This window comes from Cupriavidus sp. 2TAF22, from assembly GCF_052115045.1.
Classification (GTDB): domain Bacteria; phylum Pseudomonadota; class Gammaproteobacteria; order Burkholderiales; family Burkholderiaceae; genus Cupriavidus.
Window position 1 is genome coordinate 1 of sequence record NZ_JBFRFX010000020.1, and the last position, 56344, is coordinate 56344.

50 protein-coding genes, 1 tRNA gene and 2 pseudogenes are annotated in these 56344 nt (G+C 68.3%); 42 read left to right on the forward strand and 11 right to left on the reverse strand.

The genetic code is table 11. The features are described from left to right. Positions 1 to 393, forward strand: a pseudogene (locus AB4Z48_RS22970) (copper resistance protein CopQ); the annotation flags it as partial. A gap of 139 nt (positions 394 to 532) precedes the next feature. Beyond that, a complete protein-coding gene (locus AB4Z48_RS22975; RefSeq protein WP_441618187.1) occupies positions 533 to 1135 on the forward strand; it encodes a TetR/AcrR family transcriptional regulator in 603 nt (200 codons plus the stop codon). A gap of 62 nt (positions 1136 to 1197) precedes the next feature. Here the strand turns inward: AB4Z48_RS22975 and AB4Z48_RS22980 are convergent, their stop codons facing one another. After that, entirely contained in the window at positions 1198 to 2070 is an 873-nt protein-coding gene (locus tag AB4Z48_RS22980; protein ID WP_441618189.1) for a LysR family transcriptional regulator, read from the reverse strand. A gap of 136 nt (positions 2071 to 2206) precedes the next feature. Between AB4Z48_RS22980 and AB4Z48_RS22985 the strand changes: the two genes are divergently transcribed. Both AB4Z48_RS22985 and waaC read left to right on the forward strand, forming a co-directional pair. Continuing rightward, positions 2207 to 2812 (forward strand): cysteine hydrolase family protein, encoded by a 606-nt coding sequence (locus tag AB4Z48_RS22985; RefSeq protein ID WP_441618191.1) that lies wholly within the window; start codon positions 2207 to 2209, stop codon positions 2810 to 2812. A 104-nt stretch (positions 2813 to 2916) separates the two neighbouring features. Beyond that, positions 2917 to 3915 carry a lipopolysaccharide heptosyltransferase I gene (waaC, locus tag AB4Z48_RS22990; RefSeq protein WP_441618193.1) on the forward strand — a complete coding sequence of 333 codons (999 nt, stop codon included), beginning with the start codon at positions 2917 to 2919 and terminating at the stop codon, positions 3913 to 3915. A gap of 35 nt (positions 3916 to 3950) precedes the next feature. On the opposite strand, the pseudogene AB4Z48_RS22995 reads toward waaC, so the two are convergent. Next, positions 3951 to 4319: pseudogene (locus tag AB4Z48_RS22995) on the reverse strand (lecithin retinol acyltransferase family protein); the annotation flags it as partial. Between the two features lie 231 nt (positions 4320 to 4550). Here AB4Z48_RS22995 and AB4Z48_RS23000 point away from each other — a divergent pair. Together AB4Z48_RS23000 and AB4Z48_RS23005 are read left to right on the forward strand one after the other, a co-directional pair. After that, positions 4551 to 5165 (forward strand): TetR/AcrR family transcriptional regulator, encoded by a 615-nt coding sequence (locus AB4Z48_RS23000; RefSeq protein WP_441618195.1) that lies wholly within the window; start codon positions 4551 to 4553, stop codon positions 5163 to 5165. Positions 5166 to 5285: 120 nt separating this feature from the next. Next, positions 5286 to 6407 (forward strand): NADH:flavin oxidoreductase/NADH oxidase, encoded by a 1122-nt coding sequence (locus AB4Z48_RS23005; protein WP_441618197.1) that lies wholly within the window; start codon positions 5286 to 5288, stop codon positions 6405 to 6407. Between the two features lie 59 nt (positions 6408 to 6466). Here the strand turns inward: AB4Z48_RS23005 and AB4Z48_RS23010 are convergent, their stop codons facing one another. Together AB4Z48_RS23010 and AB4Z48_RS23015 are read right to left on the reverse strand one after the other, a co-directional pair. Continuing rightward, a complete protein-coding gene (locus tag AB4Z48_RS23010) occupies positions 6467 to 7450 on the reverse strand; it encodes a Bug family tripartite tricarboxylate transporter substrate binding protein (protein WP_441618199.1) in 984 nt (327 codons plus the stop codon). A gap of 69 nt (positions 7451 to 7519) precedes the next feature. Beyond that, on the reverse strand, positions 7520 to 8614 hold the full coding sequence (locus AB4Z48_RS23015; RefSeq protein WP_441618201.1) for a porin: 1095 nt from the start codon (positions 8612 to 8614) through the stop codon (positions 7520 to 7522). Positions 8615 to 9104: 490 nt separating this feature from the next. Here AB4Z48_RS23015 and AB4Z48_RS23020 point away from each other — a divergent pair, with 490 nt between their 5' ends. The 13 genes from AB4Z48_RS23020 (at position 9105) to AB4Z48_RS23080 (ending at position 22472) form a co-directional block, all read left to right on the forward strand. Further along, a complete protein-coding gene (locus tag AB4Z48_RS23020; RefSeq protein ID WP_441618203.1) occupies positions 9105 to 9974 on the forward strand; it encodes an alpha/beta fold hydrolase in 870 nt (289 codons plus the stop codon). 211 nt (positions 9975 to 10185) lie between these two features. Then, a complete protein-coding gene (locus AB4Z48_RS23025) occupies positions 10186 to 10491 on the forward strand; it encodes a recombinase-like helix-turn-helix domain-containing protein (RefSeq protein WP_441618205.1) in 306 nt (101 codons plus the stop codon). A gap of 120 nt (positions 10492 to 10611) precedes the next feature. Next, positions 10612 to 11679 carry a Rieske 2Fe-2S domain-containing protein gene (locus AB4Z48_RS23030; protein WP_441618207.1) on the forward strand — a complete coding sequence of 356 codons (1068 nt, stop codon included), beginning with the start codon at positions 10612 to 10614 and terminating at the stop codon, positions 11677 to 11679. Beyond that, the gene (locus tag AB4Z48_RS23035; RefSeq protein ID WP_441618209.1) at positions 11672 to 12442 is read left to right on the forward strand and encodes an SDR family oxidoreductase; all 771 of its coding nucleotides are present in this window, start codon (positions 11672 to 11674) and stop codon (positions 12440 to 12442) included. Before AB4Z48_RS23030 ends, AB4Z48_RS23035 begins: the two co-directional genes overlap by 8 nt. Before the next feature lie 17 nt (positions 12443 to 12459). Further along, on the forward strand, positions 12460 to 12996 hold the full coding sequence (locus AB4Z48_RS23040; protein ID WP_441618211.1) for a cupin domain-containing protein: 537 nt from the start codon (positions 12460 to 12462) through the stop codon (positions 12994 to 12996). Between the two features lie 70 nt (positions 12997 to 13066). Beyond that, entirely contained in the window at positions 13067 to 13897 is an 831-nt protein-coding gene (locus tag AB4Z48_RS23045) for an IclR family transcriptional regulator (protein WP_441618213.1), read from the forward strand. A gap of 5 nt (positions 13898 to 13902) precedes the next feature. Further along, on the forward strand, positions 13903 to 14706 hold the full coding sequence (locus tag AB4Z48_RS23050) for an SDR family oxidoreductase (protein ID WP_441618215.1): 804 nt from the start codon (positions 13903 to 13905) through the stop codon (positions 14704 to 14706). Further along, a complete protein-coding gene (locus tag AB4Z48_RS23055; RefSeq protein ID WP_441618217.1) occupies positions 14699 to 16459 on the forward strand; it encodes a thiamine pyrophosphate-binding protein in 1761 nt (586 codons plus the stop codon). Before AB4Z48_RS23050 ends, AB4Z48_RS23055 begins: the two co-directional genes overlap by 8 nt. A 12-nt stretch (positions 16460 to 16471) precedes the next feature. Beyond that, positions 16472 to 17278: an aspartate dehydrogenase gene (locus AB4Z48_RS23060; RefSeq protein WP_441618219.1), complete on the forward strand. Its 807-nt coding sequence runs from the start codon at positions 16472 to 16474 to the stop codon at positions 17276 to 17278. A 37-nt stretch (positions 17279 to 17315) separates the two neighbouring features. After that, positions 17316 to 18791 (forward strand): aldehyde dehydrogenase, encoded by a 1476-nt coding sequence (locus tag AB4Z48_RS23065; RefSeq protein WP_441618221.1) that lies wholly within the window; start codon positions 17316 to 17318, stop codon positions 18789 to 18791. 58 nt (positions 18792 to 18849) lie between these two features. Beyond that, complete coding sequence (locus AB4Z48_RS23070; protein WP_441618223.1) at positions 18850 to 19839, forward strand: VOC family protein; 990 nt, start codon at positions 18850 to 18852, stop codon at positions 19837 to 19839. A gap of 133 nt (positions 19840 to 19972) precedes the next feature. Continuing rightward, complete coding sequence (locus AB4Z48_RS23075) at positions 19973 to 20929, forward strand: PDR/VanB family oxidoreductase (RefSeq protein WP_441618225.1); 957 nt, start codon at positions 19973 to 19975, stop codon at positions 20927 to 20929. Between the two features lie 232 nt (positions 20930 to 21161). Continuing rightward, positions 21162 to 22472, forward strand: a complete 1311-nt coding sequence (locus AB4Z48_RS23080) for an MFS transporter (protein WP_441618385.1) — start codon at positions 21162 to 21164, stop codon at positions 22470 to 22472. Between the two features lie 54 nt (positions 22473 to 22526). Here AB4Z48_RS23080 and AB4Z48_RS23085 read toward each other — a convergent pair whose 3' ends face one another. Further along, entirely contained in the window at positions 22527 to 23096 is a 570-nt protein-coding gene (locus AB4Z48_RS23085; protein WP_441618387.1) for a MarR family winged helix-turn-helix transcriptional regulator, read from the reverse strand. A gap of 309 nt (positions 23097 to 23405) precedes the next feature. Between AB4Z48_RS23085 and AB4Z48_RS23090 the strand changes: the two genes are divergently transcribed. The 6 genes from AB4Z48_RS23090 (at position 23406) to AB4Z48_RS23115 (ending at position 29917) form a co-directional block, all read left to right on the forward strand. Continuing rightward, on the forward strand, positions 23406 to 24395 hold the full coding sequence (locus tag AB4Z48_RS23090; protein ID WP_441618227.1) for a Bug family tripartite tricarboxylate transporter substrate binding protein: 990 nt from the start codon (positions 23406 to 23408) through the stop codon (positions 24393 to 24395). An 84-nt stretch (positions 24396 to 24479) separates the two neighbouring features. Further along, complete coding sequence (locus AB4Z48_RS23095; RefSeq protein WP_441618229.1) at positions 24480 to 26786, forward strand: xanthine dehydrogenase family protein molybdopterin-binding subunit; 2307 nt, start codon at positions 24480 to 24482, stop codon at positions 26784 to 26786. Then, complete coding sequence (locus AB4Z48_RS23100; RefSeq protein WP_441618231.1) at positions 26779 to 27645, forward strand: FAD binding domain-containing protein; 867 nt, start codon at positions 26779 to 26781, stop codon at positions 27643 to 27645. Before AB4Z48_RS23095 ends, AB4Z48_RS23100 begins: the two co-directional genes overlap by 8 nt. A gap of 9 nt (positions 27646 to 27654) precedes the next feature. Continuing rightward, entirely contained in the window at positions 27655 to 28131 is a 477-nt protein-coding gene (locus AB4Z48_RS23105; RefSeq protein ID WP_441618233.1) for a (2Fe-2S)-binding protein, read from the forward strand. Next, entirely contained in the window at positions 28121 to 28948 is an 828-nt protein-coding gene (locus AB4Z48_RS23110) for a CoxG family protein (protein WP_441618235.1), read from the forward strand. Before AB4Z48_RS23105 ends, AB4Z48_RS23110 begins: the two co-directional genes overlap by 11 nt. A gap of 150 nt (positions 28949 to 29098) precedes the next feature. Further along, positions 29099 to 29917 carry an IclR family transcriptional regulator gene (locus AB4Z48_RS23115; protein ID WP_441618237.1) on the forward strand — a complete coding sequence of 273 codons (819 nt, stop codon included), beginning with the start codon at positions 29099 to 29101 and terminating at the stop codon, positions 29915 to 29917. A 43-nt stretch (positions 29918 to 29960) separates the two neighbouring features. Here the strand turns inward: AB4Z48_RS23115 and AB4Z48_RS23120 are convergent, their stop codons facing one another. From AB4Z48_RS23120 to AB4Z48_RS23140, 5 genes are all read right to left on the reverse strand, one after another. Further along, a complete protein-coding gene (locus tag AB4Z48_RS23120; protein ID WP_441618239.1) occupies positions 29961 to 30284 on the reverse strand; it encodes a hypothetical protein in 324 nt (107 codons plus the stop codon). A 235-nt stretch (positions 30285 to 30519) separates the two neighbouring features. Further along, positions 30520 to 30594: transfer RNA gene (locus AB4Z48_RS23125), tRNA-Val, on the reverse strand. A gap of 143 nt (positions 30595 to 30737) precedes the next feature. Beyond that, on the reverse strand, positions 30738 to 31475 hold the full coding sequence (gene dnaQ, locus AB4Z48_RS23130) for a DNA polymerase III subunit epsilon (protein ID WP_441618241.1): 738 nt from the start codon (positions 31473 to 31475) through the stop codon (positions 30738 to 30740). 62 nt (positions 31476 to 31537) lie between these two features. After that, entirely contained in the window at positions 31538 to 31975 is a 438-nt protein-coding gene (gene rnhA / locus AB4Z48_RS23135) for a ribonuclease HI (protein WP_441618389.1), read from the reverse strand. Between the two features lie 82 nt (positions 31976 to 32057). After that, a complete protein-coding gene (locus AB4Z48_RS23140; protein ID WP_441618243.1) occupies positions 32058 to 32849 on the reverse strand; it encodes a class I SAM-dependent methyltransferase in 792 nt (263 codons plus the stop codon). Between the two features lie 10 nt (positions 32850 to 32859). Here AB4Z48_RS23140 and gloB point away from each other — a divergent pair, with 10 nt between their 5' ends. The 15 genes from gloB to AB4Z48_RS23215 all read left to right on the forward strand — a co-directional run bounded on the left by gloB (position 32860) and on the right by AB4Z48_RS23215 (position 52585). Next, positions 32860 to 33663 (forward strand): hydroxyacylglutathione hydrolase, encoded by an 804-nt coding sequence (gloB, locus tag AB4Z48_RS23145; protein WP_441618245.1) that lies wholly within the window; start codon positions 32860 to 32862, stop codon positions 33661 to 33663. 158 nt (positions 33664 to 33821) lie between these two features. After that, the gene (locus AB4Z48_RS23150) at positions 33822 to 35489 is read left to right on the forward strand and encodes a transglycosylase SLT domain-containing protein (RefSeq protein WP_441618247.1); all 1668 of its coding nucleotides are present in this window, start codon (positions 33822 to 33824) and stop codon (positions 35487 to 35489) included. A 200-nt stretch (positions 35490 to 35689) separates the two neighbouring features. Next, entirely contained in the window at positions 35690 to 37618 is a 1929-nt protein-coding gene (locus tag AB4Z48_RS23155) for a propionate--CoA ligase (RefSeq protein WP_441618391.1), read from the forward strand. A gap of 210 nt (positions 37619 to 37828) precedes the next feature. Further along, a complete protein-coding gene (locus AB4Z48_RS23160; RefSeq protein WP_441618249.1) occupies positions 37829 to 40243 on the forward strand; it encodes a bifunctional salicylyl-CoA 5-hydroxylase/oxidoreductase in 2415 nt (804 codons plus the stop codon). A 2-nt stretch (positions 40244 to 40245) separates the two neighbouring features. Beyond that, the gene (locus AB4Z48_RS23165) at positions 40246 to 41046 is read left to right on the forward strand and encodes an SDR family NAD(P)-dependent oxidoreductase (protein WP_441618251.1); all 801 of its coding nucleotides are present in this window, start codon (positions 40246 to 40248) and stop codon (positions 41044 to 41046) included. Between the two features lie 64 nt (positions 41047 to 41110). Then, a complete protein-coding gene (locus tag AB4Z48_RS23170; RefSeq protein ID WP_441618253.1) occupies positions 41111 to 41962 on the forward strand; it encodes an enoyl-CoA hydratase family protein in 852 nt (283 codons plus the stop codon). Between the two features lie 44 nt (positions 41963 to 42006). Continuing rightward, positions 42007 to 43170, forward strand: a complete 1164-nt coding sequence (locus AB4Z48_RS23175) for an acyl-CoA dehydrogenase family protein (RefSeq protein ID WP_441618255.1) — start codon at positions 42007 to 42009, stop codon at positions 43168 to 43170. Positions 43171 to 43241: 71 nt separating this feature from the next. Continuing rightward, the gene (locus tag AB4Z48_RS23180; RefSeq protein WP_441618257.1) at positions 43242 to 44912 is read left to right on the forward strand and encodes an AMP-binding protein; all 1671 of its coding nucleotides are present in this window, start codon (positions 43242 to 43244) and stop codon (positions 44910 to 44912) included. Further along, positions 44909 to 45382: an acyl-CoA thioesterase gene (locus AB4Z48_RS23185; protein ID WP_441618259.1), complete on the forward strand. Its 474-nt coding sequence runs from the start codon at positions 44909 to 44911 to the stop codon at positions 45380 to 45382. The genes AB4Z48_RS23180 and AB4Z48_RS23185 overlap by 4 nt, the downstream gene beginning before the upstream one ends. A gap of 64 nt (positions 45383 to 45446) precedes the next feature. Next, positions 45447 to 45857 carry a RidA family protein gene (locus AB4Z48_RS23190; RefSeq protein ID WP_441618261.1) on the forward strand — a complete coding sequence of 137 codons (411 nt, stop codon included), beginning with the start codon at positions 45447 to 45449 and terminating at the stop codon, positions 45855 to 45857. A gap of 338 nt (positions 45858 to 46195) precedes the next feature. Beyond that, the gene (gene carA, locus AB4Z48_RS23195) at positions 46196 to 47332 is read left to right on the forward strand and encodes a glutamine-hydrolyzing carbamoyl-phosphate synthase small subunit (RefSeq protein ID WP_441618263.1); all 1137 of its coding nucleotides are present in this window, start codon (positions 46196 to 46198) and stop codon (positions 47330 to 47332) included. A 46-nt stretch (positions 47333 to 47378) separates the two neighbouring features. After that, positions 47379 to 48053, forward strand: coding sequence for a leucine efflux protein LeuE (gene leuE / locus AB4Z48_RS23200; protein WP_441618264.1), 675 nt, complete (start codon positions 47379 to 47381; stop codon positions 48051 to 48053). Positions 48054 to 48118: 65 nt separating this feature from the next. After that, the gene (carB, locus tag AB4Z48_RS23205; RefSeq protein ID WP_441618266.1) at positions 48119 to 51367 is read left to right on the forward strand and encodes a carbamoyl-phosphate synthase large subunit; all 3249 of its coding nucleotides are present in this window, start codon (positions 48119 to 48121) and stop codon (positions 51365 to 51367) included. Between the two features lie 219 nt (positions 51368 to 51586). Then, positions 51587 to 52063 carry a transcription elongation factor GreA gene (greA, locus tag AB4Z48_RS23210; protein WP_441618268.1) on the forward strand — a complete coding sequence of 159 codons (477 nt, stop codon included), beginning with the start codon at positions 51587 to 51589 and terminating at the stop codon, positions 52061 to 52063. An 18-nt stretch (positions 52064 to 52081) separates the two neighbouring features. Then, positions 52082 to 52585 carry a DUF4149 domain-containing protein gene (locus AB4Z48_RS23215; RefSeq protein ID WP_441618270.1) on the forward strand — a complete coding sequence of 168 codons (504 nt, stop codon included), beginning with the start codon at positions 52082 to 52084 and terminating at the stop codon, positions 52583 to 52585. Positions 52586 to 52747: 162 nt separating this feature from the next. Here AB4Z48_RS23215 and AB4Z48_RS23220 read toward each other — a convergent pair whose 3' ends face one another. Then, entirely contained in the window at positions 52748 to 53245 is a 498-nt protein-coding gene (locus AB4Z48_RS23220; RefSeq protein WP_441618272.1) for a YhbY family RNA-binding protein, read from the reverse strand. Positions 53246 to 53499: 254 nt separating this feature from the next. Between AB4Z48_RS23220 and AB4Z48_RS23225 the strand changes: the two genes are divergently transcribed. Together AB4Z48_RS23225 and ftsH are read left to right on the forward strand one after the other, a co-directional pair. Further along, positions 53500 to 54165, forward strand: coding sequence for an RlmE family RNA methyltransferase (locus AB4Z48_RS23225; protein WP_441618274.1), 666 nt, complete (start codon positions 53500 to 53502; stop codon positions 54163 to 54165). A gap of 129 nt (positions 54166 to 54294) precedes the next feature. After that, positions 54295 to 56178: an ATP-dependent zinc metalloprotease FtsH gene (gene ftsH, locus AB4Z48_RS23230; RefSeq protein WP_441618276.1), complete on the forward strand. Its 1884-nt coding sequence runs from the start codon at positions 54295 to 54297 to the stop codon at positions 56176 to 56178. Positions 56179 to 56344: the final 166 nt, after the last annotated feature.

Sequence of the window (56344 nt, forward strand, 5' to 3'; positions counted from 1 at the left end):
CGCAACGGCAACCGCGACGCCTTCACCGACGGCGCCCGCACCGGCAAGTTCGACCCGTACACCGAAGGTGCCCGTATCGTGGCCGGCCTGGACCGCGTCGGCGTGTCGGCCAGCCCGGCGCGCAACGGCAGCCGCGACGCCTTCACCGACGGCGCCCGCAACGGCAACCGCGACGCGTTCACCGATGGCGCCCGCGTAGGCAAGTTCGACCCGTACACCGACGGCGCCCGTATCGTGGCCGGCCTGGACCGCGTCGGCGTATCGGCCAGCCCGGCGCGCATCAGCAACCGCGACGGCTATACCGATGGCGCGCGCAGCGGCAACCGCGATGCCTTCACCGATGGCGCCCGCACCGGCAAGTTCGATGTCTTCACCGAAGGCGCCAACGCCTGAGCGAAGTCAAGGTGCCCGCTTCCGCAGTCGGGAGCGGGGCACGCGGCGAACGGCCGGCGTTTCCGGTCCCTTCGCCGTGTGATCTGTTTTTGTTCTGAACGACGTCAAGAGGGTCCGCCGAAATGCGGATGCATGCCATATGACAACCCGATCCGTACGCGAACAACTGCTCGAGCACACGCTGGTGCTGGTCGGTCAGCGGGGTTTCAATGGCTTCAGTTATCGTGACCTGGCCGAGCGAGTGGGTGTGAAGACCTCCAGCATCCACTACCACTTCCCGTCCAAGGAAGACCTGGTCGAGGCTGCCGTGACGGAATACAGCGCCCGCGTGTGCGAACGCGTGCGCCACATCGACGCGGCCCTGCCGCCGGAAGCGCAGGCGCGCGAATTCCTGAAGCCGTGGCTGGATTCGGCGGGCGGCGACGGCATCTGCCTGGTCGGCATGCTGTCGACCGAGGCGCTGATGTTGCCGGAACCCGTGCACCGGGTGCTCAAGGAGTACTATCGCGTGAACGAATCCTGGCTCACGCGCCTGTTCGAGAGCGTGTACGCCACGCAGCAGACGGCTGCCGCGATATCGGCGCAATCGATGGCGCAGGCTGTGCTCGGTGCGCTGCAGAGCGGACTTGTGGTGGCGCGGCTGTTCGGCGCACCGCAGCGGATCGAGGCCGCGGCCGACCTGCTGACCGCTTCGGTAGCCGCCCCGGGGTCCGCCCGCGGCGCGCAAGCCATGCCTGCCTGAGCGCGCGGTCCCGACGAAGCAAACGCCCGCCGCATGGCGGGCGTTTGCTTTGGCCCGTCATCTCAGGGGCAGGTCTCAAGCGTGTGCGCAAGCCACTCGATCACCGGCCGGAAGCGCGACGCGCCGCGAAACTCCTGCGGATAGGCCAGCCATATCTCCCGCACCACTTCGGGCACTTCGCGCACCAGCGCCAGCCGCGCATCGCCGCGCGCCAGGTAGTGCGGCAACAGCCCGATGCCAAGCCCGCTGCAGATCGCCTCGTGCACCGCCAGCATATTGTTCGACTGGAAACCGGTACGCGCGGCGGCCCTGTGCGTCCATTCCGATTCCGGCAGCGCAAGCCCTTCGTCGAGCAGCCCGCATAGCGGCGCGGCCGCGAGCTCGGCTTGCGGCCAGGGTCCCGCATCGGCCGCCCGCGCCGGCGCATAGAGGCCGAATCCCATGCTGCCCGCGCGTTGCGCAATCACGTCGTGTTCCTGCGGCCGCGCCAGCCGTACCGCCAGGTGCGCGCGCCGCCGCGCCAGGCTGGCGATGCGGTTGTCCGTCTCCAGCCTGACTTCGAGCTGCGGGTGGGCGCGGTACAGCGTGGACAAACGCGGGGTGAGGAAGTGACTGCCGAGCGCCGCCGTGCAGGCGATGCTGACCACGCCGGAGACGCCCGCGCCCGCATCCTCCACCTCGCGCAGCAGGCGCTCGGCCGAATTTTCCATCTGCTGCGCTGCCGCCAGCGCCGCGCGCCCGGCGGCCGACAGGGCGAAAGCGCCTTCGGTGCGCGTCGCCACCGGTTTGCCGAGCGCGCTCTCCAGCCGCCGGATGCGACGGATTGCGGTGGCGTGCGTCACACCCAGTTCGCGCGCGCAGGCCGAGTAGTTGCCGGTACGGATCAGCGTGGACAAGGTCAGCAGGTCGTCCCAATGCAGTGAACGTTTTTGCACAGTGAATGTGAGCGGATTGAGAATTGCCGAACAGGATAGCGCGGCCTATCATCGCCTGCACGGTAGACGCCAGGACGGCGCCTGCCGGCCCCGGCGGGGCCGCCATCTGCACACTGCACGCAAGAAAGGAGTCACGATGTCCACCCCCTTTACCCTGCTCGACCTTGCCGGCGCCAGCCGCGCCCCTTCGGCCTGGGAGGCCGCCACGCTGGTGCTGGTGGACCACCAGCGCGAGTATGTGGACGGCAAGCTGCCGCTGACCGGCATGCCTGCCGCCACCGCTGCCTGCGCCGATCTGCTGGCGCTGGCGCGGCGCCACGGCAGCCCTGTGGTGCACGTGGTGCATCACGGACGGCCCGGCAGCGGCGGCGCTTTCGATCCGGAAGGTCCTTATGCTGCGATCATCGAAGGGCTCGAGCCGGGCGCGGGCGAGCACACCGTGGTCAAGAGCCTGCCGAACAGTTTCGCCGGCACCACGCTGGCGGCGCTGCTGGAAAGGCTCGGGCGCAAGGAGCTGATCGTGGGCGGCTTCCAGACCCATATGTGCATCAGCGCCACGGTGCGCTCGGCACTCGACCACGGCTATCGCACGACCGTGGTCGCCTCGGCCTGCGCCACGCGTGACCTGCCCGATCCTCTGGGCGGCGCGCCGCTTGCGGCCCACGAGGTCCACCGGGGGGCGCTGGTCGCGCTGAACGACCGTTTTGCCACGGTGGTGGCGAGCCCGGCGGTCTGGGCTTAGGCCGGGCGACCGGGCGCCCGCCGCGGGGGTGCGCCGGCTGGGGTGCTGGTGCATACTACGGCCTCGCCGGCTCCCGGCCCGTTCCTCCGCTATCCGAACCGCCCATGAAACGCATTCTCGTCATCAAGATCACCTCGCTGGGTGACATGGTCCACACATTGCCGTTGGTGTCCGACCTGCGCCGCGCCTACCCCGAGGCCAAGATCGACTGGGTGGCGGACGCTTCCTGCGCGGATATCCCGCGCTGGGCCGTGGACGTGGATCGCGTGATCGCACCGCCGCTGCGCGGCTTCAAGAAGTCGCGCAGCTGGGCCGACCTGCGTGCCATCATCGGCGCGCTCTGGCAGCTGCGCCGGGAAAAGTACGACGTGGTGGTGGACGTGCATGGCGTCTACAAGAGCGCCATCGTGGCCTGGCTTGCGCGCTCGCGCCGCCGGCTCGGCTACGCGGCCGAATACCTCGGCGAGGCGCGCGCCGTCTTTGCCTATACGCAGATCTTCGGGCCGCATGGCGATGCCACGGCGCGCTACAAGATGCGCATGGTGGTCGCCAACGCGCTGGGATACCCGATCGATGCCGCCGAGCACTATGCCTTGCGCGTGCCCGCGCCCGCCACGCCGCTGAACGCTGACGGCATTGCGCGCGCGATGCTCTTCCATGCCACCTCGGTCGAGGCCAAGAAATGGCCGGCGCAACGGTGGATTGCCGTGGGCCGGGAACTGGCGGGCCGCGGCTACAAGATCCAGCTGCCGTGGGGGTCGCCGGCCGAGCGCGCGGAATCCGAAGCACTGGCCGCGGAAATCCCGGGCGCGGAGGTGCTGCCGCGCATGACCATCACCGAATGCGCGCAACGCGTCGATGCCGCGGCCCTGGTGGTCGGCACGGACACGGGTTTCGTCCATCTGGCGGATGCGCTGGGCAAGCCCTCGGTCATGCTGTTTACCGTGACCGACAGCCAGCATTTCGGCATCAGCACGCCGGGGCAGTCGGTGTCCGTCGGCGCGAAAGGCGTGGTGCCGGAAGTGAGCGAAGTGCTCGACGCCATCGCCCACGTCACGGCGGGCGAGCGCAGCGCCCAGCCGGGCGCCACCCATATGGCCTGAGCGGCGCGCGCTAACAGGCGGGCATCAGGCGGGCATCAGGCGGGCATGGCGACGGCATCGGGGCGCGCGGCCCGCAGGCCGCGGCACCACGTCGCGGCGATGGCACCCAGCAGCCGCAGCGCCATCAGCGGACGCGCCAGGCATCGCTGCACTTGTTCGCTGTGGCTCTCGCCGTAGAGGCACCACGAGCAGAAGTGCTCGCAGTTGTTGGTCAGCAGCCGGTAGCGGTCTTCGCCCAGGCGCGAGCGGGCGCGCCGGACGGCTTCTTCGCCGATGTCCGCGCTCAGCGGCACGGCCTTGACTTCGATGCCGCCGCCGGCGGCGAACCGGTCCGGGGCCAGTTCTTCGACGGGGCCGCTGCGCCAGCCATGCGCCAGTCCGGCGTAGTGCACCACGCGGCCACTGCGTCGCCCCGCCCGGACGCACGCCGACGCACGCCGCAGCATGCCGCCCGGGACCGGCTTTCGATCATTTGATCAAACAGCGGCTTCGCCCGGGCACCCGGCAGACAGGGCGGCCGTCTTGTGTTATGTATCAATCGATATATAATCGTTCTGTTGCGAACGATAGAAAACGTCATTCCCTTCGTTCCCAGATGCAAACCACGTCACCTGATCACACGGCAAGGAACCACCATGGCGCGACCGCGCGGATTCGATGAGCAGCAGGTACTGGACGCCGCCGGAGATGCCTTCTGGGCCAAGGGTTTCGAGGCCACCTCCACGCGCGACCTGGTGCGGCTGACTGGCCTGACGCAGCCCAGCCTCTACAACGCCTTCGGCGACAAGCGCGGTCTATACCGGCGCGCGCTGGAACACTACCTGGGCAAGACCTTGCATGACCGGATCGACCGGCTGGAGTCGGCGTTGCCGCCGGGCCATGCGATTGCCGCCTTCTTCGGCGAGATCGTCGAGCGCTCGCTCGCCGACGAGCACCATCGCGGCTGCATGCTGGTCAACGCGGCGGTGGAGTCGACGCCCGAGGACGAGGAACTGCAGCGCGCCATCGTCGCCGAGCTGGACCAGCTCAAGCGTTTCTTCCAGCGCTGCATGACGGCGGGGCAAGCCAGTGGCGAGGTCCCGCAGGTGCTGCCGGCCGAGGATGCCGCGACCCAGCTGCTGGCGGTGCTGCTCGGCGTGCGCGTGCTGGCGCGGATCAATCCGCAGCGCGCGCTGCTCGAGGGCGCGGTCAGGCCGGTGCTCGGCATGCTGGGCCTGCCGCCTCTGCCCGGCGCGGGGCGCGCGCCATAGCGGCAGCATCTGCTTCGCGCGCCGACGCGGAAAACGCAGCCGTTCTAGAATGGCCGGGACGCCCGAGACGCGCGTGCGGCGCCTGCCGCGCATGCCACAGACCGCAAGGAGCCGTGCCCCATGAGCCAGAGTCAATTGTTCCAGCCGCTTTCGATCGGAAACCTGCGGCTCGAAAACCGCATCGCCATTGCACCCATGTGCCAGTACTCGGCGCAAGACGGATCGGCCGGCGACTGGCACATGATCCATCTCGGCCAGCTCGCGCTGTCCGGCGCGGGGCTGCTGATCATCGAGGCCTCGGCGGTATCGCCGGAAGGGCGCATCACGCCGCAGGACCTGGGCCTCTACTCGGATGCCAACGAAGCCGCGCTGGGCAAGGTGATTGCCGCGGCCCGAGCGCACGCGCCGATCGCCATTGCCATCCAGATTTCCCATGCCGGGCGCAAGGCGTCGAGCCAGGCGCCGTGGGATGGCGGCAGCCAGATCCGTCCCGACGAGCCGCGTGGCTGGAAGACGCTGGCGCCATCCGCGGTGCCGCACGCCGAGGGTGAAGATCCGCCGCAGGCGCTCGACCGCGCCGGCATGGACAAGATCCGGCAAGACTTCGTGGCCGCCGCGCAGCGTGCCGCGCGCCTTGGCCTCGACGGCATCGAGATCCACGCCGCGCACGGCTACCTGCTGCACCAGTTCCTCTCGCCGCTGGCCAACAAGCGCGACGACGAATACGGCGGCAGCCTGGAAAACCGCATGCGCTTCCCGCTCGAAGTGTTCGACGCCGTGCGCGCCGCGTTTCCGGCCGACAAGCCGGTGTGGGTACGCATCTCCGCCACGGACTGGGTGCCGGGCGGCTGGGATATCGACGGCACCGTGGCGCTGTCCAGGGCGCTCAAGGCGCGCGGCTGCGCGGCCATCCACGTGACCACCGGCGGCGTTTCGCCGCAGCAGGCCATCAAGCTCGGACCGGGCTACCAGGTTCCCTACGCGCAGCGGGTCAAGGCCGAAGTGGGCTTGCCGACCATCGCGGTGGGCCTGATCACCGAACCCGAGCAGGCCGAGGCCATCATCGCCAACGGCGAGGCGGATGTGGTCTCGCTGGCGCGCGCCATGCTCTACGATCCGCGCTGGCCATGGCACGCGGCGGCGAAGCTCGGCGCGCAGGTCCACGCGCCCAGGCAATACTGGCGCTCGCAGCCGCGCGAGTACAAGGACCTGTTCTTCGGCGCCAGCTTCGGCCAGCGCTGACGCAAACGGGCCCGCGCAAGGCGGGCCCGTGTTCCACGCCGCATCGGCAGCGGCGAGGCTCAGTCGGCCTGGATGCCGAACTCCTTCACGATCTTGCTGTAGCGCGTAGCGTCCGACGCGATCAGCTTGCCGAGCACGGCCGGCTCGCCACCCACGGGCGTGACCGCGATGGTGGCCATGCGCGCCACCACGTCAGGCATCTTCAGGATGTCGTTGACGTGGGCGTTCAGCGTCTTCACCAGCTCGGGCGGCAGCCCCTTCGGGGCCAGCAGCGCCTGCCACGCGCCAATTTCCACATCCTTGTAGCCAAGCTCGGCGAGCGTCGGCACGTTGGGCGCGAACGGCGAGCGCTTCAGGTCCGCCACCGCCAGCGGCACGATGCTGCCGGTGCCGATGTACTGGGATACCGCGCCCAGCGTGATATACGTCATCGGCACCTGGCCGCCCAGTACGTCGACCACCGCCGGCGCGGTGCCGCGATAGGGCACTTGCGAGATTTTCACGCCCGCAGCCTTGTTGAACAGCTCGCCCAGGATATGCATCGGCGAGCCGTTGCCCGGGCTCGCGTACGTCTGCAGGCTGCCCGCCCTGGCGCGCGCGACCAGGTCCGGCAGCCTGGTGATGCCGGTGCCCTTGCCGACCACCACGAACAGCGACTGCACGCCAAGCTGCGCCACTGGCGTGAAGTCGGCGCGCACGTCGTAGGCGGCACCGGTGCCGCTCTTGAGCACCAGCGGCGCGATGGCCACGGTATTGGGCGCGACCAGCAGCGTATAGCCGTCGGCCGGGGCCTTGGCCACGTAGGCGCTGCCGATGGTGCCGGCGGCGCCCGTGCGGTTCTCGACCACCACCGACTGATGCACCCGTGCGGACAGCTTCTCGGCGATCAGGCGGGCCAGCACGTCGGTATCGCCGCCGGCGGGATAGGCCACCACCAGCGTGATGGGCTTGGCGGGATAGGCCTGCGCGTGGCTCGCGGCGGGCGCCAGCAGGGCGCTTGTCGCCGCCATGGCGGCAAGCAGGATGCGGATTGCGGACTTCATGGGATACCCCCTCTCGATTGACTTCATGCCGGGCCGCGGCCCGGCAGGCGCCTGCCGGCGCCCTGGCGCTCAGAACGTGTGTTTGATGCCGAGCATCGCGCCCAGCTGCGAGCCGCCCGGCTTCGGATTGGAGCCAGGCGCGCCGCCGCTCACCGACAGGGCCGACTGCCCGCCATTGTCGATATAGCCCGCGGTGGCGTACACCGAGGTGCGTTTGGAGAAGGCATAGGTGCCGCGCAGCGCGTACAGCATCGCCTTGTTGTCGCTGTTGTGATACTTGAGGTAGTAGAGCTGGCCAGCCAGCGTGAACGCGGGCGTGATGTCGTAGGCCATGCCGGCGTACCAGAGGTCGCTGCGCGGCGTCGGGCTGCCCTGGTTGTCGCGGCGGATCACGCCGGCGCCGAGCTTGGCCTTGGACAGCAGCATGTAGCCGTTGAGCGAGAGGCGGTCATCGCGCAGGCTGCTGCTGGTCAGGCCTGCGAACGCGCCGGGGCCGCCGCGCAGCGAGTCGTAGGCCGCGCCCACGCCCCATGTCTTGTTGTCGTACTGCAGCAGCGCGGACCACTCGCGGCATTGCGTGTGGTTGGCCGGGTTCTCTCCCGCGCAATTTGCGCCAGAAGGGCTCGGGCCGGCGTTGACCGAGTCGCGTCCGAAGCTGTACGTCGCGCCCACCGTGAAGCCGCCGAAGGTGCCCTTGTACGAGACCGCGTTGTCGGCGCGCGTATTCGGCAGGTAGCTGTCGAGCGAGCCGGAGCCGAATACATTGGGCCCGAGGATGTCCGGGTCCAGCGTGGCCCAGAACAGCATGGTGTACTGCCGGCCCAGGGCCACCTGACCCCACTGGCCGGACAAGCCTACCAGCGCCTGGCGGCCGAACAGGCGGCCGCCCTGGTTGGCGCTGCCGGAATCCGGCGCAAAGCCGGACTCGAGCACGAACAGGCTCTTGAGCCCGCCGCCCAGGTCTTCGGTCCCGCGGATACCCCAGCGCGACGGCACCGTGCCGGTCAGCGTCGTCATGCGGAACAGGTTGTCCTTTGCCGCGCCGACGTTGTTCACGTATTCGATGCCGGTATCGACCACGCCATACAGCGTCACCGATGACTGGGCCGAGGCAAGCATGGGCACCGCTGCCAGGGCAGCCAGCGCGATCCGTCCAAGTTTCATTTAACGATTCCTCTCTTTTCTGCCATGTGGTGTAAGGGCGCCGCGGTGCTCTGCGAGACCGTGCGCGGCGGAAAGAGCGCATGAGGAAAGCATGCACTTTTCCGCTTTATGTTTTATAGGTAAAACATCAGATTACATAAGAAACAACGAGCAAAATATAGCTGGTGATCTCGCGAATGGCAGGAGCGGGAAATCCCTAGTGATGTCGGGAAGCGACGGCGGCGCTGCACGGGCGGCGGCGCGCATGTGCCGGTTGATGCGCCGCGGCAGGCCCGGCCCGCGCCATTGCCAGGGCGGTCCGCCGCTCCGAAAGGCGCCGCCGGCTTGGCCATGCGGAAAAACGGGGAGCGGGAGAATGCCTGGATGTCGGGACGACGAGCCGCAATGCGGCTTGCGGAGAAATTTTTCGTCGCGGGGTTAACCCGGATCACGCTTCCCCGAAGGCCGGTCTATATTTCCTAGGTTTTATCTGAAAACTAAAGTTTCATATATGGAACAAAAGACCTCGCCCGCAATCCCGCAACCCGTGCCGGAACTCTTGCGCGCCCTGGACAGCGCTTTCACCGAACAACGCGTGGTCACCGCCGCTGGCGCGCAAGTCGCCTACCGCAGCGGCGGCAAGCGCGGCCCGGTGATCGTCCTGCTGCACGGCATCAGTTCCGGGGCGGCTTCGTGGCTGCCCTGCGCCAGCCTGCTGGCGGCCGACGCGCGCGTGATCGCGTGGGACGCCCCCGGCTACGGCAACTCGCAGCCTTTGGCGGTGGCCGCGCCGTCCGCCGCCGACTACGGCCGGCGCCTGCAGGACCTGTTGCGCGTGCTGGATGTGCGGCCCGATGTCATCGTGGGTCATTCGCTGGGCGCGCTGATGGCCTGCGCTTTCCTTGCCGAGGCGGCCCCCGCACTGCTGCCCGCCCGCACATTGCTGCTGAGCCCCGCGCAGGGCTACGGCGGCGCCGGCAAGGAAGACAAGGCCCTTGAAGTGGAACGGCAACGCCTCGACGCGCTCGCCGCCGTCGGCGTGGAAGGCCTCGCCGAACGCGGGCCGGCACGGCTGCTGAGCGGCGCGGCCGGCGCCGACGCGCGGGCCTGGGTGAGCTGGAACATGCGCCGGCTCCATCCGGGCGGCTACCGGCAGGCGGTGGCCATGCTGTGCGGCGACGCCATCGAGCACTACCTGCGGCAGCGGCCCCAGGGCGCGAGCGTGCGCGTGGGTTGCGGCGCGCTGGACGTGGTGACGCCACCGCCGGCCGGTGCGGCGCTGGCCGAGCGCTTCGACCTGCCGTTCGCCCTCATCCCCGATGCCGGCCACGCCTGCTATGTCGAGCAGGCCGCAGCGGTGGCGCGCTGGATCCGCAGCTGATCCGCGCGCCCGGCGCTCGCCCAGATCCAGGCTGCGGCCCGGCCTGGCCGCTTCCTGCGGATAGTCGTCAAATCAAAGGGTAAACCCCAGTCTATTTTTGAAGTTTCGTTGTCTATAGTGGTGTCTGTGTTCAATATTTAAATCAGTGTTTTACCAGTAAAACAAAACACGGATGAGACAGCAGGCAACGAAGGTGCATAGGAGCAGCGCAATGGAAGACCTCGCATACAACCCGAACCTGGCGCCGTGGGAGCGCCCGGCGCCGAACAACGTCGCCGGCAAGGGCCACATCGAGCAGCCGGGCAAGGTGGCCAACGTCGTGTGGCAAACGCGCGCCGCGGCGCCGACCGCCTACGAGAACGCGCTCGGCGATGCGCTGGAAGCCGCCTTCGAAGCCGGTGCCCTGAACCCGGCAGACCTGGTGCGCGCCTTCAACCAGGCCGGCTTCCTGGGCGCCGACGGCCAGGCCTGGAGCGAAGAGCGCCTGCTCGCCGAGCTGCGCCGGCTCGGCGCGTAGGGCAGGCCGGCCCGACGCCAACAACATCAACGCGATCGCGACGGCAGGCGGCACGGCAAGACGCCCCATCTTCGCAACTGCGATCCGATCCGGTACCCGCAAGAGGCTAGAGAGCAAACAATGGAATCCAACAAGCAAGCGCGTGCTGAAGCGCGCCTGAACAGCGGTCTGCATAACTACTGGTATCCGGTGTCCGCCTCGTGGGCGGTCGCGCACGCGCCGATCGGCATCACGCGCCTGGGCCAGAACATCGTGCTGTGGCGCGACGGCGCCGGCCAGGTCCACGCGCTGGAAGACCGCTGCCCGCACCGCGGTGCGCGTCTGTCGATGGGCTGGAACCTCGGCGACCGCGTGGCCTGCTGGTACCACGGCGTGGAAGTCGGCGGCGACGGCCAGGTCAAGAGCGTGCCGGCGGTGGATAGCTGCCCGCTCGAAGGCAAGACCTGCGTGCGCAGCTACCCGGTGCAGGAAAAGGCCGGCGCCATCTTCCTGTGGTTCGGCGAGCGCGCCCCGGTGCAAGGCGAGGGCGGTGCCGACGCGCTGCGCCTGCCGGAAGAACTGGAGAGCGACGAGCACAGCCATTTCCTGTGCGTGGCGCACTGGGACTGCAATTACCGCTACGCCATCGACAACGTCATGGACCCGATGCACGGGGCCTACCTGCACGCGGTCTCGCACTCGATGGCCAGCGGCGAGAAGCAGGCCGTGATGTCGGTGCGCGAGACCGACACCGGCCTGGTGTTCGAGAAGACCGGCCAGCGCGGCGTGAACTTCGACTGGGTCGAGTTCGGCGAGACCGGCACGCTGTGGCTGCGCCTGGCGATCCCCTACCGCGCCAAGGTCGGCCCGGGCGGCCCGTTCGGCATCGTCGGCATGGCCACGCCGGTCGACGAGGACCACTGCATGGTGTTCTTCTGGCGCACCCGCCACGTGCAGGGCTGGGAGCGCGACGTGTGGCGCTTCCTGTATCGCAACCGCCTCGAAGGCCTGCACTGGGACGTGCTGGAGCAGGACCGCGTGGTGCTGGAAATGATGGCGCCGAACGCGCGCGACCACGAAACGCTGTACCAGCACGACGTGGGTATCACCCGCGTGCGCCGCCTGCTGCGCCGCCGTGCCGACCAGGAAGTCGCGGACGAGCCGGTCGCCATGCTCAAGCCCGTCGGCGGGATGGCGAGCCATGCCTGAGACCAACCGCAACAAGCTGCTGGCCGGCCGCCGCGTGCTGGTGACCGGCGCGGCGCGCGGGCTCGGGCTGGACTTCGCCACGCAGATCGCCGAAGCCGGCGCCGCGGTGGCGATGGCCGACATCCTGGCCGAGCGCCTGCAGGAAGAAGTCGCGACGCTGAAGGCGCGCGGGCTGAACGTCGTGCCCATCGTGCTGGACCTCGGCAGCCCCGAATCGGTGAAGGCCTGCGCCGCCGAAGCGGTGGCCGTGCTGGGCGGGCTGGATGGCCTCGTCAACAATGCCGCGGTGACCGATTCGGGCGGCCGCGACGCATCGGCCATCGACATCGCCACCTGGGACCGCGTGATGAACATCAACGTGCGCGGCACCTGGCTGATGACCACCGCCTGCCTGCCGGCGCTGCGCGCATCGGGCCGCGGCGCCATCGTCAACCTGGCCTCGGACACGCCGCTGTGGGGCGCGCCCAACCTGCTGGCCTACGTGGCCAGCAAGAGCGCCATCATCGGCATGACCCGCTCGCTGGCGCGCGAACTCGGCGGCGACAACGTCACCGTCAACGCCATCGCGCCGGGCCTGACCATGGTCGAGGCCACCGAATACGTGCCCCAGAAGAGGCGCGACCTCTATCGCGAACAACGCGCGATTTCGCGCGAACAGCTCCCCGCGGATGTTTCCGGGGCCGTGCTGTTCGCCCTCTCCGACCTGTCGCGCTTCGTGACAGGCCAGACGCTGGCCGTCAACGGCGGCTTCGTCATGCACTGAGCCAAGAAGGAAACCAAATGAGCGATCTTTCCCAACAAGAAAACATCAAGCGTTCCTGGGAGCAGCCGCAAGGCGCTTCCTTCGACCAGTGGATGGAGGGCCGCGTGGCACGCTTCTCCACGCGCCGCTACGACTGGGACGCGCTGAAGTTCCAGGCCGACCACGACCCCAAGTACCGCCGTGCGCAGATGCGCTATCTCGGCACCGGCGGCACCGGCGTGGCGGCCGACACCAATACCGTGCCGTCCGAGAATTTCACCTTCTCGACCATGATCATTCCGGCCGGCCACGAGGGCCCGTCGCACCTGCACACCGATGTGGAAGAGGTCTTCTTCATCCTGCGCGGCAAGATCAAGCTGGTCCTCGAGAAGGACGGCCAGCGCTTCGAAACCATCCTGACCGACCGCGACCTGGTGTCGGTGCCGCCGGGCGTGTACCGCGAGGAGATCAACATCGGCGAGGAAGACGCGCTGATGTGCGTGATGCTCGGCGCCAAGAAGCCCATCACGCCGACCTATCCGCCCGAGCATCCGCTCGCCCAGATCAAGCGCTGAGCGTGAAAGCGCCGGCGCCGCGGGCAAACCAGCCATGCACGCGCCGGCATCACGCAGACACGAGCCACTCATGAACCAAGAACGCCTGCCGGAAGACATCCAGGACAAGTACATCGTGCCCGGACTGGAACGCGGCCTGCGCCTGCTGGCCGAGTTCAGCCGCCGCGACCRCACGCTGACCGCGGCCGACCTGGCGCGCCGTCTCAAGGTGCCGCGCTCGACCGTGTTCCGCCTGCTCGCCACGCTGGAGATGATGGGCTTCGTGGAGCGCACCGAAGGCGGGCGCGAGTTCCGCCTCGGCATGGCCGTGCTGCGCCTGGGCTTCGAGTACCTGGCCTCGCTGGAGCTGACCGAACTGGGCCGCCCCGTGCTCGACCGCCTGCGCGACGATATCCGCTATCCGTGCAATCTGGTGGTGCGCGACGGTCGCTCCATCGTCTACGTGGCCAAGTCGGTGGCGCCCACGCCGTTTTCCAGCTCGGTCACGGTCGGCACGCGGCTGCCGGCGCATGCGACCGTGCTCGGGCGCGTGCTGCTCGAAGACCTCACGCTGGCGGAGCTGCGCGCGCTGTACCCGGAGCCCCGGCTCGAATCGTTTTCGCCCAGCACGCCTGGCACCGTGGAAGCGCTGTTCGAGATGGTGCAGCGCGACCGCGAGCGCGGCGTGGTGCTGCAGGAAGCGTTCTTCGAGGCCAGCATCTCGACCATCGCCGCGCCGGTGCGCGACCGCACCAGCAAGGTGGTAGCCGCGCTCGGCGTCACCATCCCCGCAGCGCGCATCGACCCGGCGCTGCTGGACACGATGGTGGAGAAAGTCAGAGACACCGCGGGCGAGCTGTCTCGCCTGCTTGACTACCGGCCGCAGGAGCTCGCCAAGGTGGTCAACTTGTATCGGGAGTGAGACTGATGTCCATGATTGAACTCGGCGGCAAGGTTGCCGTCGTCACCGGTGGGTCCTCGGGCATCGGCCTGGCCACCGTGGAATTATTGCTGGAGGCGGGCGCCGCCGTGGCGATGTGCGGGCGCAATGAAGCGCGCCTGCGCGAAGCCGAAGGCAGGCTGCGCGCGCGCTTCCCGCAGGCGCGCCTGTTCGCCGCGGCCTGCGACGTGCTGCAGCCGGAGCAGGTCAAGGCCTTCGCCGCTGCCAGCGAGGCCGCGCTCGGTGCGGCCGATATGCTGGTCAACAACGCAGGGCAGGGCCGCGTCTCCACCTTCGCCAACACCGAAGACGCCGCCTGGCTCGAAGAACTGCAGCTCAAGTTCTTCTCGGTGATCCATGCCACGCGCGCCTTCCTGCCGCAGCTCGAACGCTCCGACAGCGCCGCCGTCGTGTGCGTGAACTCGCTGCTGGCGGTACAGCCCGAGCCGCACATGGTCGCCACTTCGGCGGCACGTGCGGGCGTGCACAACCTGGTGCGCTCGCTGGCCACCGAATTCGCGCCCAGGCGCATCCGCGTCAACGGCATCCTGCTCGGCCTGGTCGAGTCGGGCCAGTGGCGCCGCCGTTTCGAGGCGCGTCCTGAAGAGGACCGCCACCTGGACTGGGCCGCGTGGACCGCGCGCCTGGCGCAGCAAAAGCATATCCAGCTCGGCCGTCTTGGCCTGCCGCAGGAAGCCGCGCGCGCGATCCTGTTCCTTGCCTCGCCGTTGTCTTCGTACACCACGGGCAGCCACATCGATATTTCCGGAGGACTTTCCCGTCATGCGTAACGAACAACATCAGCAACAGCAGCAACTGCAGCAACCGCAGCAGGACCAACAACAAGTCACGGTCGGCCATGCCATCGCCGCCTTCCTCGAGCAGTGCGGCGTCAAGGCTGCGTTCGGCGTGATCTCGATCCACAACATGCCCATCCTCGACGCCATGGGCGAGCGTGGCAAGATCCGCTTCGTGCCGGCGCGCGGCGAAGCGGGCGGCACCAATATGGCCGATGCCTGTGCCCGCACCACCGGCGGCCTCGGCGTCTGCCTGACCAGCACCGGCACGGCCGCCGGCAATGCCGCCGGCGCCATGGTCGAAGCGCTGACCGCCGGCACGCCGCTGCTGCACCTCACCGGCCAGATCGAGACGCCGTACCTGGACCAGAGCCTGGCCTACATCCACGAGGCACCGGACCAGCTCACCATGCTCAAGGCCATCTCCAAGGCCGCCTTCCGCATCCGTAGCGCGGACACCGCGCTGAGCACCATCAAGCTGGCCGTGCAGACCGCGCTGACCGCGCCCACCGGCCCCGTCAGCGTCGAGATTCCCATCGACATCCAGGCCGCGCTGATCCCCATGCCGGCCGACCTGCGCCCGCTGGCCGTGCCGGCCCACGTGCCGTCTGCGCAGGCGCTGGACGAACTGGCCGAGCGCCTGGCCAGGGCCCGCCGCCCGCTGCTGTGGCTCGGCGGCGGCGCGCGCCACGCCGGCGCGCAGGTCAAGCGCCTGCTGGCGCTGGGCTTCGGCGTGGTGACCAGCACGCAAGGCCGCGGCATCGTGGCAGAAGACGATCCCCGCTCGCTGGGCGCCTTCAACCTGCACAAGCCGGTGGAGCAGTTCTACCAGAGCTGCGACGCCATGCTGGTGGTGGGCTCGCGCCTGCGCGGCAATGAAACGCTGAAGTACGAACTCAAGCTGCCGCGTCCGCTGTTCCGCGTGGATGCGGACGCCTCGGCCGAAGGCCGCTGCTACCAGACCGACAACTTCGTCTGCGGCGACGCCGCGCTGGCCCTCGAAGGCCTGGCCGACCGGCTCGAAGGCAAGCTCAAGGTGGACCCCGCCTTCGCCGCCGACCTGCGCCGCGCGCACGACACCGCCATGGGCGGCCTGATCGACGGCCTGGGCCCGTACGCGGCGCTGGTCGAAGCGCTGCAGGGCGCGGTGGGCAAGAACTTCAACTGGGTGCGCGACGTCACCGTGTCCAACAGCACCTGGGGCAATCGCCAGCTGCGCATCTTCGATCCGCGCGCCGGCGTGCATGCGCTGGGCGGCGGCATCGGCCAGGGCCTGGCGATGGGCATCGGCGCGGCGGTCGGCGCGGCGGTCACGGCCTCGGGCAAGAAAACCTTCTGCCTGGCCGGCGACGGTGGCTTCATCCTCAACCTGGGCGAGCTGGCCACCGCGGTGCAGGAGCGCGCCGACGTGGTCTTCGTCCTGATGAACGACAAGGGCTATGGCGTCATCAAGAACATCCAGGACGCGCAATACGGCGGCCGCCGCCACTATGTGGACCTGCACACGCCCGACTACGCGCAGTTGTCGCAGGCGCTTGCGCTGCGCCACCGCCGCGTGAGCAACCTGGCCGAGGTCGGCCGTGCGCTGGAAGACGCGACCATCGAACCCGGTCCGTTCCTGCTGGAGATCGACATGCTCTCCATCGGCAGCTTCAAGACCGCGTTCGCCGGCCCGCCGGTCAACAAGGAAGCCGACGCGGACGCAGACAAGGCGCGCGCCGCCGAGCGCGGCACCGTGACGGCCTGAGGGAGACGCAACATGCTGCATGTGTCGATGGTGGGATGCGGAGCGATCGGGCGCGGTGTGCTTGAATTGCTCAAGAGCGATCCGGACGTGGTGTTCGACGTGGTGGTGGTGCCCGAGGCCCAGATGGACCAGGCCCGCGACGCAGTCTCCGCGCTGGCGCCACGCGCCCGCGTGGCGACCTGCCTGAGCCAGGCCGACGGACGCCCCGACCTGCTGGTCGAGTGTGCCGGCCACCACGCGCTGGAGGAGCACATCGTGCCGGCGCTGGAGCGCGGCATCGCCTGCCTGGTGGTCTCGGTGGGCGCGCTGTCGGAGCCGGGCCTGGCCGAACGGCTGGAAGCGGCGGCGCGGCGCGGCGGCACCCAGGTGCAGCTGCTCTCCGGCGCGATCGGCGCCATCGATGCACTGGCGGCGGCCCGCGTGGGCGGGCTCGATGCGGTGATCTACACCGGGCGCAAGCCGCCCGGCGCGTGGAAGGACACGCCGGCCGAGGCGCTCGTCGATCTCGACGCGCTGACCGAGGCCACGGTGATCTTCGAAGGCACCGCGCGCGAGGCCGCGCGGCTCTACCCCAAGAACGCCAACGTGGCCGCCACGCTGTCGATGGCCGGGCTCGGACTGGACCATACGCAGGTCAAGCTGCTGGCCGATCCGGGCGTGGACGAAAACGTGCACCACGTGGAGGCGCGTGGCGCCTTCGGCGGCTTCGAGCTGACCATGCGCGGCAAGCCGCTGGCGGCCAACCCCAAGACCTCGGCGCTGACGGTGTTCAGCGTGGTGCGCGCGCTGGGCAACCGCGCGCACGCCATGTCGATTTAAGCAGGCAGACAGGCCAGACCAGGCCAGCAAGGCAATCATGATGAAGCAAGCAATTCTCCCCATCTGCATCGCAGGCCAGTGGCGCCTGGGCGGCGGCGAACGCTACGCCACGCGCTATCCCGCCACCGGCGAGGTCGTCGCCGAACTGAACGCGGCCAGCCTGGACGACGTGGAGGAAGCCGTGCAGGGCGCGCACCGCGCCTTCCTCACCAGCGGCTGGGCGCAGCGCAAGCCCCACGAACGCGCCGCCGTGCTGCATCGCGTGGCCGACCTGATCCGCGCGCGCGCCGAGCCGCTCGCGCAGCGCCAGCGCCTGGACAACGGCAAGCCCATCAGCGAGACGCGCGCGCTGGTGGCCAGCGCCGCCGGCACCTTCCAGTTCTTCGCCGCCGCGTGCGAGACGCTGGAGGAAACGCTCACGCCGGCGCGCGGCGATTTCCTCGCCATGAGCGTGCACGAAGCCATGGGCGTGGTGGCGGCGATCACGCCGTGGAACTCGCCCATCGCCAGCGAGGCGCAGAAGCTGGCGCCGGCGCTGGCCGCCGGCAACGCCGTGGTGATCAAGCCAGCCGAGATCACGCCGCTGATGGCGCTGGAACTCGCCGCCATCTGCGAAGAGGCCGGCGTGCCCAAGGGCCTGGTCAGCGTGCTGCCCGGCAAGGGCTCGGTGATCGGCGACGCCATCACCAAGCACCCGCTGGTGCGCCGCGTGTCCTTTACCGGCGGCACGTCGACGGGCCGCCATATCGCCCACATCGCCGCCGACAAGATGATGCCGGTGTCGCTGGAGCTGGGCGGCAAGTCGCCCACCATGGTGTTCGAGGACGCGGACCTGGACCACGCCGTCAACGGCGTGCTGTACGGCATCTTCAGTTCCTCGGGCGAATCCTGCATCGCCGGCTCGCGCCTGTTCGTGGCACGTTCCCTGTATGAGGCTTTCATGGAACGCCTGGCCGAGGGTGCGGCGCGCCTGCGCGTGGGCGATCCGGCCGACGAGCGCACCCAGATGGGGCCGCTGATCAGCGACCGCCATCGCGACTCGATCGAATCGTATGTGGCGCTCGGCGTGTCCGAAGGCGGCCAGTTGCGCACCGGCGGCTTGCGTCCCACGGTGGCGGGCTGCGAGAACGGTTACTTCTATACGCCCACCATCATCGAAGGGCTCGATAACAGCGCCCGCGTCTGCCAGGAAGAAATCTTCGGGCCGGTGCTGGTGGCGATGGCCTTCGACGACGAGGACGACCTGATCGCGCAGGCCAACGACAGCGTGTACGCGCTGGCCGCTGGCGTGTGGACGCGCGACTACAAGCGCGCCTGGCGCTTCGCGCGCGCGGTGCAGGCCGGCAATGTGTGGATCAATACCTACAAGCAGTTCTCGATCTCCACGCCGTTCGGCGGCTGGCGCGACAGTGGCCTGGGCCGCGAGAAGGGGCGCCTGGGCATCCTGCAGTACATGGAGCAGAAGAGCGTCTACTGGGGCATGCACGAGCAGCCGCTGCCGTGGGCCAACTGAGCCGGTGCGCAGGTCACGAACAATGCAGCAAGCAAAGAGAGCAGAGCAGGAGATGGGAATGAACACGATTCTGGGCATCGACGAGATCGTCTACGGTGCCGACGACCTGGACGCCTGCCGGCGCTTCTTCGCCGACTGGGGCCTCACGCTGGTGCGCGAGGACGCGGCCGGGCTGGACTTCGAAACGCTCAACGGCTGCCGCGTGCTGGTGCGCCGCACCGACGATCCTGCGTTGCCGGCGGCAATGGAAGCGGGCCCGACGCTGCGCGAAGTGGTGTGGGGGGTGGATACGCAGGCGGCACTCGACAAGCTTGCCGACGCCATCCGCGCCGAACCCGGCTTTGTCGCCATCGGCGAACACGGCGCGCGCGGTGTGGAGGGCGAGCGCGTGGGCTGCACCGATCCGAACGGCCTGGCCGTGCGCTTCCAGCTCACGCGCAAGCGCGAGATCGAAGTGGAGTGCGCCGCCATGAACACCTGGAACGACAAGCCGCGCCTGAACCAGCGCAGCCCGATCTACGAGCGCGCCACGCCGATCGAAGTGGGCCACGTGGTGTTCTTCGTCAAGGACGTCGCCGCCACCGAGCGCTTCTACACGGAGAAACTGGGCTTCGTGCCGTCGGACCACTATCCGGGCCGCGGCGCCTTCCTGCGCTGCGCGCCCGACGGCGGCCACCACGACCTGTTCCTGCTGCAGCTGCCGCAGGCCAAGAGCGGGCTGAACCACGTGGCCTTCACCGTGCGCGATATCCATGAGGTATTCGGCGGCGGCCTGCATGTGTCGCGCAGCGGCTGGGACACGCAGCTTGGCCCGGGCCGGCATCCGATTTCCTCGGCCTACTTCTGGTACTTCAAGAACCCGGCCGGCGGCCTGATCGAGTACTACGCCGACGAAGACCAGCTCGATGCGCACTGGGAACCGCGCGACTTCGAGCCGGGCCCGACCATGTTCGCCGAGTGGGCGGTCGAGGGCGGCCTGGACGGCAACACGCGCCGGCAGAAGAACGCGGGCGGCCCGCAAGGCAAGTTCCTGACCGAGAAGCGCTGAGCAGCAGCATCGCCCCGGCCACGACAGGGCAAGACCACGAAGACAGGCAAGTCGAAGTCAGCCAGGACGAGACATGCCCCCGCAAGGCAATACGGTGCGGCGCGAGCCGCACCGGGCAATACAAGGAAGTGCCATGAGTACCAGCCAATCCCTGACCCTGCGCGTGCAGGCCATGCGCTTCGAGGCGCGCGGCATCGTCAGCGTGGAGTTGCGCGACCCTGACGGGCGCGAGCTGCCGGCGTTCGCGCCCGGTGCGCATATCGACCTGCACCTGGGCAATGGCCTGGTGCGCAGCTACTCGCTGTGCGGGGCCCCGGAAGTGCGCGACCGCTACGTGGTGGGCGTGCTCAACGACCGCGCCAGTCGCGGCGGCTCGCGCTATGTGCACGAGCAGTTGCGCGTGGGGACCACGCTGGCCGTGGCGGCGCCGCGCAACCACTTCGCCCTCGAAGAGAACGCGCCGCACAGCGTGCTGGTGGCCGGCGGCATCGGCGTGACGCCGATCGTCTGCATGGCGCGGCGCCTGCACCAGCTTGGCCGGCCCTTCACGCTGTACTACTGCGCGCGCTCGCGGGCCGAGGCGGCCTTTGCCGATGAGCTGGCTGCCTATGGCGACGCGGTGCGCATGCACTTCGACGACGAGGCCGGCTGCCCGCCGGACCTGCCTGCGCTGCTGGCCGGACAGGCGGCCTCCACGCATTTCTACTGCTGCGGCCCGGGCGCGATGCTCAATGGGTTCGAGGCTGCCTGCGCCGGCCATGGCTACACCGAAGTGCATATCGAACGCTTTGCCGCGGACCCCTCGGTGGCGGCGGTGCAGGAAGGCGAGTACACCGTGACGCTGGCCGCCACCGGCGGCGAGCTGACGGTGCCTGCGGGCAAGTCGCTGCTGGATGCATTGCTCGAAGCCGGCATCGCCGTCGAGCACAGCTGCAGGGAAGGTGTGTGCGGTTCGTGCGAGACGCGCGTGATCGACGGCATTCCCGAGCATCGCGACAGCGTGCTGAGCAAGGGCGAGCGTGATTCGAACAAGACCATGATGGTGTGCGTGTCCGGCTGCAAGGGCCGGCGCCTGGTCCTGGACTTATAAGATGGCCCGCGCGCCGCGCAACGCGGCGCGCCCGGCGGCGCCTGCGGCGCCAGCGCGAGGCGGCTGCCTGCCTCGGACACTTTTGAAGAGAAACACCGTGTTGATCCAGAGACAAGAGGCTGCGCCGGCCAATGCCGGCGCACAGGGCACCCCATTCCAGGCCACCACCGTCGCCGCTGACGGCGGCGCGCGCACCGCGACCCACGGCGAGATCATCGCGCGCATCGAGCGCATGCCCGGCAACGGCATGCATATCCGCGCGCGGCTGCTGATCGGACTGGCCACGTTTTTCGACGGCTTCGACGTGATCGCGATCGCCGCCACGCTGCCACTGCTGATCTCCGCATGGTCGCTCACGCCGGGCCAGATCGGCTTCCTGATCGCGGCGCCGTCGGTGGGGCAGCTGGTCGGCGCGCTGCTGTTTCCCGCGCTGGCGGAGCGCTTCGGCCGCCTGCGCTCGATCGGCTGGAGTGCGGGCATCATCGGGCTGATGAGCATCGCCTGCGGCTTCGCGCCGTCGTTCGAGATCTTCGCCTTGCTGCGCATCGTGCAGGGCCTTGGCCTGGGTGGCGAGCTGCCGGTGGCCGCCACCTATATCAACGAGGTCACGCGCGCGCACGGCCGCGGGCGCTTCGTGCTGCTCTACGAAGTGGTGTTCCCGATCGGCCTRCTGATCTCCAACGTGGCCGGCGCCTGGCTGGTGCCGCGCTTCGGCTGGACCGTGATGTATTTCATCGGCGGCGCGCCCATCGTCCTGTTCTTCATCCTGCGCCGCGCGATCCCGGAGTCGCCGCGCTGGCTGGCGGAGAAGGGCCGCCTGGCCGAAGCCGACCAGGCGCTGGCCGCCTTCGAGGCCCGGGCCCGCGGGCCGCTGCCGCCGCTGGGCGATGTGGCCGCCTATGACGCGCTGACGCACAAGCACCCGCGCCGCGGCGTGCGCGACCTGCTGGGCAAGGCCTATATCGGCCGCACGCTGGCGGTGTGGATGCTGTGGGCCACCTGCGGCTTTATCCAGTACGGCCTGTCGACATGGCTGCCGACCATCTACAAGACGGTCTATCACGCGCCGCTGCAGCTGGCGCTGAACCTGGCGGCGGGCGCATCGGTGCTTGGCGTGGTCGGCTCGCTGGTATGCGCGATGGTGGTCGACAAGGTTGGCCGCAAGCCGGTGATCAATGTGTCGTTCGTGCTATGCGCGTTGTCGCTGGCGCTGGCGGGTGTGTTCCACGCCGAGTCGGTGTACGTGGTGGCCACGCTATGCGCGCTGTCGCTCGGCTTCCTGGCCAGCGGCTTCATCACCGCCTACGTGTACACGCCGGAGCTGTATCCCACCAGCGTGCGCGCCATGGGCTGCGGCCTGGGCGGCGCGTGGCTGAAGCTGGCCGCGATCTTCGCGCCCACGCTGATCGCCAACACCATCGGCACCGGCGACCTTAGCAGCGCCTTCTACGCGCTGGCRCTGGTCCCGTTCGCGGCGGCGCTGACCATTCACTTCCTCGGCATCGAGACCAAGGGCAAGGTGCTGGAGCAACTGGAGGCCTGAGGCCGGGGGGCGGCCCCGGCTCCGGCGGCCCGGCGGGCGCCCTGTGCGCCCGCGCTATTCGCCTTCGCCGCCGCTGCCGTCGCCGCCTGCCTGGCGCGGCGTCACGCACAGCCCGTGCAGCTTTCTCAGCGCCTGGTACATCGCCCGGCGTTCTCCCGGCTCCAGCAGCCGTATCACCTCCGCCTGGCTCTTCCTGGCCAGCGGCATCACCTGCTCGTGCAATGCCAGCCCCGCCGGCGTGATGCTGCAGATCAGCTTCTTGCGCGGCGTATTGCCCTCCGAATCCAGTTGCACCAGCCCGCGGCCTTCCAGCAGCCGCAACGTGCGGCTGACCAGCGCCTTGTCCGAGGTGGACTGCAGCACGAGCTCGGCAAACGGCAGCGGCCGCGCATGCGCCAGCAGCGCCAGCACGCGCCATTCCGGCACGCTCAATTCGAATTTTTCCGCGTAGGGCAGGGTTACGGTGCGCCGCAGGGCGTTGACCAGCTGGCTCAGCATGGTGGTCAGGAAGTCGTCGACGACCAGGCCGCTGCCGTTCTCGTCCAGCTCGGCCCACGGGCAATCAGTGCGGGCACGCGCGGCGGCGTCCTCCGCGTGGCCGGCTTCGCGCTTGATGGGATCCATGTCGTTCGGGATGTGCCGCATGGCGGCATGTGATGTGGAGGCTGATTGTCTCATGACGCGCTTGCGCCACGTCTTCGCGGTCGATTTCGCGACGAAATAAACATAAGTAAACGCGCGTGTGTCAATTGGGGTTTAGCGTAAGTTGAGTCATCAACAAACGTATTCTACGATGTTGTGTATGTTCCTGATGTAAATCTATGTTTCACCAATAAAACGCAAAAGCGAAGGCGTTCCCATCGTCCGCCGACCCCAACCTGTCTCCCCGCGGCCACTCGACGCGGACCTGGAGCGCCCCCACAGGAGCCATAGATGAAACCTGCCCGACGTCACATCCTTGCCGCGGCCATCGCTGCGCTGCCCTTTGTCGCCCTGGGGGGCGGCCCGCTCGCGCAGGCCGCCTATCCCGTCAAGCCGGTCACGATCGTGGTGGCCTATCCACCAGGCGGTGATACCGATTCCATGGCGCGGATGTATGCCGAGAAGCTGTCGGTGCGACTCAAGCAGCCGGTCATCGTGGAGAACAAGCCGGGCGCGGGCGGCGTGGTGGGCAACGCCATGGTCGCGCGCGCGCCGGCCGACGGCTATACGCTGCTGTTCACGCCCAACCCGTTCACCACCGCGCCGATGGTGCTGAAGCTGCCGCCCGCATCCAGCTACGACGCGCTGCACGGCTTTACCCCGGTCATCCAGACCGGTACGCAGACCGTGCTGCTGGTGGCGTATCCGGGCGCCGGCATCAAGACCGTGCAGGAGATGGTGGCCGCGGCCAGGGCCGGCAAGCCGCTGACCTACGCGAGCCCCGGCGCCGGCTCGCCCATGCATATCGCGGGCGAGTGGGTCAACCACGCCGCCGGGGTGAGGATCCAGCACGTGCCGTACCGCGGCGTGGCGCCGGCGGTCAACGACGTGGTGGCGGGGCACGTCAACTTTGCCTACGTCACGCTGGGCCCGGTGGCGCAATACATCAACACCGGCAAGCTGGTCGCGCTGGCCGTGACCGATCCGAAGCGCTCTGCGCTGCTGCCGAACGTGCCGACGCTTGCCGAGCTCGGCTACAAGGACGTGGTGGTGGGCGCATGGCATGGCGTGATGGCGCCCAGGGGCACGCCGGCGGACATCGTCCGGCAGCTCAACGATCAGCTCAATGAGATCGTGAAGATGCCGGACATCGCCGAGAAGATGGCCACCTTCGGCGCGGTGCCGGTGGGCGGCGCGCCCGGCGTGCTGGAGAAGGTCAACGCCTCCGACTACGAGCGGCTGGGCAAGGTCATCAGGGATTTCGGCATCACCGCCGAGTGATTGCCCCCGGGCGGTGCGCACCGGCGGCAGGCGCGCGCCGGTGCACGCATCGTTTTGTTCGGATTTCAGATCAGGGAGGTCGGCATGAGTACGTCGACAGTGGGAACCTCCACGCCGCAGGTGACAGCGCGGGAAAAGGTGCAGGGCAGGGCCGTGTATGCAGGCGACATCAAGCAGGCCGGCATGCTGCACGCCAAGGTGCTGCGCAGCCCGCATCCGCACGCGCGCATCGTGCGCATCGACACCGCGGCGGCGCGCGCGCTGCCGGGTGTGAAGCTGGTGCTGACCGGCGCGGATACGCCGAAGCGCCTGTGGGGGCCGCACCGCAAGGAGCAGCGCATCCTGGCCGCGGGCGTGGTGCGCTACGTGGGTGAGGAGGTTGTGGCGCTCGCCGCGGTCGACGAGGAAACCGCGCGCGACGCGCTGGACCTGATCCGCGTGGAGTACGAAGAGCTGCCTGCCATCCTCACGCCCGACGCAGCGCTTGCCGAGGGCGCGCCCGAACTGCACCAGGGCACCCGCAATATCGCGCACGAGATGCATATCGAGCGCGGCGATATCGAGGCCGGCTTTGCCAGGGCCGCGGTGGTCCATGAGGCTACCTACGACATGCAGTCGCAATATCCCGGCTACCTGGAGCCGATGGCCACCGTGGCGGCGCAGGATGGCAACGGCCGCCTGACGGTGTGGGCGTCGACGCAGTCGGTGTTCCTGGCGCGCGCGCGGCTGGCCGAGGCGCTCGACCGCCCGGTCTCGACCATCCGCGTGATCCAGGCCGTCACCGGCGGCGGTTTCGGCGCCAAGATCGTGGAGGAGAACAACAGCCTGATCGCGGCGCTGCTGGCGAGCCGGCTGGAGCGGCCGGTGCGCTTCGTCAACAGCCGCCTGGAAGATTTCCTCGGCGCGCGCTCGAGCGTGCCGGCCCGGGTATGGCTGAAGATGGGGCTCGACGCACAGGGGATGATCGTCGCCAAGCACGTGCGCATCACGGCGGAATGCGGCGCCTACGCGGGACTGGCCGGCGACGTGATGCACGTGAGCGCGATGCGCAGCGACAATATGCACCGGGTGGAGAACGTGCGCTCCGATGCGGTGCTGGCCTACACCAATACGCAGCCGCGCGGCGCGTTCCGCGGCTTCGGCGGGCAGCAGATGCTGTTCCCGCTGAACAGTCACCTTGCGGTGCTGGCGGACATGCTCGGCATGGATCCCTTCGAAGTGCACAAGCGCAACGCCATCCGTACCGGCGATACCAGCGTGCACGGCTGGAAGATCGGCAGCAGCGGCCTGGCCGAATGCCTGGAGCAGACCCGCGAGGCGATCCGGTGGGACGCGCGCCGCGCCGCCGCCGCGGCGCAGACCGGCCCGCGCCGGCGCGGGCTCGGCATCGCCGCGGCCATGCATGTCAGCGGCAACCGCACGCTGGGTAACTGGGACGGCTCCACCATCTTGCTCAAGGTCAACGAGGACGGCCGCGTGCTGCTGCTGACCAGCGAGTGCGACATGGGGCAGGGCGCCAACACCATGCTCAGCCAGATCTGCGCGCAGGAGCTGGGCATTCCCCTGGCGCACGTCACCGTGGCCGCGCCGGACACCGACGCCGCGCCGTTCTGCCTCGGTTCGCTGGCGTCGCGCGTGACCATCATCTCCGGCAACGCGGTGCTGCGCGCCGCGCGCGAAGCGCGGCTCAAGCTGCTGACAGTGGCCGCGGAAAAGCTCGGCGTGCCGCGTGACCGGCTGGAGATCGCCGATGGCGTGATCCGCGCGTGCGCGGGCGATGGCGAGAACGCCGGCAAGCAGGCCACGCTGGCCGAGATCGCGCGCCTGCATATCTTCCGCCACGGCGGCGAGGGGCTGATGGTGCGCGCCACCTACGATGCGCCCACGGTGATGCACGACGCCGACTACTACGGCAATATCGCGCCCGCCTATTCCTTCGCGGCGCAGGCCGTCGAGGTGGAGGTGGATACCCAGACCGGGCAGGTCACGGTCATCGACAGCTTTGTCTCCGACGACTGCGGCAAGGCCATCAACCCGCTCGCCGTGCACGGCCAGACGCACGGCGCCACGGTGCAGGCCATCGGCTGGACGCTGTACGAGCACCTGCTGGTCGAAGACGGCCGCATCCTCAACGGCAATTTCGCCGACTACAACATGCCCACCGCCGACGCCGTGCCCGCGCTGCGCACCGAGGTGGTGGAATCCAACGATCCCAACGGCCCGTACGGCGCCAAGGGCGCCAGCGAGACGGCCATCCTGCCGGGTGCCGCGGCCATCGCCAATGCGGTCTGCGACGCCGTGGGCGTGCGCATCCGCTCGCTGCCGATCACGCCGGAGAAGGTGCTGGCCGCGCTGCGCGCGCGCCGGCAAGAGGAGGCACGCCATGCGTGATTTCGAGTTCCTGGAACCCGGCTCGGTGCAGGAAGCCAGCCGCATGCTGGCCGACCTCGGCGACCAGTGCCGGGTGATGGCCGGTGGCACCGCGCTGATGCTGGGCATGCGCCAGCGCATGGTGACGCCGTCGCACGTGGTCTCGCTCGGCCGGCTCGATGCGCTGCGCCAGATCGACTACGACCCGCGCGGCGGGCTGCGCATCGGCGCGCTGGCGCTGCACGCGCAGGTCGCGCGTTCACCGCTGGTGCAGGCGCATTACCCCATGCTCGCCAGCATGGCGGCACGGGTTGCCAACCCGCAGGTGCGCAACCAGGGCACGCTGGGCGGCAACCTCTGCTACGCCGATCCCGCCACCGACCCGCCGGGCTGCCTGATGGCGCTGCAGGCGCAGGTCGTGCTCGCCGGCAGCCGCGGCGAACGCGTGCTGGAGATGGAGGATTTCCTGGTGGACTACTACACCACCGCGCTGGCGCCCGACGAACTGGTGACGGAGATCCGTGTCCCGGCGCCCGCGCCCGATGCGCACGGCCACTATGCACGCTTCCTGCGCACCGCCGCCGAGCACCGGCCGCTGGCCAGCGTGGCGCTGCTGGCGCGCCGCGCCGGCGCCACCTGCGTGGAGGCGCGCCTGACGGTCGGCGCCTCCACGCCGGTCCCGGCGCGCCTGCGGCGCGCCGAGGCCTTCCTCGCCGGCAAGACGGTCACGCCGGAGGTCGCCGCCGAAGCGGCAGACATCGTCGCGGCCGATATCGAGCCGGTATCCGACCTGCGCGGCGATGCGCACTATCGCCGCGAAATGGTTCGCGTGGTGGCGCGGCGCAGTATCGCGACGCTGTTCGGCCTGGCCACGGACTAAGGAGCCTTGATGAAAAAGATCACCATCGAACTGAGCGTCAACGGCGAGCCGCACCGCGTGGAGGCGCCCGCGCGGCGCCTGCTTTCCGACCTGCTGCGCGACGACCTCAACCTGACCGGCACCAAGCGCGGCTGCGAGACCGGCATCTGCGGCGCCTGCACCGTGCTGGTGGACGGCGAAGCGGTGAAGTCCTGCCTGATGCTCGCCGTGCATGCGCGCGGGCGCGAAGTCAGCACCGTCGAGGGCCTGGCCAGCGGCGGCGAACTGCACCCGCTGCAGCAAAGCTTCATGGAATGCGGCGGCCTGCAGTGCGGCTACTGCACCCCCGGATTCCTGATGACCTCCTGCGCCATGCTGGCGCACAACCCCAATCCCACAGAAGAGGAAGTGCGCGCCGGCCTGAACGGCAACCTGTGCCGCTGCACCGGTTACGTCGGCATCGTCGAATCCATTCTGTGCGCCGCGGAGAAGATGCGTGGAAATTGAAAAAACCCTGGTCGTCGGCGCAGCGCCGGCGCGTGTATGGGCGCTGTTGCTCGATCCCAATGTGATGGGCGGCTGTGTGCCCGGCATGCAGTCGATCGATGTGATCAGCGATGTGGAGTACGTCTCGGTCATCCAGGTGAAGATCGCCTTCATCAACGCGCGCTTCCGCCTCAGGACGAATATCGTGGAGATGCGCGCGCCCGGCTACCTGCGCACCGAAGGCACCGGCGAGGACGCCTCCGTGGCCAGCTCGCTGCGGCAGTCCAGCGAAGTGTTCCTGAGCGCGCAGCCGGACGGCGGGACCGAGCTGCGCATCAAGCTCAGCGTGGACGTGCTGGGGCGCCTCGGCACCTTCGGCCTGAGCGTGATGAAGACCAAGGCCGACCGGATGTGGGAGGAGTTCGGCGCCAATCTCTGCGCGCGGCTCGAGGCGGCTGAGGGGGCCGAGGGGGCCGAGGGGACGAGCCCGGCGGCCGCCATGGCCGGCGCCGGACAGCAGGCGGCACGGCAGGCAGCCACGGTCCCGCCGGCGCCCGCGGCCACGTCCGCCGTGCCGGTGGCCGAGGCCGCGCCGGCACGGCAGGCTGCGGACCAGGCCGCGCGTCCGGCCCGGGCCGTGCAGGCCACGCACAACGGCAGCGCCGGTTGGTGGTCGCGCCTGTTCTCGCCGGCGGCGGCCGCGGCACCGGCGCAGCGCGGCCCGCTGTCTGACATCTGCATCGAGGTGCGCCAGCCCGACGCCACCATCACCGTGCGCTGGCCGGTGCAGCACGCGGGCGAGTGTGCCGCGTGGTTGCGGGACTACCTGAAGCCCTAGGCCGGTGTCGCGGGCGGCTCCGTGCGCGGGGCTGGCGACTGGCGCGCCGTGGCGGGCAAAGTGGCCCCGGCGCCGGGCATGGAGCAGGCGCGGCGCCAAAGCCGTTACCATATCGCCATGCCACAGCACGCCAATCGCACAGACGACACCATGACAGACGCCCTCGAGCCTGCCGATCCGCAGGACAAGTACATCGTCCCGGGCCTCGAGCGCGGCCTGCGCCTGCTCGGCGAATTCAGCCGCCACGAGAAGACGCTGTCGGCGGCCGAGCTGGCGCGCCGGCTCAAGGTGCCGCGCTCCACCGTGTTCCGCCTGCTCACCACGCTGGAGATGATGGGCTTTGTCGAGCGTACCGACGGTGGCCGCGAGTTTCGCCTGGGCATGGCGGTACTGCGCCTGGGCTTCGACTACCTCGCCTCGCTGGAACTCACCGAACTCGGCCGCCCGCTGCTCGACCGCCTGCGCGACGAGATCAGCTATCCCTGCAACCTGGTGGTGCGCGATGGCCGCTCCATCGTCTATGTCGCCAAGTCCGTCGCGCCGACGCCGTTCGCCAGCTCCGTCAACGTCGGCACGCGCCTGCCCGCGCACGCCACCGTGCTCGGCCGCGTGCTGCTCGAAGACCTCACGCTGGCCGAACTGCGCGTGCTCTATCCGGAGCCGCAGCTCGAAGTCTTCTCCGACAGCACGCCCAAGACCGTGGAAGCCTTGTTCGACATGGTCCAGCGCGACCGCGAGCGGGGCTACGTCCTGCAGGAAGGCTTTTTCGAGACCAGCATCTCCACCATTGCCGCTCCGGTGCGCGACCGCACCGGCAAGGTGGTGGCCGCGCTCGGCGCCACCATCCCGGCCTCGCGCATCGACCCGGAGAAACTGGACATCATGGTGGAGCAGGTGAGGGGAGCCGCGGCCGAATTGTCGCGGCTGCTGGATTACCGGCCGGCCAGAAGCGAGTTGCTGGCGCTGTAGAGCGGCAGGTGCGGTGGCGGGTGGCCTCGACCGGCCAACCCGCTCAACCCGCGCGATTGAGGATCGACAGTACCCAGATCGCCAGGATGGGCGCACCGGCAAGGTAGCGCAACCAGGGATCCCGGCTGGCGGCCCACAGCGCCCAGAGTGCGGACAGGGCTGCGGCGAAAACGAACGCGCAGGCCGCCGCGTAGTATTCCCTGGCCCGGTAGGCCCGCAATTCGGCGAACGGACCTTGCGCGCTGTCGGCATGGGCGGGAGCGGAGGCGGCGGCCCACAACTCGGCGATCATGATGGCGCAGACAAAGCCGAGCGCCAGCGTCAGCAGCCACCTGGCCGCGCTCACCCATCGTGAAATTCTTCTCATGGCGGGAACCGTCATCGTATATGCGCCTTGGGCGCGACGGTTCCAGATTTACGGGAGGCGGCGGTGGGATTCAGGCGGAAAGTTCTGAATCGGGGCGGGGGATTTCTGGAAACGGAAGCGGCGGCGATGCGTGCTGGATTACGCGCCAATTACGCGCCACACAGTGCCATCAAGAGCCACCAAAGAAAAAAGGACCTGGGCTGTCGCCTCAGGTCCTTCGTTCTTCACCGAATTCTGGTGGGTGGTACAGGGATTGAACCTGTGACCCCTGCCGTGTGAAGGCAGTGCTCTACCGCTGAGCTAACCACCCCTGCTGCTGCGTTGTTGCTGCCGTGCTGCAGAGAAACGAAATTATGCCGGTACCTCTGTATCTTGTAAAGCCCTTTCTTGGAAATTTCTTCAAAAAAGTGGTCCGGCGCATCCATGGGCCTGCCGCGGCGCTTGGGCCGTGGCCTACGCGGCTTGCGCGGCGGGGGCTGCGATGGCTTGCGCGGACTCTTGCCACACCACTTTGCCGCCGCTGGCCTTGTCGAGTTGCTTGAGCACGCCGAGGTGAGCGTCGACTTCCTCGTCGCTGGCCATCAGCACGGGCAGGGCCAGGCGGGAGAGGTCGGCGGCCGCCACCGCGCCGCTTTCCTCGCCGCCGCCTTCGAGCATGTCGATCACCAGCGAGTTCTGGCCGCGCGTCATGGCGAGGTAGACCTCGGCCAGCAGCTCCGCGTCGAGCAGTGCGCCGTGCAGCGTGCGGTGCGAATTGCCGACGCCGAGGCGATCGCACAGCGCGTCGAGCGAATTGCGCTTGCCGGGGAACATCTGGCGGGCTTCGCGCAGGGTGTCGATCACGCTGCCGGCGTGCTCGCGGAACGGCGGCAGCCCGAGCAGCTTGAATTCCATGTCGAGGAAGCCAAGGTCGAAGGGCGCGTTGTGGATGATCAGCTCGGCGTCCTGGACGAACTCGCGGATCTCGTGGACGACTTCGGCGAACTTCGGCTTGTCGGCCAGGAAGTCCACCGTGATGCCGTGCACCGCGATCGCGCCTTCGTCGATATCGCGTTCGGGGTTGACGTAGAAGTGCAGGTGCCGCCCCGTGAGGCGGCGGTTAAGCAGCTCCACGCAGCCGATTTCAATCAGGCGGTCGCCGCTGGCGGCGTTGAGGCCGGTGGTTTCGGTGTCGAGAACGATCTGTCGCATGGCGGGCATTCTAACCGGTGAGGCGCGGCGGCCGTCGTGCGGCCGCGGCGCCTGTCGCTTGCTTATCCCTGCAGGGAGGCCACGCCGCGGTTGGCGAGGGCGTCGGCACGCTCGTTGCCGGGATGGCCGTTGTGGCCGCGTACCCAGTGCCAGGAGATATCGTGTCCCTGGGCGAGCTTGTCCATTTCCTGCCAGAGGTCGGCATTCTTCACCGGTTTCTTGTCGGCGGTCTTCCAGCCACGGGCCTTCCAGCCCGGCAGCCATTCGCCGATGCCTTTCTGCACGTACTGGGAGTCGGTGTAGACGGCCACGCGGCACGGCCGCTTGAGGGCGCGCAGCGCTTCGATGACGGCGGTCATCTCCATGCGGTTGTTGGTGGTGTTCTGCTCGCCGCCGAACAGCTCCTTCTCGTTGGCGCCGGCGACCAGCACCGCGCCCCAGCCGCCGCGGCCGGGATTGCCCTTGCAGGCGCCGTCTGAATAGATGATGACGTCTTCGATTTCGTTGCTCATGGATTCGCAGCTGGGGGCCGGCAGCCTCGGGGGGCGCCGGCCGGGTTGTTGGATGGGCAGGCGGTGGCGTTCAGTGCTCGTCGCCGGGGGCCTTGCCGTGGGTGCCGGTGGGCGTGGCCACCGGCGCGGCGACCGGCGAAAGCGCGGGCTTGGTGGCTTTCCAGGCGGGGCCGACCAGGCGGATATTGCGCACGCGCTTGACTGCAGAGATCATATAGACGGAACCGAAGATCGGCCACCAGCGGTCGCCGGCCTTCTCCATGAAGGCGGCGCGCTGCAGCCAGCGTTCGGTCCGGTACGGCGGGCAATAGCAGCCGAAGCGGCCGCGGATGATATCGAAACCGAGCAGCTTGAGCCAGTCCTTGATGCGCACGAAGCCGATCGACTGGTTGTCGTTGGGCAGGAACGGGTCGGCGCCGAGCCGCTTGAGGCCCTGGCGCGCGCCCCACAGGCTCATGGGATTGAAGCAGGTGATCACGACGCGGCCTTCGGGCATCAGCACGCGGGATACCTCGCGCAGCACTTCATGGGGGTCTTCGGAAAACTCCAGGATGTGCGGCAGGGTAAGGAGGTCGATACTCTGGGTCGCGAACGGCAGTTCGTCGAAGCGGCACAGCAACTGGCGCGCGTCGACCTGGGCGCGCGGGCCGTGAGGGCCGCTGCCGGGCGCCAGCGCCAGTGCGGAGAACGGCATGCGGTTCTCGCGCAGGGTGTCGACATGGGGCAGGCCGAGCTGCACGGCGTGGTAGCCGAAGATGTCCGCCACGGTCCGGTCGTACTGTGCCTGTTCCCATTGCAGCATGTACTGCCCGGGTGGCGAGGCAAGCCAGTCTTCCCAACTTATAATCGGACGCTTGGACATAGGAGCACGCATGTTGAAGGTGGAGCCGATTTCCGCATTCCAGGATAACTATATCTGGGCAATCCACGACGGTCACTGCGCCGCCGTGGTGGACCCGGGCGAGGCCGCGCCGGTCGAGGCCTTCCTGGCCGGCAGGGGGCTGGTCCTGGGCGCTATTGTAATCACCCACCACCATGGCGATCACCAGGGTGGCGTGGCCGGGCTGCTGGCGGCGCACCCGAGCGCGCCGGACGGCATGCCGATGCCGGTGATCGGGCCGGCCGGCGAGCGCATCGACGGGCGTACCGTGGCCGTGCGCGAAGGCGACACGGTGGACGTGGCGTATCCGGCCATGCGACTGCGCGTGCTGGACGTGCCGGGCCATACCGCCGGCCACGTCGCCTACGTGGCCGACCTGCCGGGCGCCGGGCCCGCCGTGTTCTGCGGGGATACGCTGTTCGCCAGCGGCTGCGGGCGCCTGTTCGAGGGCTCGCCGGCGCAGATGCTGGCGTCGCTGGACAAGCTGGCCTCGCTGCCCGGCGATACCCGGGTGTACTGCGCGCACGAGTACACTCGCAGCAATGTCCGCTTTGCCCGCGCGGTGGAGCCGGGAAATGCGGCGCTGGCCGCCTGGGACGCGCGCGTGGAAGCGCTGCGCGCGGCCGGCACGCCGACCGTGCCGACCACCGTGGCGCAGGAGCGCGAGGTCAATCCCTTCCTGCGCTCGCGCGAGCCGGACGTGCGCCAGGCCGTGGCGGCCCACGCCGGCGGTCCGGCCAGCGACGACGCGGCGGCCTTCGGCGCGCTGCGCGGATGGAAGGATAATTTCCGCTGATTTCGTGCGCAGGCGCGGCTGGCCGATGCCTGCCGGCGCTTGTCGCATACATTACCTGCCGCGCCGGCCAGCCGCCGCGGCCGGGAGAATTTCATTGACGCGAAAGCCGGATTTTTTTAGCATCAGGCAAATTTTTAGCGTCACGATTTGAGAACTTAATGAAAATTGGTCGATTACTGGTGGTGTTTGCGTGTGCCGCGCTGCTTGCAGCGTGCGCCAGCACGCCAACCCCGCCTGAAGCCGCCGACGGCGGCACCCCGACCGCCTCCGCTACCAGGCCGGCTATCTCGAAGCCCGATCCGCTCAACTCGATCAACAGCGCCTCCGTCATCAACGTGGACAGCGACAGCCTGGGCTGGCTGCGTGGCCCGTCGAGCGACATCTGGGACCGCATCCGCCGCGGGTTCGGCATGCCCGACCTGGAAGGCACGCTGGTTGACGATCGCACGCAGTGGTACGCGCAGCGGCCGGACTATATGGAACGGATGGTGGGGCGCTCGAGCCGCTACCTGTATCACATCGTCGAGGAGCTGGAACGGCGCAAGATGCCCACCGAGCTGGCGCTGCTGCCGTTCGTGGAGAGCGCCTTCAATCCGCAGGCGGAATCGACCGCCAAGGCCGCCGGCATGTGGCAGTTCATCCCGAGCACCGGCAAGACCTACAACCTGAAGCAGAACATGTTCCGCGACGAGCGGCGCGATGTGCTGGCTTCGACCGACGCCGCGCTGGACTACCTGGCGCGGCTGTACGACATGTTCGGCGACTGGCAGCTCGCGCTGGCCGCCTACAACTGGGGCGAGGGCGCGGTCTCGCGCGCGATCGCGCGCAACCAGGCGCGCGGGTTGCCGACCGACTATGCCAGCCTGAACATGCCCAACGAGACGCGCTACTACGTGCCCAAGCTGCAGGCGGTCAAGAACATCATCGCCAATCCGCAGATGTACGGGGTCAAGTTGCCGGACATCCCGGATCACCCGTATTTCGTCACGGTGACCACCTCGCGCGATATCGACGTCACGCTGGCCGCCAAGCTGGCCAACCTGCCGCTCGACGAATTCAAGGCGCTCAACCCGTCCTTCAACCGGCCGGTGATCCTCGGCGCGGCCAATCCGCAAATCCTGCTGCCGTTCGATAACGCCGAGCGCTTCCAGTACAACCTGAACACCTACCGGGGCGGCCTGTCGAGCTGGACCGCGGTGACGGTGGACAACCGCGAGCGCATCGAAGCGCTGGCGGCGCGGCTCAATATCGATGCCGACACCATCCGCGACATCAACCGCATTCCCAAGGGCATGCGGCTAAAGGCCGGCTCGACGGTGGTGGTGCCGCGTTCCGGCGAGCATAACCAGGACATCAGCGCCACGCTGGCCGACAGCGCGATGATGGCCGTGGAGCCTGATGTGCCGGATGCGCGCCGCATCGTGGTGCGCGCCGGGCGGCGCGATACGGTGGCGTCGGTGGCGCACCGCTATGGCGTGTCGCAGGGCCAGGTGCAGTCCTGGAACAAGCTGTCCGGCACCAAGCTGGTGTCGGGGCAGAGCCTGGTGCTGATGGTGCCGGCGCGCAGCCGCTTCGCCAGCGCACCGGCCGAACCGTCGACGGCGTCCGCGCTGGTGCCGGTACACGCCGAGCCGGCGCACGCCGCGGCCGGGGGCCATGGCGCGCGCCAGCGCGTCACGGTGGAAGCCGCGCCGCGCAAGGGCGCAGCCGCGGCGGCCAAGGCGCCCGCCAGGGCCTCGTCGTCCAGGGCGGCGCCCGCGGTGGCGTCGGCCAAGGCCAGCACCAAGGCGGCTGGCAAGGCCTCCGGCAAGGCGCGCGCGCACTGATCGCACGGCGCGGGTTTGTGCTGGATCAAGGGCGTGCCGCTGGCACGCCCTTTTTGTTTTTCGGCGCGGCGCGCGGTAAGTCTTGCGTAAGGCGGCGTGGCCAGACTGCAAGCGCCGCCGGTGGTGGCAAACTAATGGCAGGCAGCGCCTGGTGACCCGTCACCGGTATCCGGAGATGGCCAGCGGCTGCCGGCACAGAAATCAGACAACCCGCGACAAAGCGGAGGAGACAAGCCATGACGGCAACCCGTGCCCTGCACGCCCGGTCCTTGAGCGATCCCGCAGGTTTCTGGGCCGAGCAGGCCCGCCGCATCGAATGGGAAACGCCGTTCGATACGGTGCTGGACGACAGCCGCGCGCCATTCACCCGCTGGTTCGCCGGCGGGCGCACCAATCTCTGCCACAACGCCGTGGACCGCCACCTGGCGGAGCGGGCCGGCCAGCCGGCGCTGGTCTACGTGTCCACCGAGACCGGCGAGCACCGCAGCTACAGCTACGCGGAGCTGCACGACGAGGTCAACCGCATGGCGGCGATCCTGCAGCAGATGGGCGTGGCCCGCGGCGATCGCGTGCTGATCTACATGCCGATGATTCCCGAGGCGGCGTTCGCCATGCTGGCCTGCGTGCGCATCGGCGCCATCCATTCGGTGGTGTTCGGCGGCTTCGCTTCGGTCAGCCTGGCCGCGCGCATCGACGACGCGCAGCCGCGCGTGGTGATCAGCGCCGATGCCGGCTCGCGCGCGGGCAAGGTGGTGCCCTACAAGCCGCTGCTCGACGAGGCCCTGCAACTGGCCGCCTACAAGCCGGAACGCGTGCTGATGGTGGACCGCCGGCTCGCCCCGATGACGCTGGTCGCCGGCCGCGACGAAGACTACGCTGCCTGGCGCGAACGCGTGGGCGCGGCGCGGGTGCCGTGTACGTGGCTGGAATCGAGCGAGCCGTCCTACGTGCTCTACACCTCGGGCACCACCGGCAAGCCCAAGGGCGTGCAGCGCGATACCGGCGGCCACGCCGTGGCGCTGGCCACGTCGATGGAGTACATCTTCTGCGGCAAGCCTGGTGACACCATGTTCTCCAGTTCCGATATCGGCTGGGTGGTGGGGCACAGCTATATCGTCTACGGCCCGCTGCTGGCCGGCATGACCACGCTGCTGTACGAAGGCACGCCGGTGTACCCGGACGGCGGCATCCTCTGGCAGCTGGTGGAGCAGTACCGCGTGAACCTGATGTTCAGCGCGCCCACCGCGATCCGCGTGCTCAAGAAGCAGGATCCCGCCTGGCTCACGCGCTACGACCTGTCCGGCCTGCGCCTGCTGTTCCTGGCCGGCGAGCCGCTCGACGAGCCCACCGCGAGCTGGATCCAGCAGGGCATCGGCAAGCCGGTGGTGGACAACTACTGGCAGACCGAGACCGGCTGGCCGATCATCGCGATCCAGCGCGGCATCGATCCGCTGCCGGCCAAGCTGGGCTCGCCCGGCGTGCCGGTGTACGGCTACGACCTGAAGATCGTCGACGAAGCCACCGGCGCCGAGTGCCCGCGGGGCCAGAAGGGTGTGCTCGCCATCGACGGGCCGCTGCCGCCCGGATGCCTGAGCACCGTGTGGGGCGACGACGAGCGCTTCGTCCGGACTTACTGGAGCGGCGTGCCGGGCCGCCGCTGCTACTCCACGTTCGACTGGGGCGTGCAGGACGAGGATGGCTACATCTTCATCCTTGGCCGCACCGACGACGTGATCAACGTGGCTGGCCACCGGCTCGGCACACGCGAGATCGAAGAGAGTATTTCGTCACATCCGGCCGTGGCCGAAGTGGCGGTCGTGGGCGTGCAGGATGCGCTCAAGGGCCAGGTGGCGATGGCCTTCGTCATTGCGCGCGACGCGGGCCGCACCGCTACCCAGGCCGACCGCCTGGCGCTGGAAGGCGACGTGATGAAGACCGTGGACCGCCAGCTCGGCGCGGTGGCGCGACCGGCGCGGGTGTTCTTCGTCAACGCGCTGCCCAAGACCCGCTCGGGCAAGCTGCTGCGGCGCGCCATGCAGGCCGTGGCGGAGGGCCGCGACCCGGGCGACCTCACCACCATCGAGGACCCGACCGCGCTGGCCCAGTTGCGGGCGGCGATGCAGGGCTGAGGAGAAGAAGGGCGGCGGCCCCGGCTGGCGGGGCCGCCGCTGCGCCGCCGCAGAGATTGTGCTTGCCAGCCGCCGCCATGCGGACTAATATTTTAAGCATAAAATATTTAAGCATGATCTAGATGCGCAGCCGCGCATCGCATGCGCCGAAATATGCTGTCCGTGCCGCTGGCTTGCGCCGCGGCGGCACCGGCGCGCTGGAGACGAAAGATGCGAGTGTTGTGTATCGGCGGTGGCCCTTCGGGCCTGTACTTCGGCCTGCTGATGAAGCTGCAGGACCCCGCCAACGAGGTCTACGTGGTGGAGCGCAACCGCCCCTACGACACCTTCGGCTGGGGCGTGGTGTTCTCGGATGCCACCATGGACAACCTCAAGGTCGCCGACCCGGTCAGCGCGCGCCAGATCGACGAGGCCTTCAACCACTGGGACGATATCGACGTCCATATCGGCGGGCGCACCATCCGCTCCGGTGGCCACGGCTTCATCGGCATCGGCCGCAAGCGCTTGCTCAATATCCTGCAGGCGCGCTGCGAGGAACTCGGCGTGCACCTGGTGTTCGAGACCGACGTCGCGGATGACCAGGCACTTGCGCAGCAATACCAGGCAGACCTGGTGATCGCCTCCGACGGCATCAACAGCCGTGTGCGCGGGCGCTACGCCGACACCTTCCGGCCCGATATCGATACGCGCCGGTGCCGCTTTGTCTGGCTCGGCACGCACAAGCTGTTCGACGCCTTCACCTTTGCCTTCGAGAAGACCGAGCACGGCTGGTTCCAGGCCCATGCCTACCGCTTCGACGACCATACCTCCACCTTCATCGTGGAAGCGCCCGAGCCGGTGTGGCGCGCGGCAGGGATCGAGCAGATGAGCCAGGAAGAGGGCGTGGCGTATTGCGAGCGCCTGTTCGCGCGCTACCTGGACGGCAACCGCCTGATCAGCAACGCCACCCACCTGCGCGGCTCCGCCAGCTGGATCCGCTTCCCGCGCGTGATCTGCCATACCTGGGTGCACTGGAACACGCTTGCCGACGGCCGTCGCGTGCCGGTGGTCCTGATGGGGGATGCCGCGCACACGGCGCATTTCTCGATCGGCTCGGGCACCAAGCTGGCGCTGGAAGACGCCATCGAGCTGGCCAACAATATCCGCGATGCGGGCGCCGGCGGCGCCGACGTGCTGCCGCAGGCGCTGGAGCGCTACCAGGCCAGCCGCAGCGTGGAAGTGCTGAAGATCCAGAATGCCGCGCGCAACTCAACCGAATGGTTCGAGAACGTGGCGCGCTATGCCGGCATGGCGCCCGACCAGTTTGCCTATTCGCTGCTGACGCGCTCGCAGCGCATCTCGCACGAGAACCTGCGCGTGCGCGATGCGGGCTATGTGGACGATTTCGAGCGCTGGCTGGCAAGCCAGGCCGCGGCCGACGTGGCGGGGGCGCAGACGGCCGCGCCGCAAGCCGGCGCGCGCGCCGTGCCGCCGATGTTCACGCCGTTCCGCGTGCGCGACGTCACGCTGAAGAACCGCGTGGTGGTATCGCCGATGGCCATGTATTCCTGCGAGGACGGCGTACCCGGCGATTTCCACCTGACCCACCTGGGCGCGCGCGCGCTCGGCGGCGCCGGCATGGTGGTGGCGGAGATGACCTGTACCTCGCCGGACGCGCGCATCACCCCGGCTTGCCCGGGCTTGTGGAATGACACGCAGCGCGACGCGTGGCGCCGCATCGTGGACTTCGTGCACGCCAACAGCGATGCGCGCATTGCCATGCAGATCGGCCACGCGGGGCGCAAGGGCTCGACACAGCTCGGCTGGGAGCAGATGGACTACCCGCTGGACAACGGTAACTGGCCACTGCTGTCGGCCTCGGCGCTGCCCTATATGCCCGGCATCTCGCAGGTGCCGCGCGAAATGACGCGCGCCGACATGGACCGCGTGCGCGACGATTTCACGGCCGCCGCGCGGCGCGCCGCCGAGGCCGGCTTCGACTGGCTCGAGCTGCATTGCGCGCACGGCTACCTGTTGTCGAGCTTTATCTCGCCGCTGACCAACCTGCGTGGCGACGAATACGGCGGCTCGCTGGCCGCGCGCCTGCGCTATCCGCTCGAGGTCTTCGCGGCGGTGCGCGCGGCGTGGCCGCAGGAGCGGCCCATGTCGGTGCGCATCTCGGCGCATGACTGGGTCGAGGGCGGCATCACGCCCGACGATGCAATCGAGATCGCGCGCGCCTTCAAGGCCGCCGGCGCGGACATGATCGATTGCTCGTCGGGCCAGGTGAGCCCGGACCAGGCACCGGTGTATGGGCGCATGTACCAGACACCGTTCGCCGACCGCATCCGCAACGAGGCCGGCATCGCCACCATCGCCGTGGGCGCGATCTTCGAGGCCGACCACGTCGACAGCATCATCGCTGCCGGCCGCGCGGACCTGTGCGCGATCGCGCGTCCGCACCTGGCGGACCCGGCCTGGACCATCCACGAGGCCGCGCGGATCGGGCATCGCGAACTGGCCTGGCCGAAGCAATACCAGGCCGGCAAGCGCCAGCTCGAGACCAATCTGGAACGTGCGGCGCAGATGGCGCAGCAACAGGCAAGACAAGAGGCGCTGCATGCGCGCCAGGCGGAGGGTCTTTGAACATGGGTGCACAGCATTCCCTGCAGGGCCGGCACGCCCTGGTCACCGGCGGCGGTCGCGGCATCGGCGCCGCCATCGCGCGGCGCCTGCTGGCGCACGGCGCCAGCGTCACCCTGCTCGGTCGCGACGCGGCCACGCTGGCCGCCACCGCCGATGCGCTGGCCGATGCGGTGGTGCCGCCGGCCGTGCTCGGCACGGTCAGCGCGGATATCTCCAGCGCCGACAGCGTGTCGGCGGCGTTTGCCGCGGCCGCGCAGAGGGCGGGGCGCATCGACGTGCTCGTCAACAACGCCGGGCAGGCGCGCAGCGCGCCCTTCATGAAGACCGACCTGGCGCTGTGGCAAGGCATGCTCGAAGTCAACCTGACCGGCACCTTCCTGTGCACGCAGGCGGCGCTGCCCGGCATGCTGGAGAACGGCTGGGGCCGCATCGTCAACGTGGCCAGCACCGCCGGCCTGGCTGGCTATGGCTATGTCAGCGCCTATTGCGCGGCCAAGCACGGCGTGATCGGCATGACGCGGGCGCTGGCGCTCGAGACCGCCAGCAGCGGCGTGACCGTCAACGCGGTCTGCCCGGGCTACACCGAGACCGACATCGTGCGTGACGCGGTGGCCAATATCGTGCGCAAGACCGGCCGTAGCGAGGCGCAGGCCCGCGCCGATCTGGCCAAGGGCAATCCGCAGGGGCGCCTGGTGCAGCCCGAGGAAGTGGCGGATGCGGTGGCATGGCTGTGCCAGCCGTCGGCCAGCGCCATCACCGGACAGTCGATCCCGGTGGCCGGCGGCGAAGTCATGGCCGGCTGAGCCCCGCGCGGCGAGACGCAAGCACACAACGCAATCCAACGAATCCCTGCAAGCGAGAAACGAGATGAGCGAAATCGCACTGGACATGCGCCACCACAAGCGCAGCTTCGCCGGCTACCAGCCCAAACATTTCCTGTGGTCGGTCTCGGCCGACGGCAAGGTCGGCACCGTGACGCTGAACCGCCCGGAGCGCAAGAACCCGCTGACCTTCGATTCCTACGCCGAGCTGCGCGACCTGTTCCGCGGCCTGTGCTACGCCACCGACATCAAGTCCGTGGTGGTCACCGGCGCCGGCGGCAATTTCTGCTCGGGCGGCGATGTGCACGAGATCATCGGCCCGCTCACGCGCATGACCATGCCCGAGCTGCTGGAGTTCACGCGCATGACCGGCGACCTGATCAAGGCCATGCGCGCCTGTCCGCAGCCGATCGTCAGCGCCGTCGACGGCATTTGCGCCGGCGCCGGCGCGATGATGGCGCTGGCCTCCGACATGCGGCTGGGCACGGCGCAGGCCAAGACCGCCTTCCTGTTCGTGCGGGTGGGCCTGGCCGGCGCCGACATGGGCGCGTGTTCGCTGCTGCCGCGCGTGATCGGCCAGGGCCGCGCCAGCGAACTGCTCTACACCGGCCGCGCCATGAACGCCCAGGAGGGGCTGCAATGGGGCTTCTTCAACGTGCTGCATGCGCCGGAAACGCTGCTGGCCGACGCGCAGGCGCTGGCCGCGCAGATCGCCGCCGGCCCCACCTTCGCCCACGGCGTGACCAAGAAGCTGCTGCACCAGGAATGGAATATGGGCCTGGACGAAGCCATCGAGGCCGAGGCCGAGGCGCAGGCCATCTGCATGCAGACCAGGGACTTCCGCCGCGCCTACGATGCCTTCGTGGCCAAGACGCGCCCGGTGTTCGAAGGCGACTGAAACCACACGCAAAGCAGACCCCAAGAAAGAGGAAGGCCAACGCCATGTCCGACAAGAGTTATCTCGCCCTGCCGTTCTTCGATGACGCGCACCGCGAACTGGAGCAGCGCCTCGACGCCTGGGCCACGGCTTCGCTGGCCGTCGACCACAGCGATACCGATGCCGCCTGCCGCGCGCTGGTGCGCCAGCTCGGCGCGGCCGGCTGGCTGCGCTACTGCGTGCCGGCCGCCTACGGCGGCGCGCTCGACAAGCTCGATTCGCGCTCGCTGTGCCTGCTGCGCGAAACGCTCGCGCGCCACGATGGCCTGGCCGACTTCGCCTTCGCCATGCAGGGCCTGGGCAGCGGCGCCATTTCGCTGGCCGGCAGCGAGGCCGTGCGCGAGCGCTACCTGCCGCGCGTGGCGCGCGGCGAGGCGATCGCGGCCTTTGCGCTGTCCGAGCCGGATGCGGGATCGGACGTGGCGGCCATGCAGTGCCGCGCCGTGCGCGACGGCGACGACTACGTGCTCGACGGCGTCAAGACCTGGATCTCCAACGGCGGCATTGCCGATTTCTACTGCGTGTTCGCGCGCACCGGCGAGGCGCCCGGCGCGCGCGGCATCTCCGCCTTCGTGGTGGATGCCGGCACGCCCGGGCTGAGCATCGCCGAGCGCATCGACGTGATGGCGCCGCACCCGCTGGCCACGCTGCGCTTCGAGAACTGCCGCGTGCCCGCCGGCGCGCGCCTGGGCGAAGCGGGGCAGGGCTTCAAGGTGGCGATGATGACGCTGGATATCTTCCGCGCCTCGGTGGCCGCCGCGTCGCTCGGCTTCGGCCGCGCCGCACTGGACGAAGCGCTGGCGCGCGCCACCTCGCGCCCGATGTTCGGCGGCGTGCTGGCCGACCTGCAGCTCACGCAGGCCGCGCTCGGCGACATGGCCACCGCGATCGACTCGGCGGCGCTGCTGACCTACCGCGCGGCCTGGCTGCGCGACGTGGCCGGCGTGCGCACCACGCGCGAGGCGGCGATGGCCAAGATGGTTGCCACCGAGAACGCGCAGCAGGTGATCGACCGCGCCGTGCAGATGTTCGGCGGGCTCGGCGTCAAGGTCGGCACGCGCGTGGAGAGCCTGTACCGCGAGATCCGCTCGCTGCGCATCTACGAAGGCGCCACCGAAGTGCAGAAGCTGATCATCGCGCGCGAGACGCTGGCGCAGCATCGCGGCTAGCCCGGCGGCGCCGGCGCAGCAGGACCACCACCCTTACCAGCATCACCAGAATGAAGGAAGCGGAGACAATCATGGCGAGCACTGCCCACCTCGATACCTTTGCACGCGACCGGCTGCCGCCCCCGGCGCAGTGGCCGGAACTGCTGTTCAACGAGGACACGCAATACCCCGGGCGCATGAACTGCGCGCTGGAACTGGTCGAGCGCCACGTGCGCGAAGGGCGCGGGGAGCGCGTGGCCATCCGTTACGAACAGGACGGCGCGCAGCGCGCCGTCACCTATGCGGATCTGGCCGCGCTGTCGAACCGCATCGCCCACGTGCTCACCGGCGACATGAAGCTGGTGCCGGGCAACCGCGTGCTGCTGCGCGGGCCCAACAACCTGATGATGGCGGCATGCTGGCTGGCGGTGGTCAAGGCCGGCCTGATCGCCGTGCCGACCATGCCGCTGCTGCGTGCCAAGGAACTCAAGCAGGTGATCGACCGCGCCCAGGTCAGCGCGGCGCTGTGCGACGAACGGCTGCGCGAAGAGCTCGATGCCAACCTGGTCGCCGGAACCGAGCAGCATTGCCCGAGCCTGGCGCAGGTGCTGTATTTCAACGGCAGCGGCGCGGGCTCGGTGGAAGCGGCCATGGCCGGCAAGCCGGATGCGTACGCGGCCTGCGACACCGCGGCCGACGACATCTGCCTGATCGCCTTCACCAGCGGCACCACGGGCCAGCCCAAGGGCACGGTGCACTTTCACCGCGATGTGATCGCCATGTGCGACCTGTTTCCGCGCCACGTGCTCAAGCCCGGCCCCGACGACATTTTCTGCGGCACGCCGCCGCTGGCCTTTACCTTCGGCCTGGGAGGCATGCTGTGCTTCCCGCTGCGGGTGGGGGCGTCCACGGCGCTGGCCGAGCGCCTCGCGCCGGACAGCCTGCTGGCACTGATCCAGGCATGGCGTGCCACCATCGTCTTCACCGCGCCGACCTTCTACCGGCAGATGGCGGCGCTGGCGCCGGGCTACGATATTTCCAGCCTGAAGAAGAGCGTGTCGGCCGGCGAGGCGCTGCCCGACGCCACGCGCCAGAGCTGGAAGGCGGCCACCGGGATCGAGATGACCGACGGCATCGGCGGCACGGAGATGATGCATATCTTCATCTCCAGCGCCGGCGCGGATGTGCGGCCGGGCTCGATCGGCAAGGTGGTCCCGGGCTATATCGCCTGCATCGTCGACGATGCGATGCAGGCGGTGCCGCCCGGCACCGTCGGCAAGCTGGCGGTGCGCGGACCCACCGGCTGCCGCTACCTGGACGACCCGCGCCAGTCTGCCTATGTGAGGGACGGCTGGAACCTGCCGGGCGACACCTTCATGGCCGACGCCGATGGCTATTACTACTACCAGGCGCGCTCCGACGACATGATCGTCTCGGCAGGCTATAACATTGCCGGCCCCGAAGTGGAGAGCGCGCTGATGCGGCACGAGGCGGTGGCCGAGTGCGGCGTGGTGGGCATGGCCGATGCCGAGCGCGGCCAGGTGGTCGCGGCCTATGTGGTGCTGCGCCCCGGCGTGCCTGCCAGCGAGGCGACCAGCGCCGCGCTGCAGGCCTACGTCAAGGCCGAGATCGCGCCTTACAAGTATCCGCGGCGCGTGATCTTCGTGGATGCGCTGCCGCGCACCGAGACCGGCAAGCTGCAGCGCTTCCGCCTGCGCCAGATGGCGGAGCAGCAAGGAGCGGGCGGCGGGAGGCAGCCGTGAGCGAGGTCTTCGCCAGCCTGCGCCGCGTGCGCTTCAAGGACTGCGATGCCGCGGGCATCGTGTTCTTCCCGCGCTACTTCGAGATGCTCAACGACCTGGTCGAGGACTGGTTCCGCGAGGCGCTGGGCTGGCCCTTCGGCGAGATGCACGGCGCCGGGCAGGCGGGGGTGCCCACGGCCGCGCTGTCGTGCCGGTTCGTGGCGCCGAGCCGGCTCGACGAAGTGCTGCGCCGGGAATTGCGCGTGACGCATCTGGGGCGCAGCAGCTTCTCCCTGCTGGTGCGCTTTTGCGGGCCCGATGGCGATACGCGGCTGGAAGTGGCGCAGCGGCTGGTCTGCGTCGATGCCGGCGAACTGGTGCCGCGCGCGCTGCCACCGGCGGTGCGCGCGCAGATGGAGCGCTTTGTGCTGCCCCCGGGCGAGGCCGGCAGCATGCAGGCCGGCATGCCCCACGACGCAGCCGGAAGCTGATGGCTGCGCCCCGCCGGGGCCGCCGTCAGGGAAATCAAAAACACAAGCAACGGGATGACCGATCATGAAGATTCTGCAACCACCAGACTGGGCGCCGCCGCGCGGCTACGCCAATGGCGTGATGACCGAAATGCAGGTGGGCAGCCGCCTGCTCTTCGTCGGCGGCCAGATCGGCTGGAACGGCAAGTGCGAGTTCGAGACCGACGATTTCGCGGAGCAGGTGGGGCAAGCCCTGCGCAACGTGGTGGCGGTGCTGGCCGAGGGCGGGGCGCGCCCCGATCACATCGTGCGCATGACCTGGTATGTGAAGGACAAGGAAGCCTACGTGAGTGCCTATCGCGCCATCGGCGAGCATTATCGCGCCACCATCGGACGTCATTTCCCGGCCATGACGGCGGTGGAAGTGGCCGACCTGGTGGAGTCCCGCGCCAAGGTGGAAATAGAGGTCACGGCGGTAGTGCCTCCAGCCGCGTAAGGCCACCAGCGCGGCTCCCGGGGCGGCGGGGCAAGGCGGGCGAAAGCTCCCGATGCGCCCGCAAGTCCTTGATAACTTGAGAAAATGGGTGCGGCGGGGTATAATCCGAAAGTTTCGCTTTCAGAACCCCATCACCCTAGCGCCTACCGAATTCCACCTTCCGCCGCCCCCATTTCGCCCTGGCTCCGCCGCATGATTCTGTGTGGCGTTTCGAGCGCCTGGCGAACGGTCCGGGTGGCAGGCATCGCGCCCAGCGCCATGCCTGCCACCACGCCGGACAACGGGGCACGAGGCGTTGAGCTGGTCGGTCACGGGGTGAATCCAGCAGGAGCCTACCCGTGTTACCGTCTTTTCCGTCCGCCATTCTCGCGCTTGCAGACGGCACGGTCTTTCGTGGCTATTCCATCGGCGCTTCCGGTCATACCATTGGCGAAGTGGTGTTCAACACCGCCATCACCGGTTACCAGGAAATCCTTACCGACCCGAGCTATTCGCGGCAAATCGTCACGCTGACGTATCCGCATATCGGCAATTACGGCGTCAATACCGAGGATGTCGAAGCAACGAAAGTCCATGCCGCCGGCCTGATCATCAAGGATCTGCCGATTCTGGCCTCCAGCTTCCGCAAGGAGCACACGCTCGCGCACTACCTGAAGCAGGAAAAGGTCGTCGCGATCGCCGGCATCGATACCCGCAAGCTGACCCGCATCCTGCGCGAGAAGGGCGCGCAGAACGGCTGCATCCTGGCCGGCGAGGACAATGTGCAGAAAGCCATCGACCTGGCCCGCTCGTTCCCCGGCCTGGCCGGCATGGACCTGGCCAAGGTGGTGTCGGTCAAGGAGCCGTTCGAGTGGACCCAGTCCGAGTGGAAGCTCGGCGAAGGCTACGGCAAGCAGGACAAGCCGCAGTTCCACGTGGTCGCCTATGACTACGGCGTCAAGTTCAATATCCTGCGCATGCTGGCCCAGCGCGGCTGCAAGGTGACCGTGCTGCCGGCGCAGGCCAGCGCCGCGGACGCCCTCGCGCTCAATCCGGACGGCATCTTCCTGTCCAACGGCCCCGGCGACCCGGAACCGTGCGACTACGCCGTCGCCGCCACGCGCGAGTTCATCGCGCGCGGCATCCCCACCTTCGGCATCTGCCTGGGCCACCAGATCATGGCCCTGGCCGTGGGCGCGAAGACGCTCAAGATGAAGTTCGGCCACCACGGCGCCAACCACCCGGTCAAGGACCTGGACGACGGCCGCGTGGTGATCACTTCGCAGAACCACGGCTTTGCCGTGGACGCCGCCACGCTGCCGGCCAACGTGCGCACCACGCACGTGTCGCTGTTCGACGGTTCGCTGCAGGGCTTCGCGCTGACCGACAAGCCGGCTTTCTGCTTCCAGGGCCACCCGGAAGCCTCGCCCGGTCCGAACGACGTGGCTTACCTGTTCGACCGCTTCACCAAGATGATGGCGGACGCACGCAAGTAAGCGCACCGCGCCCCGAAGAAGAAACGAAGACAGTCAGGACGATCCCATGAACGCCTTCATGCACGCAACGCTCGGCATCACCGATTTCTGGACCTTTGTGCTCGGCACGATCTTCATCGTGCTGCTGCCGGGGCCGAATTCGATGTACGTGCTGTCGATCGCCGCCCAGCGCGGCGTGCGCGAAGGCTACAAGGGCGCCTGTGGCGTATTCCTGGGCGATGCCATCCTGATGGTGCTGTCGGCGGCGGGCGTGGCCTCGCTGCTGAAGGCCAGCCCGGCCTTGTTCTACGCGGTGAAGTATGTCGGCGCGGCCTACCTGGGCTGGATCGGCTTCCAGATGCTGCGCGGCGCGCTGCGCAGCTGGTCGGCGCGCGGTAGCGTGGCAGGGGTGCCCGCAGCCGCGCCGGCCGACCGTGTCGCCAGCCCGTTCCGCAAGGCCTTGGTGGTGAGCCTGCTCAACCCCAAGGCCATCCTGTTCTTCATCTCCTTCTTCATCCAGTTCGTCGATCCGCAGTTCGGCCAGCCGGCGCTGTCGTTCGCCGTGCTGGGGCTGGTTTGCCAGGTGTTCAGCTTCGCCTACCTCACCGCGCTCATCCTTGCGGGCGCCAGGCTGGCCGAGATGTTCCGCCGGCGCCGGCGCTTGTCGGCCGGCATGGCCAGCGGCGTGGGCGCCATGTTCATCGGCTTCGGCGCCAAGCTGGCGACAGCCACCCTGAACTGATTCGAATCCTGATATCCGGTGCGGTGCGCGCGAATGCGCGGGCCGGCCAACAAAGAGAGCGTGCAATGCCAAAGCGCACAGACATTAAGAGCATCCTGATCATCGGCGCCGGCCCCATCATCATCGGGCAGGCGTGCGAGTTCGACTATTCCGGCGCCCAGGCCTGCAAGGCGCTGCGCGAGGAAGGCTTCAAGGTCATCCTGGTCAACTCCAATCCGGCCACGATCATGACCGACCCGAATACGGCCGACGTGACCTACATCGAGCCGATTACCTGGGAAGTGGTCGAGCGCATCATCGAGAAAGAACGCCCGGACGCCATCCTGCCGACCATGGGCGGCCAGACCGCGCTGAACTGCGCGCTGGACCTGCATCGCCACGGCGTGCTGGACAAGTACAAGGTGGAACTGATCGGCGCGTCGCCCGAAGCCATCGACAAGGCCGAGGACCGCCAGAAGTTCAAGGAAGCGATGACCAAGATCGGGCTGGGCTCGGCCAAGTCCGGCATCGCCCACTCGATGGAAGAAGCGCTGGCGGTGCAGTCGCAGATTGCCAAGGAAACCGACACCGGCGGCTACCCGATCGTGATCCGCCCGTCGTTCACGCTGGGCGGCTCCGGCGGCGGCATCGCCTACAACCGCGAAGAGTTCGAGGAAATCTGCAAGCGCGGCCTGGATCTCTCGCCGACCCGCGAGCTGCTGATCGAAGAATCGCTGCTGGGCTGGAAAGAGTATGAGATGGAAGTGGTCCGCGACAAGGCGGACAACTGCATCATCATCTGCTCGATCGAGAACCTGGACCCGATGGGCATCCACACCGGCGACTCGATCACCGTGGCCCCGGCGCAGACCCTGACCGACAAGGAATACCAGATCCTGCGCAACGCCTCGCTGGCCGTGCTGCGCGAGATCGGCGTGGACACCGGCGGCTCCAACGTGCAGTTCTCGATCAACCCGGCCGACGGCCGCATGATCGTGATCGAGATGAACCCGCGCGTGTCGCGTTCGTCGGCGCTGGCCTCCAAGGCCACCGGCTTCCCGATCGCCAAGGTCGCCGCCAAGCTGGCGGTGGGCTACACGCTGGACGAGCTGAAGAACGAGATCACCGGCGGCCAGACCCCGGCGTCGTTCGAGCCGTCGATCGACTACGTGGTCACCAAGGTGCCGCGTTTCGCCTTCGAGAAATTCCCTCAGGCCGACAGCCACCTCACCACGCAGATGAAGTCGGTGGGCGAGGTGATGGCCATGGGCCGCACCTTCCAGGAATCGTTCCAGAAGGCGCTGCGCGGCCTGGAAGTGGGCGTGGACGGCCTGGACGACAAGTCCACCGACCGCGACGAGATCGTCGAGGAAATCGGCGAGGCCGGCCCGGACCGCATCTGGTACGTGGGCGACGCCTTCCGCATCGGCATGTCGCTGGAAGAAGTGCACGCCGAGACCTCCATCGACCCGTGGTTCCTGGCCCAGATCGAAGACATCGTCAGGACCGAGACCCTGGTCAAGGCGCGCAAGCTCGATAGCCTGTCGGCGGTCGAGTTGCGCCACCTGAAGCAGAAGGGCTTCTCCGATCGCCGCCTGGCCAAGCTGCTCGGCGCCAAGCCGGCCGAAGTGCGCGCCGCGCGCCACGCCGCCGGCGTGCGCCCGGTCTACAAGCGCGTGGATACCTGCGCGGCCGAGTTCGCCACCAACACCGCATACATGTACGGCACCTACGAGGCCGAGCATGGCGAGTGCGAGGCGCAGCCGACCAACAACAAGAAGATCATGGTGCTGGGTGGCGGCCCGAACCGGATCGGCCAGGGCATCGAGTTCGACTACTGCTGCGTGCACGCCGCGCTGGCGCTGCGCGAAGACGGGTACGAGACCATCATGGTCAACTGCAACCCGGAAACCGTGTCGACCGACTACGACACCTCGGACCGCCTGTACTTCGAGCCGCTGACGCTGGAAGACGTGCTGGAAGTCGTCGACAAGGAAAAGCCGGTCGGCGTGATCGTGCAGTACGGCGGCCAGACCCCGCTGAAGCTGGCGCTGGACCTGGAAGCCAACGGCGTGCCCATCATCGGCACCAGCCCCGACATGATCGACGCGGCCGAAGACCGCGAGCGCTTCCAGAAGCTGCTGCAGGCACTCGGCCTGCGCCAGCCGCCCAACCGCACCGCGCGTGCCGAGGACGAAGCGCTGCGCCTGGCCGAGGAAATCGGCTACCCGCTGGTGGTGCGCCCGTCCTACGTGCTGGGCGGCCGCGCCATGGAAATCGTGCATGAGCCGCGCGACCTCGAGCGCTACATGCGCGAGGCCGTCAAGGTCTCGCACGACTCCCCGGTGCTGCTGGACCGCTTCCTCAACGACGCCATCGAGTGCGACGTCGACGCCCTGAGCGACGGCCAGCGCGTGTTCATCGGCGGCGTGATGGAACACATCGAGCAGGCCGGCGTGCACTCGGGCGATTCGGCCTGCTCGCTGCCGCCGTACTCGCTGGCCCAGGCCACCGTGGACGAGCTCAAGCGCCAGACCGCCGCGATGGCGAAGGCCCTCAACGTGATCGGCCTGATGAACGTGCAGTTCGCCATCCAGCAGACCAACGGCGAAGACGTGGTCTACGTGCTGGAAGTGAATCCGCGTGCCTCGCGCACGGTGCCGTACGTGTCCAAGGCCACCGGCCTGTCGCTGGCGAAGATCGCCGCGCGCTGCATGGCCGGCCAGTCGCTGGACTCGCAGGGTATCCATGATGAAGTGGTGCCGCCGTACTTCAGCGTCAAGGAAGCGGTGTTCCCGTTCAACAAGTTCCCCGGCGTGGACCCGGTGCTCGGACCCGAGATGCGTTCCACCGGCGAAGTGATGGGCGTGGGCAAGACCTTCGGCGAGGCGCTCTTCAAGAGCCAGCTCGCCGCCGGTTCGCGCCTGCCGGAGAAGGGCACCGTGCTGCTGACCGTGAAGGACAGCGACAAGCCGCACGCCGTGAGCGTGGCGCGCATGCTGCACGACATGGGCTACCCCCTGGTGGCCACGCGCGGCACCGCCTCGGCGATCGAAGCGGCCGGCATTCCGGTGCGCGTGGTCAACAAGGTGAAGGACGGTCGTCCGCACATCGTCGACATGATCAAGAACGGCGAACTGGCGCTGGTGTTCACCACCGTGGACGAAACCCGCACCGCCATCGCCGACTCGCGCTCGATCCGTATCTCGGCCCTGGCCAACCGGGTGCCGTACTACACCACCATGGCCGGCGCGCGCGCCGCGGTGGAGGGTCTCAAGCACATGCAGCGCCTGGAGGTCTATGACCTGCAAGGCCTGCACGCCTCGCTGGCCTGATCGTCGGGCCTTCCGGCCCTTCCGGTTGCCCGGCTGCCTGGCCGCCCGCAGTTGCTGCGGGCGGCCGTCTTGGCCTAAACTACGGCAATCTGGTCGGTCAGACCGACGAACCACTCTGAGAACAACCTGAAAAGCCGCGGTTGAGCGGAAGTGCCCGGGCATATGGCCGGGGCATGGTTCCCGCTCCGCTGCGGCTCATTTTTTTGCAGAACGAAAGACATGAGCACGATTCCGATTACCAAGCGTGGCGCTGAATTGCTGAAAGAGGAGCTGCAGCGCCTGAAGGCGGTCGAGCGTCCCGCCGTGATCAACGCCATTTCCGAAGCGCGTGCGCAAGGCGACCTCTCGGAGAACGCGGAATACGACGCCGCCAAGGAAAAGCAGGCCTTTATCGAAGGCCGCATCCTGGAAGTGGAGTCCAAGCTGTCGGCTGCCCAGGTCATCGACCCGACCCAGCTCGACACCGACGGCCGCATCGTGTTCGGCGCCACTGTGGACCTCGAAGACCTGGAGTCCGGCAAGCCGGTGAGCTACCAGATCGTCGGCGACGACGAGGCCGACCTCGACAGTGGCAAGATCTCGGTCAGCTCGCCCATCGCGCGCGCCCTGATCGGCAAGTTCGAAGGCGACGTGGCGATCGTGCTGGCCCCTGGCGGCGAGCGCGAGTACGAAGTCATCACGGTTCGCTATATCTGAACGACTGAACGAGGCTTCGTGTTCTCTTCCTCCTATTCCAGCCTGCCGCCGCTGCCGCACCGGATTTTCCTCCTGCTCACCGTGGTGTGGGCCGGCAGCCTGTGGACCGTGGGCTACATGGTGGCCCCGACGCTGTTTTCGGTGCTGCCCAGCCGCGAAACCGCCGGCCTGATCGCCGGCCAGCTGTTCAGGACCGAGGCCATTCTGGGTGTGGTGGTGGGGGTGCTGCAGCTGGCGCTGTGCAACCTGATGATCCGCCGCGGCGCGGGCCGCTACCGTGGCCTGCGCTGGCTGGTGCTGGGCATGCTGCTATGCGTGCTCGCCGGCTATTTCGGCATCCAGCCTTTCATGGAAAACCTGAAGGACAAGGCATCCGCGCTCGGCGTGGGTGTGTCGGAATCGCCGTACAAAGGCCAGTTCGGCATGCTGCATGGCGTGTCGAGCGTGATCTACCTGGTGCAGAGCCTGCTTGCGCTGGTCATGGTGTGGCGCGCGGCCGCGCCGCGCTCCGCGGGCGAATAAGCCCGGGCATGGCCGGGGCCGGGCCAAGACCTGGCCAGGCTGGAGGAAACGGGGTGCGGGCAGGGGGTGCGGGCGGAATGTTCAGGTCCGCGGCCTGGGTCCGCGGCGGGCAGCAATGCCCCGCCGCTGCCGGACCGGCGCGCGGGCGCGCCGGGCGGGTGCTCAGTCGAGCGCCTTCTTCTTCTGGCTGGTCGGGCGCACGCGAGCGCGCTTGACGTTGCCGCCGGCGGTCACGCGTTCATTGCCCAGCACCGTCACTTGCGAGCGCTTGGGGCGGCGATTGGGTGCGGCGCTAGGCTTCCTGACGGTCACGGTGCGCGGCGCGGCGCCTCCGCGGGGTGCCAGCCGGCCAAGTTCCTGCGGGCGGTTTTCCTTGAGGGTGGCCGGGCCGGGGCGCCATACCACCAGCAGCTTGCCGATGTGCTGGATCGGGGCCGCGTCGAGATCCTCGCAAATGGCTTCGTAGATGGCGAGGCGGTTCTCGCGGTCGTCGCCGAACACGCGGATCTTGATCAGGTCGTGCGAGGCCAGGCTGCGGTCGATTTCCGCCAGGACGGCACGCGTCAGGCCGTCCGCACCGATCATCACGACCGGATTGAGGCCATGGGCGCGGGAGCGGAGTTCGGAGCGCTGGGCTGGAATGAGTTGAAGAGCGGGCATAAGTAAAGCGCAGGCGAGGGCGCAAATTGGCGCAAACGGGCGCGCAGCCAGGTGCGCAAAGCAGGGCACCGAAGTGCCGAAAAAGCGAATCGGCGCGTATTATCCGTCAAACTGGCGCGGTCGGGCTGCAAAATCATCAAAACGAGTGAAAAACGCCTGTCGGGCACCGGGTTGACCGGCCGCTGGCAAGCTTTTCCGATCAGGCGTCATGCGCTACAGGCGCTTTACGCAAGTCTCAGGCAAGTTTCAGGCAAATGGCCAAGAACAAATTCAACCAGTCGTGGCTGCACGACCATATCAACGATCCCTACGTGAAGATGGCGCAGCGCGAGGGCTACCGTGCCCGCGCAGCGTACAAGCTCAAGGAGATCGACGAGCAGGACAAGCTGATCCGGCCCGGCCAGGTCATCGTCGACCTCGGCGCCGCGCCGGGCAGCTGGAGCCAGTACGCGCGCAACAAGCTGGCGGCCTCGCCGCGCGTCAAGGACGGCGGCATCGACGGCGCCGTGGTGGCAATCGATATCCTGCCGATGGAGGCGGTCGCCGACGTCACTTTCATCCAGGGCGACTTCCGCGAAGAGCCGGTCTTCCGACAATTGGAAGAAATCGTGCTGGCAGCCTCCGGCGGGGCGAAAATCGACCTTGTTTTGTCCGATATGGCCCCCAATCTGTCGGGTGTGGCCTTCGCGGATGCCGCGCGCATCGAGTACCTGTGCGAGCTCGCGCTGGAATTTGCCCAGGCCCATTTGAAGCCCGAAGGCTCATTGCTGGTAAAGTGTTTCCATGGCAGCGGGTATAGCCAGATCGTGGAGAAGTTCAAGCGCCAGTTCAAGGTGGTCGCCAAACGCAAGCCCAAGGCGTCGCGCGACAAGTCTTCCGAGACCTTCATACTTGGGCGTTACCTCAAGTCGGCGGAATGAGGCGGGAAGGTGGGGCGGGCCCGTAAAGCGGGCCTATCGCTTCGATGAGTTTGCTTTTTCCCCCGACACCGGGCGCTGCATTACAATGCAGCTATCCCGTTGGCAAGGCGTTCGTAAAGGAGTTTGGCCTTGAATAACAACCTGTTTCAAAAGGCGGCAATCTGGCTCGTGATCGCGCTGGTGTTGTTTACCGTCTTCAAGCAGTTCGACAAGCCCCGCGCGCAGGAAGGCGTCACCTATTCGCAGTTCATGGATGATGCCAAGAACGGCAAGGTGGGCCGCGTCGACGTGCAAGGCCGTAATCTGGTGGTCACGCCCAAGGAAGGGCAGAAGTACACCATCATCTCGCCGGGCGACATCTGGATGGTCGGCGACCTGATGAAGTACGGTGTCCAGGTGACCGGCAAGGCCGACGACGAACCCAACGTGCTGGTGCAGGCCCTGTACTACCTCGGGCCGACCCTGCTGATCATCGTGTTCTGGTTCTACATGATGCGGCAGATGCAGGGCGGCGGCAAAGGCGGCGCCTTCTCCTTCGGCAAATCGCGTGCGCGCCTGATCGACGAAAACCAGAACGCGGTCACTTTCCAGGACGTCGCCGGCTGCGACGAATCCAAGGAAGAAGTGGTCGAGCTGGTGGACTTCCTCAAGGATCCCCAGAAATTCCAGAAGCTGGGCGGGCGCATCCCGCGCGGCGTGCTGCTGGTCGGCCCTCCGGGCACCGGCAAGACGCTGCTGGCGCGCGCCATCGCCGGCGAGGCCAAGGTGCCGTTCTTCAGCATCTCCGGTTCGGACTTCGTTGAAATGTTCGTCGGCGTGGGCGCGGCCCGCGTGCGCGACATGTTCGAGAACGCCAAGAAGCAGGCACCCTGCATCGTGTTCATCGATGAAATCGACGCGGTCGGCCGTCATCGCGGCGCCGGCATGGGCGGCGGCAACGACGAGCGCGAGCAGACTCTCAACCAGATGCTGGTCGAGATGGACGGCTTCGAGGCCAACTCCGGCGTGATCGTGATCGCCGCGACCAACCGTTCCGACGTGCTGGACAAGGCGCTGCTGCGTCCGGGCCGTTTCGACCGCCAGGTCTACGTTGGCCTGCCGGACATCCGCGGCCGCGAGCAGATCCTCAAGGTCCATATGCGCAAGGTGCCGATCGGCAACGACGTCGACGCGTCGGTGATCGCGCGCGGCACGCCGGGCTTCTCGGGCGCCGACCTGGCCAACCTGGTCAACGAGGCCGCGCTGTTTGCCGCACGCCGCAGCAAGCGCGTGGTCGACATGCAGGACTTCGAGGACGCCAAGGACAAGATCTACATGGGTCCGGAGCGCAAGTCCACGGTCATGCGCGAGGAAGAACGTCGCGCGACGGCGTACCACGAGTCTGGCCATGCGGTGGTGGCGAAGCTGCTGCCCAAGGCGGATCCGGTGCACAAGGTCACCATCATGCCGCGCGGCTGGGCGCTGGGCGTGACCTGGCAGCTGCCGGAGCATGACAAGTACTCGAAGTACAAGGACAACATGCTCGACGAGATCGCCATCCTGTTTGGCGGCCGCGCGGCGGAAGAGGTTTTCCTCAACGCCATGAGCACCGGTGCTTCCAACGACTTCGAGCGCGCCACCAAGACCGCGCGCGACATGGTCACCCGCTTCGGCATGAGCGATACGCTGGGCACGATGGTCTACGTGGATACCGAGCAGGACGGCATGTTCGGCAAGATGTCCTCGAAGACCGTGTCGGAAGCCACGCAGCAGAAGGTCGATTCGGAGATCCGCCGCATCGTCGATGACCAGTACGCGCTGGCCAAGCGCCTGCTCGAAGAGAACCGCGACAAGGTCGAAGCCATGACGACCGCGCTGATGGAGTGGGAAACCATCGACGCCGACCAGGTCAACGACATCATGGCGGGCAAGCCGCCGCGCCCGCCGCGCGGTGCGTCCGGCCAGAACGGTGGTGGTAACACCCCGTCGGGCGGTTCGCCGGTGGCTCCTGCCACCACGCCTGCCACGGCCTGAACGGCCGGCTCGCCAGCAACGGGCGCGGTCTTTTGCCCTGCTGCCTACCGAGCCTGAAGCCGGCGCCCTGTGCGCCGGCTTTTTCATTGCTGCGGCGATGCCGCGGCTGGTCCCGCTTCCCTGGTGTTTCCTGGTTTTCCTATCTTGTCGTCGATCTCCGCTGATT

What these genes read in the sequence shown, in the direction of transcription:
- AB4Z48_RS23065 (WP_441618221.1), top strand. Translation starts at nt 17,316, where the DNA reads ATGATGAAGCAAGCAATTCTCCCCATCTGCATCGCAGGCCAGTGGCGC.
- AB4Z48_RS23170 (WP_441618253.1), top strand. Translation starts at nt 41,111, where the DNA reads ATGAGCGAAATCGCACTGGACATGCGCCACCACAAGCGCAGCTTCGCC.
- AB4Z48_RS23005 (WP_441618197.1), top strand. Translation starts at nt 5,286, where the DNA reads ATGAGCCAGAGTCAATTGTTCCAGCCGCTTTCGATCGGAAACCTGCGG.
- AB4Z48_RS23035 (WP_441618209.1), top strand. Translation starts at nt 11,672, where the DNA reads ATGCCTGAGACCAACCGCAACAAGCTGCTGGCCGGCCGCCGCGTGCTG.
- AB4Z48_RS23095 (WP_441618229.1), top strand. Translation starts at nt 24,480, where the DNA reads ATGAGTACGTCGACAGTGGGAACCTCCACGCCGCAGGTGACAGCGCGG.
- leuE (WP_441618264.1), top strand. Translation starts at nt 47,379, where the DNA reads ATGAACGCCTTCATGCACGCAACGCTCGGCATCACCGATTTCTGGACC.
- carB (WP_441618266.1), top strand. Translation starts at nt 48,119, where the DNA reads ATGCCAAAGCGCACAGACATTAAGAGCATCCTGATCATCGGCGCCGGC.
- AB4Z48_RS23120 (WP_441618239.1), bottom strand. Translation starts at nt 30,284, where the DNA reads ATGAGAAGAATTTCACGATGGGTGAGCGCGGCCAGGTGGCTGCTGACG.
- AB4Z48_RS23190 (WP_441618261.1), top strand. Translation starts at nt 45,447, where the DNA reads ATGAAGATTCTGCAACCACCAGACTGGGCGCCGCCGCGCGGCTACGCC.
- AB4Z48_RS22985 (WP_441618191.1), top strand. Translation starts at nt 2,207, where the DNA reads ATGTCCACCCCCTTTACCCTGCTCGACCTTGCCGGCGCCAGCCGCGCC.
- AB4Z48_RS23160 (WP_441618249.1), top strand. Translation starts at nt 37,829, where the DNA reads ATGCGAGTGTTGTGTATCGGCGGTGGCCCTTCGGGCCTGTACTTCGGC.
- waaC (WP_441618193.1), top strand. Translation starts at nt 2,917, where the DNA reads ATGAAACGCATTCTCGTCATCAAGATCACCTCGCTGGGTGACATGGTC.
- AB4Z48_RS23015 (WP_441618201.1), bottom strand. Translation starts at nt 8,614, where the DNA reads ATGAAACTTGGACGGATCGCGCTGGCTGCCCTGGCAGCGGTGCCCATG.
- AB4Z48_RS23070 (WP_441618223.1), top strand. Translation starts at nt 18,850, where the DNA reads ATGAACACGATTCTGGGCATCGACGAGATCGTCTACGGTGCCGACGAC.
- AB4Z48_RS23050 (WP_441618215.1), top strand. Translation starts at nt 13,903, where the DNA reads ATGTCCATGATTGAACTCGGCGGCAAGGTTGCCGTCGTCACCGGTGGG.
- AB4Z48_RS23140 (WP_441618243.1), bottom strand. Translation starts at nt 32,849, where the DNA reads ATGTCCAAGCGTCCGATTATAAGTTGGGAAGACTGGCTTGCCTCGCCA.
- AB4Z48_RS23000 (WP_441618195.1), top strand. Translation starts at nt 4,551, where the DNA reads ATGGCGCGACCGCGCGGATTCGATGAGCAGCAGGTACTGGACGCCGCC.
- AB4Z48_RS22975 (WP_441618187.1), top strand. Translation starts at nt 533, where the DNA reads ATGACAACCCGATCCGTACGCGAACAACTGCTCGAGCACACGCTGGTG.
- gloB (WP_441618245.1), top strand. Translation starts at nt 32,860, where the DNA reads ATGTTGAAGGTGGAGCCGATTTCCGCATTCCAGGATAACTATATCTGG.
- AB4Z48_RS23180 (WP_441618257.1), top strand. Translation starts at nt 43,242, where the DNA reads ATGGCGAGCACTGCCCACCTCGATACCTTTGCACGCGACCGGCTGCCG.
- AB4Z48_RS23030 (WP_441618207.1), top strand. Translation starts at nt 10,612, where the DNA reads ATGGAATCCAACAAGCAAGCGCGTGCTGAAGCGCGCCTGAACAGCGGT.
- AB4Z48_RS23025 (WP_441618205.1), top strand. Translation starts at nt 10,186, where the DNA reads ATGGAAGACCTCGCATACAACCCGAACCTGGCGCCGTGGGAGCGCCCG.
- AB4Z48_RS23105 (WP_441618233.1), top strand. Translation starts at nt 27,655, where the DNA reads ATGAAAAAGATCACCATCGAACTGAGCGTCAACGGCGAGCCGCACCGC.
- AB4Z48_RS23225 (WP_441618274.1), top strand. Translation starts at nt 53,500, where the DNA reads ATGGCCAAGAACAAATTCAACCAGTCGTGGCTGCACGACCATATCAAC.
- AB4Z48_RS23150 (WP_441618247.1), top strand. Translation starts at nt 33,822, where the DNA reads ATGAAAATTGGTCGATTACTGGTGGTGTTTGCGTGTGCCGCGCTGCTT.
- AB4Z48_RS23100 (WP_441618231.1), top strand. Translation starts at nt 26,779, where the DNA reads ATGCGTGATTTCGAGTTCCTGGAACCCGGCTCGGTGCAGGAAGCCAGC.
- AB4Z48_RS23020 (WP_441618203.1), top strand. Translation starts at nt 9,105, where the DNA reads ATGGAACAAAAGACCTCGCCCGCAATCCCGCAACCCGTGCCGGAACTC.
- AB4Z48_RS23085 (WP_441618387.1), bottom strand. Translation starts at nt 23,096, where the DNA reads ATGGATCCCATCAAGCGCGAAGCCGGCCACGCGGAGGACGCCGCCGCG.
- AB4Z48_RS23040 (WP_441618211.1), top strand. Translation starts at nt 12,460, where the DNA reads ATGAGCGATCTTTCCCAACAAGAAAACATCAAGCGTTCCTGGGAGCAG.
- AB4Z48_RS23115 (WP_441618237.1), top strand. Translation starts at nt 29,099, where the DNA reads ATGACAGACGCCCTCGAGCCTGCCGATCCGCAGGACAAGTACATCGTC.
- AB4Z48_RS23220 (WP_441618272.1), bottom strand. Translation starts at nt 53,245, where the DNA reads ATGCCCGCTCTTCAACTCATTCCAGCCCAGCGCTCCGAACTCCGCTCC.
- greA (WP_441618268.1), top strand. Translation starts at nt 51,587, where the DNA reads ATGAGCACGATTCCGATTACCAAGCGTGGCGCTGAATTGCTGAAAGAG.
- AB4Z48_RS23010 (WP_441618199.1), bottom strand. Translation starts at nt 7,450, where the DNA reads ATGAAGTCCGCAATCCGCATCCTGCTTGCCGCCATGGCGGCGACAAGC.
- dnaQ (WP_441618241.1), bottom strand. Translation starts at nt 31,475, where the DNA reads ATGCGACAGATCGTTCTCGACACCGAAACCACCGGCCTCAACGCCGCC.
- AB4Z48_RS23165 (WP_441618251.1), top strand. Translation starts at nt 40,246, where the DNA reads ATGGGTGCACAGCATTCCCTGCAGGGCCGGCACGCCCTGGTCACCGGC.
- AB4Z48_RS23175 (WP_441618255.1), top strand. Translation starts at nt 42,007, where the DNA reads ATGTCCGACAAGAGTTATCTCGCCCTGCCGTTCTTCGATGACGCGCAC.
- AB4Z48_RS23055 (WP_441618217.1), top strand. Translation starts at nt 14,699, where the DNA reads ATGCGTAACGAACAACATCAGCAACAGCAGCAACTGCAGCAACCGCAG.
- AB4Z48_RS23075 (WP_441618225.1), top strand. Translation starts at nt 19,973, where the DNA reads ATGAGTACCAGCCAATCCCTGACCCTGCGCGTGCAGGCCATGCGCTTC.
- AB4Z48_RS23060 (WP_441618219.1), top strand. Translation starts at nt 16,472, where the DNA reads ATGCTGCATGTGTCGATGGTGGGATGCGGAGCGATCGGGCGCGGTGTG.
- AB4Z48_RS23090 (WP_441618227.1), top strand. Translation starts at nt 23,406, where the DNA reads ATGAAACCTGCCCGACGTCACATCCTTGCCGCGGCCATCGCTGCGCTG.